The following is a 44,154-nucleotide window of genomic DNA, read 5'->3' on the forward strand; positions in this document are numbered from 1 at the left end:
CTCGGTGCTCGGCGCGCACCCGCATCCCGACGGCACCGTCATCAGAGCCCTTCGCCCGCACGCGGATTCGGTGTCCGCGCGGATCGGCGGGGAGGATCACCTGCTGAAGCACGTCGATCACGGCATCTTCGAGGGCGTGGTGCCGTTCACGGAACTGTGGGACTACCGGCTGCTGGTCTCGTATCCGGGCGGGCGCTCGGTGCTCGACGCCGACGGCTATCGCTTCCTGCCGACCATCGGCGAGCTCGATCTGCATCTGATCGGCGAGGGCAGGCACGAGCGGCTCTGGGAGGTGCTGGGCGCGCATCCCCGCACCTACACCACGCTCGACGGCGAGGTCGAGGGCACCTCGTTCGCGGTGTGGGCGCCCAATGCCCGCGGCATCAGCGTGATCGGTGAGTTCGACGGCTGGAGTGGACGTTCCGCGCCCATGCGGCGACTGGGCGGTTCGGGTGTGTGGGAGCTGTTCGTCCCGGGCGTGGGACCGGGCACGACGTACAAGTTCCGGGTGCACGGCAGGGACGGCCGCATCGCCGACCACGCAGATCCGCTCGCCTTCGCGACCGAAAAGCCGCCCGCCACCGCGTCGGTGATCTCCGAGAGCACCCATCGGTGGCAGGACGAGAGGTGGATCTCCGCGCGCGAGCGGGCCGATCCGACCCGCGCCCCCGTGAGCATCTACGAGGTGCACCTGGGTTCCTGGCGCCCCGGCCTCGGCTACCGCGAGGCGGGCGAACAACTCGCGCAATACGTTCGGGCCCAGGGCTATACGCATGTCGAGCTGCTGCCCATCGCCGAACATCCCTTCGGCGGGTCGTGGGGTTATCAGGTGACCTCGTACTACGCGCCGACCTCGCGCTTCGGCACGCCGGACGATTTCCGCGCCTTCGTCGACACCCTGCACGCCGCGGGCATCGGGGTCCTACTGGACTGGGTGCCCGCCCATTTCCCGCGCGACGAATGGGCCCTGGCCCGGTTCGACGGCACCGCTCTCTACGAACATCCCGACCCCCGCCGCGGCGAGCAATTGGACTGGGGCACCTACGTTTTCGACTTCGGCCGCAACGAGGTCCGCAACTTCCTGGTCGCCAACGCGCTGTTCTGGATCGAGGAATTCCACATCGACGGCCTGCGGGTGGACGCGGTCGCCTCGATGCTGTACCTGGACTATTCGCGACCGCACGGCGGGTGGGAGCCCAATATTCATGGCGGACGGGAGAATCTGGAGGCCGAGCAGTTCCTGCAGGAGATGAACGCGACCGTGCACAAGCTGCATCCGGGCGTGGTCACGATCGCCGAGGAGTCCACCGCCTGGCCGGGCGTCACCCGGCCCACCGACGTCGGCGGCCTCGGCTTCACCATGAAGTGGAACATGGGCTGGATGCACGACACCCTCGGCTATCTCGGCCACGATCAGGTGCACCGCAGCTGGCATCACAACGAGATGACCTTCTCCACCGTCTACGCCTGGAGCGAGAACTACGTGCTGCCGATCAGCCATGACGAGGTCGTGCACGGCAAGGGCACGCTGTGGACCCGCATGCCGGGCGACGACTTCGCCCGGGCCGGCGGGGTGCGGGCGCTGCTGGCGTACATGTGGTCGCACCCCGGCAAACAGTTGCTGTTCATGGGCCAGGACTTCGGCCAGTTCCGCGAATGGTCACACGACCGCGGGCTGGACTGGCACGAACTGGACAATCCGCTGCACGCCGGCATCGCGCGCCTGGTCGCGGACCTCAATGCCGCCTACCGCGCGCACCCGGCGCTGTGGAGCCAGGACACCTCCCCCGGCGGCTACGCCTGGATCGAGGCGAACGACCGGGACAACAACGTCCTGGCCTTCCTGCGCTACGGCTCGAGTTCACCCACCCCGCCGGCTCCACAAGCTCACCATCCCCGGAATGACAGCTCCCCCGTCGCCTGCGTCTACAACTTCTCCGGTTCCGAACACCGCGACTACCGCCTCGGCCTGCCCACCCCCGGCCACTGGCGAGAAATCCTCAACTCCGACGCAACCCCCTACGGCGGCGGCGGAATCGGCAACCTCGGAGGCGTGGACACCACGCAAACCCCCTGGCACGGCCGCCCGCACTCGGCCCCGATCACCCTGCCCCCCAACACCGCCGTCTGGCTCACGCCCGACTAACCGCCCAGCCCAATATCCACGTCCCGCTAGAACACAGCCGAGCAGTGCGCTCGAAGCCCTGCCAACGCGACATCTGATTTCGCACGAACATGGGTAACTCCATGTACTCGCATCGAGCAGCTTGCGATTGGTGTCGTTGTGGGGAGTGGGGGTCAGGCGGCATCCTCCGCGCCGCGGTAGGTGTAGAGGTCCTCGAGGAACTTGCGGCGCAGCGCCGGGATCTTGGCGGTGAGGCTGAAGAAGGTGCGGGCGGCGAACAGCGCTAGGCGGCCGGTGTAGGGCTGGTAGAGGGGGTCGTCGCCGTTGGTGCCGTTGTTGTCCAGGGAGTCGGCGACGCGGGCGAAACCGTAGGGAAGCATGTCGGCCTCATAGTCGGCGATGGCGGTCAGCGGCGACTTTTCGCCGTTGGCGGCGGCGACCAGTTCGCGGCACAGCAGGGCGGCGTCACGCAGCGCGGTGTTGGCGCCCACGCCCTGGCCGGGGGTCATGGTGTGGATGGCGTCGCCGAGCAGGGTGATGTTGGTGGTCTTCCAGGGCTCCACCGGCACCGAGGTCGAGATCTGCAGGGGGAAGGCGGCTTCCGGGTCGGAGAGCTCGAAGATGCGACGCAGGTCGGGGTGCCAGTTGCGGGTCACCTCCAGGGCGGTGGCGATGAGTTCCGTGCCGCGCTGGTCGACGGTGCCCGCCGGGAAGTGGTCGTGCGAGCTCCACACCGAGAGGTTGACATAGTCGCGGGCGTTGTCGAACTGCAGGCCGTTCCAGCTCTCCAGCAGGGCGGCGTCGGCCGGATTCTTGGGGTTGCCCTCGGCGTCCCACTTGAACTCCATGACGTGCAGCATGCCGATCAGGCCCTTGGTGGCGAAGACGAGGTTGATGCCGTTGCGCATCTCCTCGGTGAGCAGCGCGCGGACCTCCGGGGTGAGCGCGGTCTTGGTCGCGATGGAGGTGATGCCGGCGTCCTTGATCTCCGCGTGCGGCAGGAACTGCCGGCGCACGGCCGAGCGGGTGCCGTCGGCGGCGATCAGGACATCGCCGGTGTCGCTGGTGCCGTCGCTGAAATGCGCGGTGACGGTGCCGTTCTCGTGCTGCTCGTAGTGGGTGAACTCCTTGCCGAAGCGCACCACGTCGTCCATGCCGGTGAACAACACCTGCCGCAGGGTGGACCGCGAGACCGAGCGCTCGCTGTTGATCTCGTCGCTGTCGTCGCGCAGCGGAATGCTCGCGGTGGCGTGCTTGGACTGGGTAAGCACGTTGAAATACCGCGGTCCCCGGGCACAGGTGGCGACGAAGGCGTCGAACAGGTCGGCGGGCAGGCACTCCTGCAATGCCCGGTTGCCGGTGGGGTCGATGCCAACCCGGTAGCCGTAGAGGCCGTCGCGGCGGGAGCCGTAGCGCTCGTAGACGACGACCTCGACACCCGCTCGCTTCAGCCCGTGCGCCAGGCACATACCTCCGGTACCGCCGCCGATGATCATGACCCGCATGTGAACCACTTCCCTTGAATTTCGTTCTTCTTGCTTATCGAGCAAATGTAGCTTGCCATTCAAGATACTTGATTGTCAAGTCTATTTTCAGGGATGTGCCCCACCGCCGCGGAACCTGGTCCGGGTTGGGGTGGACCCCGAGTGTCAGCCAATGTGGTTGGTCTGGGCGTGGTGGGCGATCGCCGTGCGTGGTATGGCAAGGCACAGCAGTGCGCAAGCCGCACACGCCGCCACCGGCCACTGCCCGGCGCGGCCTATCGCATCCCCGTAGCCGGTGGCGACGTGGGCGAAGAACGTGTTACCGATGGCCGCCACGCCGAGCGCGCCACCAAATTGCTGGGCTGTGGCGAAGACCCCCGACGCCGCTCCTGCCAGGTCCGCCGGCACGGCGGTGAGCACGATGTTGGCCAGCGGGATCACCATGAGCCCCAGGCCGGCGCCGGCGACCAGCAATCCCGGCACCAGCGGCCAGGTCGCCGCATGCTGGTGTGCGTGGCGGGCGGCGTGCACCATCCAGGAGAACCCGCCGGCCAGGATCAGCCCGCCGGCCGCCAATGCGCCGCGGCCAAACCTTGCGACCAACCGGTCGATCATCGGGGCGGTGAGGAAGGTGCCGCCGCTGAACGCCACCATCACCAGCCCCGCCCGGGCCGGCGAAAAGCCCTGCCCGGCCTGCAGCCAGACGGTGAGAATCAGCATGAAGCCCGACATCGCGCCGTAGAACAGCATCTGCACGACCAGCCCGGCGACGAACGCACCGGAAGTGAACAGCCCGGTGGGCAGTATCGGCCGCCGCGCGCCGAGCGCCCGCTGCCCCGCCATCAACCCCACCAGGCTCGCCACGCCCGCGCCGAGGCACAGCCACCCCCACAGTGGCCACCCGGCGGACCGGCCCTGTACCAGCGGCAACGCGATCGCCACCAGCGACAGCGCCAGCACCCCGGCGCCGACGACGCCGACCCGGCCGGTCGCGCGGTCGTGGGATGCGGGAATCCACAGTGCGCCGAGCATGATTACCGCGGCGGCCAGCGGGACGTTCACCGCGAAGATCGTCCGCCAGCCCCATCCGAACAGGTTCCAGTCCGTCAGCACCCCGCCCAGCACCACTCCGGCGGCCACGGCGATCCCGGCGATCGAGCCGTAGATCGCGAACACCTTGCCCCGCTCCGCGCCGGTGAACCAGATCCTGAACGAGCCGAGCACCTGCGGCATGATTACCGCGGCGGCCACGCCCTGCACCGCCCGCGCCGCGATCAGCTGCTCCGGCTGGGCCGCCACCGCACTGGCCAGGCTCGCGGCCGCGAACCCGGCCACACCCGCCAGGAACAGGCTCTTGCGTCCGAACCGGTCGCCCAGATGCCCGGCGACGATCAGCGTGGCCGCGAAACCCAGTAGGTATGCCGACACGGTCCACTGCAGCTCGGGGGGCCTCGCGCCGAGCCCGCGCCCGATCGACGGCAGCGCGGTATTGACGATCGATCCGTCGATCATGTCCAGCAGAGCCGCCAGGATCATCACGATCGCGGCAGGCCAACGCCCAGACCAGGGTGACGGCGCGGCGGCCGGCGCGCCGGTCGCATGCAAGGGGTGGGACATGGAGACTCCTCGGGTTCGCTGGACTATGATGAATCTTGAACATCATGTTTCTTGATTATCGAGCGACAATAGGATTCAAGGAGATAACTCGAATGTCAAGCACAATGGGGGAAGTGCTCGCCGAGCTGGGCCGGGCGGTCCAGGCATACCAGGCCGCGGTCGACGACTTCGATCGCGAGACCGCCCGCCTGCTGGGCGTCAACGACACCGACCTGCGCTGCCTGGAACAGCTGCTCGCAGCCGGTGCGCTCACCCCGCGCGAACTCAGCGACCAGCTCAACCTGACCACCGGCAGCGTCACCGTCATGCTCGACCGGCTGGCGAAACTGGACCTGCTCACCCGGGCGCCGCACCCGGTCGACCGGCGCAAGGTGGTCGTCCGCCTCACTGACAACGGCGCACAACGCTGCCTCGACCTCGTCGGCCCGCTGATCATCGACGGGGAGCGCGAGCTGGCCGCCAAATACGACACCGCACAGCTGCGGCTGGTCACCGACTTCCTACATACCAACACCACAATTCAGCAGCGCCACATCGACCGCCTCCGTGACCGGCCCGCCCCATCGTCAGCCCGCCGCCGCACCGACGCACGCTGACCACTCCGGAGCATGCGGAAACAGCCCCGGAGCAGCCCGTTCATGCTGCCACTCAGTGCCGGGGTCGAGTAGCTGGCCGCTGTCGTCGGTCAGTTGGGCGAGCGCGTGGGCTCCACAAGCTCACCATCCCCGGAATGACGCCATTTATTCGTCATAAAACATCCAGGCGTGGTCGTAGGCCCGATTACTAGTCGGCACGGCCAGGTCCGCGGTTATGGAGACCAAACGGCGCTGCCCGTGTTGTCCGCACGGGGGCACGACGCCTTCGAGCAACACATCGAGAAACTGATTGGCCTGGGCGGGACTGCCCGCGCGGGCGACGACGGTCGTGAGGGCCAGCAGGTCGTTCTCGCCGAGGTCGCCGCGGATCGCGCCGGCGGCCCGCGCCTCTGCCGCCAACGGCGCTGCGGTTGCGCGGATCTCGCGGTGCCAGGCGGCCTGCGGCGGCTCGACGTCGCCTGGGCCCGCGTAGCCGGCCATGACCGCCTCCCCCAGCACCCGGCTCTCGGTGTCACCCGCGACGACCGGCGGCGCAAGTGGGAGCTGATGCGCGCGGGCTGCCCCGACATGCAGATAACCACCGAGCACCGCGTCGAGAACAGCGAGTGGGTGGCCAACCGGAACACCATCCGCGGCACCTTCTGATGTGCAGTCCGGATCGGCTGGGCACGTTCATGTCTGGCTGTGCCGCCGGGGCAGAGCGTGCGCGCCCACGTAGTCACGCATGCCGGCGGCGATCAGCCGTCCTTCGGGCAGCTCATCGGAGCTGCGGGCTCCCCCGGAGATCCAGCTCAACAGCCGGTGGCGCAGGATTTCCGGCATTCCGGGAATGACGCTGCCGAGCGAGACGGCCACCATCTTCCAGGTGAAGGCGGCGCCGCCGACCTGCGACTGTCACACCGATAAGTCTTCCCGGCTCGCAGGCGATTCAGTAATGACGCCTTGGGCGGTGCAGGCATCCCGGAATGCTCGTAGTGCGTAGTGCAGGCGTGATTTGACGGTGCCGGGTGGGATGGCGAGTTCGGTCGCGATGTCTTGGGTGGTCGCGCGGCGGTAGTAGGCGTGGAGGATGACTTCGCGGTGCTGATGGCTGAGTGTGGCCAAGGCGCGGTGGACGATCCAGGTGTCGGCGACGTGTGCGCAGGGGTCGTCGGAGTGGCGGTCGAGCGCTGCGTTGTTGTCGGTAGGGTACTCGCGGCGACGTCGGGCGCATCGGAGTTCGTCATAGGCCAGGTGACGGGCGACGGTGAACAGCCATGCGCGCAGCGCGAGGTCGGGTTCGTCGAGCAGGTGTGGATGTTTCCACAGTCGGATCAGGGTCTCCTGCACGATGTCGTCGGCGCGGCCCTTATCGCGGACGAGCCGATGGGCGAGGCGATGCAACGACTGCCGGTACTGTTGGTCGACCTCACCCAGGCGCTGCGATCGACGGCACCGATGCAGGTGCGCAGCGTCAGTCATGTCCGTCGCCGGCATGGGTAGCTATCAGGGGCCGGTTCACTGGTGACTGGCGGCGGTGGTGTGGGATTGGCTGACTATGCGGCTGTGCCAGGCGGCCTGGGCTCCGCTATCACCGATGCGGTAGACCTGCACCACAGAGCCGACCGAGACTGCGAGGGCGGCGAGGGCAAGGGTGATCGCGACTGCGCGATTGCCGGCAACGGTGTCGATGCGGGGCAGCCGCGGGCGGAGCCGACGAGTAACACGATCGCTGTGCAGGGCCCACCAGGCGGAGGCGAGCAGGAAGGTGGCCGCCGACCACGCGAGCAGTTCATCACCGAGGTGAGTGTGCTGGCGTACCAAGGGATTTCGGTCGACGTGGTGGGCGAGCCATTCTCCGGATTGCGTGGTCAGCGGGACGGCCAGCAGCGCGGCGAAGGCAACGAGTGGGGTGGCGAGCCCGAGCCGAGCCCGAGCGGCGGGCCAGCAGACCGCGAGTGCGAGCAGCAGCGCCGCCAATGGCACCAGCACGACCACGAAGTGGACGAGTAGGACGTGGGCAGGCAGTCCGTTGACAGTGGTGGGTCCCATGCTGTTGGCCGCTCCTGAACAGTGTGTGGGCTGTGGTCGTCCTGGAGCGTATGGGGCGATTCTTGGAGGATTCTCGGAGCCGAGACTATTGCCGGTGGCCTGCGGGCAGCGTGATGGTGAACTCCGAGCCTCGCCCGGGGGCGCCGTCGACGGCGATGCTCCCGTGGTGAGCATCGACGACAGCCTGCACCAGCGCCAGGCCGATGCCGTGGGGGCGGGTTGCGGTGCTGTGGCCGTCGCCGTGGGCGAAGCGCCGGAAGAGGCGTTGCGCGTCGCGCGGGTCGAGACCGGCGCCGGTGTCGGCGACGGTGACCGCAACCCGGTCGGCGGTGCGAGAGATGGCGATTGTGACTGTGCCGCCCCGTTTTTCGTGCTGCAGCGCGTTGTCGACCAGGGCGAAAACGGCTCGGCGCAGCGCCGGTCGGACTCCGTCGACGCTCGTCGCGGCGGCGGGATCGGTGACCGCGACTTCCACCGTGATGCCGCGGGTCTCCGCGTGGGCGGTGACGCTGTCCGCCACTTCGTGGCACAGTGCTGTCAGGTCCACCGCTTCGGTCCGGTCCGATTCGTGTTCGGACGCGGCGGCCAGCAGCAGGTCGTCGACAATGCTAGCGAGCGCGCGGGTATCGGTGACGAGTTCGTCGAGCTGGGTGCGCCACTCGGTCGGCAGTTCGTCGCGGGTGGCGCGGCGGGCCAGGACTTGGGCGCGGGTGTGCAGCACGGTCAGCGGCGCCCGCAGCTCATGTGACGCGTCGGCGACGAAGTCGCGCTGGGTCGTCAGCGCGTCGACCATGGGGCGGATCGCTCGTCGCGACAGCAGCAGTGCGGCACAGGCCGCGGTCGCCACCCCGGCGAGCTCGGCGATCAGCAGCGCTTCCAGGACACGCTGCCGACTCTGTTCCCACGGGGCCTTGTCGACGAGGACGGCGATCCTGCGGCCGGAGCGTTCGAGTACCAGCGCCCGGTACTCGACCCCGCCCGAACGGGCCGTCGAATAGCCGGTAGGGCTGGTCGTCAGTTCGGCGGTGGGTGCAGGCGCGTGCGCGCTGAGGGCGACGTGGCCGGCGGCCGTCGCGATACCGATGGCCATGCCGGGGGGTGGGTCGTCGACATCGTCGACCTGGGCTGCGACTTGGGCCAGCTGGGCGTCGATCTGCCGGTTGCCGATCCGGGTATCCACGCTGAGCAGCACGACCCCGACGAGCAGCAGAACGGCCGCTAGCACGATGGCCGACTGCAGTGCGGCACTGCGGGTAGCACGCCGCAGCTGTGCCGGCTCGGTCGAGACCACGGCGGTTCGTCGGCGGCGTCTCATCCGACGCCGAGCCGGTAGCCGAGACCGCGCACGGTGTCGATGGCCTCGCGCCCGAGTTTGCGGCGTAGGTAGTGCACGTAGGTGTCGACGGTTCCGACGGTGTCGGCACGGTCGAAGACGAGGTCGAGTAGCTGGTCGCGGGTGAACACCTGCCGCGGCGAGCGTGCCAAGGTCGCCAGCAGTGCGCATTCGCTCGCCGACAACACCACCTCGGGGACCATGCCGGTAGGATCGGCGACGGTGCGGGTCGCCGGGTCGAGTCTGCGGGTTCCGATCGGCAACGACGTCGCGGTGGTGAGATGGCGGCGGTGCAGCGCGCGGATGCGGGCCAGGAATTCGGGCACTTCGAACGGCTTGACCAGATAGTCCTCGGCACCGCTGTCGAGCCCTTCCACCCGATCGGCCACGGTGCCGCGGGCGGTCAGTAGCAAGGCAGGGGTGATGACGGCACGGTCACGCAGCGTCCGCAGCAGCTCCAGACCCTCCAGCACCGGTAACGCGCGATCGATGATGAGCACGTCGAACTGCTCGGTCAGTCCGTGATGCAGACCGGCTTGGCCGTTATCGGCGGTGCGGACCTGATAGCCCTGGTCGGTCAGCAGCCCGGCCACCATGTCGGCGAGCGTGCGATCGTCCTCGACCAGCAGTACCCGCGGTGCGGTCGTGCCCGGAATCGACATGCACTCCAGCCTGCCATCGAACGCGCAGGCCGAGACGCTCGCAGCGCCCCGGCGAGTGAATTCTCAGAGCATTCCAAGACTGATCCGCACATCGCAAGCTGGTTCTATCCGAGCACATGGAGTTACCCATGTTCGTACGAAATCAGCTGTCCGGTTGGCATCCGCCCGAGTGGGTTCCTCCACAGCCGCGTCGGCGGCCGACGGTAAGGCCACACTCGGGCTCAGCTTCGAGCCGCAACTACTAGTACAGCGCGGTGGCCAGCTTGCGGCGGGCCGTGGTGACGATCGGGTCTGCGGTCTCGAACAGCTCGAACAGTTCCACCAGGCGGGTGCGCACGCGGTTGCGGTCGTCGCCGGCGGTGCGCTTGATCAGGGCTATGAGGCGATCGAAGGCCTCTTCGGGGACGCCGTTGAACAGTTCGGTGTCGGCGGCGGCGAAGGCGGCGTCGATATCGGACGGGTCAGCCTCGGCGCGGGCGAGTGCATCGGCGGGCAGGCCCTGCGTGCGGGCGTAGAAACGCACCTGGCGCAGCGCGGCCTTGGCCTCGTCGTTGCCCGGCTCGGCCGCGACGATGGCCTCGTAGGCCGCGATCGCGCCCTCGATGTCACCGCGCTCCAGGGCCTGCTCGGCGGCCACGAAGCGCGGATCCTCCGGCTCGGGCTGTGGCTCCTTCCCGCCGGGCATCTGGCCGCCCACGGCCTCGAGCACCGCCGAGAGCCACTGCCGCACCTGCGGTTCGGGCTGGGCGCCCTGGAAGTCGGCCAGGGGCTGTCCGCCGGCGACCGCGATCACCGTCGGGATGCCCTGCACCCCGAACGCCTGGGCGATGCGCATGTTCGGTTCGGCCTCGACGGTGGCCAGGTCCCAGGCGCCATCGGCCTCGCCGACCAGCTTCTCGAACAGCTTGACCAGGTCGATGCTGCCGGGGCTGCGCTGCGAAAACAGCACGACGACCACCGGAACCTGCAGCGATCGCCGCAGCACCTGGTCCTCGAAGCTGGCCTCGGTGACCGCGTGATCACCCGGAACATCCGTGGCAGCGGGCTGCTTCAGGCTGGACAGATCCACTGCGCCGGACATGGCCGCGGCGACGGCGGGAGAGGGACGACGTGAGGCTGGTCGAGTCACGGGTTCCAGTTTGTCACGAACCCGCGGCGGCGGGCGCCGCGACCGCGCTCAGCTCGCCCAGTTGCCCGGAACGGATCGCCCACCGCTCGAACCACAGCGAGCAGAACGGGACCACCGAGGACAGCAGTCCCAGCCCGATCGTCTTGCCCGGCCACTCGAATTCGCGCCACGCCATCAGCAGGCTGAACGCGTACGCCAGGAAGATGACGCCGTGCACCATGCCGAACACCATCAGCGGCCAGCCGACTGACGGGGTGACACCGTGCTTGAAGTACATGCCGATGAAGAGCAGCACCCAGCCGAACACCTCGAGGATGCCGAACAGCCGCACCCGCTTGGCCAGGGTGCTCACGTCGAAGATTTCGCCCATGGCTCCCCATTGTGCCAACCACCTACGACGCCGCGTAGTCGGAGTGGCACATTCCACACCCTCCCTCAGGCTGTCGTAGGCCGCGAGCGCGGCCTCATAGCTGGGGAACTCGACCACGACCGTGCGCTCGGGCACCCCCCACTCGAACGCGGTCGCCCGGCCGCCGCGGGCCGGAATCCGGCCGCCCGCCGCCTCCAGCGCGGGCTTGGCCGGCTTCCCGCTGCGGGAACCTAGACCTTGATGATCAGCGCGTCGCCCTGGCCGCCGCCGCCACACAGGGCCGCCGCGCCGACGCCGCCGCCGCGACGCTGCAGCTCCAGCGCCAGGTGCAACACGATCCGCGCGCCGGACATGCCCAGCGGGTGGCCGATGGCGATGGCGCCACCGTTCACGTTCACCTTGGCCGGGTCGATGCCGAGTTTGCGGGTCGAGGCGATGCCGACCGCGGCAAACGCCTCGTTGATCTCCACCACATCCAGCTCGGCCGGCGAAATACCCTCGCGCGCACAGGCTTTCGCGATCGCATTGGCGGGCTGCTCCTGCAGCGTGGAATCCGGCCCGGCAACCACGCCCGCGGCGCCGATCTCCGCGATCCAGCTCAGGCCCAGCTCCTGCGCCTTGGCCTTGCTCATCACGACCACCGCCGCGGCGCCGTCGGAGATCTGCGAGGCCGAACCGGCGGTGACGGTGCCGTCCTTACGGAAGGCCGGGCGCAGCTTGCCCAGCGATTCGGTGGTGGTGTCGGCGCGAATGCCCTCGTCGGTGCTCACCAGGATCGGATCGCCCTTGCGCTGCGGCACCGCGACGGGCACCACCTCGTCGTCGAAGACGCCGTTCTTCCACGCGGCCGCGGCCTTCTGGTGCGAGGCCGCGGAGAAGGCGTCCTGATCCTCGCGGGTGATCGGATCGGCGTCGTTGCGCTGCTCGGTGAGCAGTCCCATCGCCTGATCGGTGAAGATGTCGTGCAGGCCGTCGTAGGCCATGTGGTCGCGCAGCGTCACGTCGCCGTACTTGAAGCCCTCACGGCTCTTCTCCAGCATGTGCGGCGCCCGCGTCATCGACTCCTGTCCGCCGGCCACCACGATCTCGTACTCGCCGGCCCGGATCAACTGGTCCGCCAGGGCAATTGCGTTGATACCGGACAAACACACCTTGTTGACCGTCAGCGCGGGCACGTCCATCGAGATGCCCGCGGCCACCGCGGCCTGGCGCGCCGGGATCTGGCCCGCGCCCGCGGTCAGCACCTGGCCCATGATCACGTAGTCGACCTGCTCCGGGGCCACCCCGCCCTTCTCCAGCGCCGCCTTGATGGCGAATCCGCCCAGGTCAGACCCGCTGAATCCGGCCAGGCCACCGAGCAGGCGACCCACCGGGGTGCGTGCGCCGGAGACGATGACAGAGGTGGTGGTCACGATGAGCCTCGCTTCGGGAGTCGATGCAGCTTGCGGGCGGGTTGGGGCCGCTTCGTACTCCACGGTAACCCGGGCGGTCTGGACAGCACCACGGTGGTGCGCGTTACCTTCGAACGGTGAGCACACCCGATACGACCGAATTCATCCCCGCCGACTATGTGATCGCCGTCGACCATGTCGGAATCGCCGTTCCGGACCTCGACGCGGCCGTGACCTGGTACTCCGAAAACCTCGGTATGATCGAAACCCACCGCGAGGTCAACGAGCAACAAGGCGTGCACGAGGCAATGCTGTCGCTGCCCGCTGCCGGAGACAGGTCGACTGCCCTGCAGTTGCTGGCTCCGATCAACGAGGAGTCGACAATCGCCAAGTTCATCGATCGCAACGGTCCGGGGCTGCAGCAGCTGGCCTATCGCGTCACCGATATCGACGCGGTGGCTACCAACCTGCGAGCCAGGGGCCTCCGATTGCTGTACGAGGCGCCGCGGCCCGGCACCGCCGGGTCACGCATCAATTTCGTACACCCGAAGGATGCTGGTGGTGTGCTGATCGAGCTGGTCGAGCCGAATGCGAATCCTACTCACTAGTACCGCAATCCGACCGGGAAAAGTTGTCGTAACGAGTTGCACAGTCGAGTCTCCATGGTTGCGGCGCAAGCGGTAGTTTGTGGGGCATGTCGTCCACTGAGCCCGATCGCAATCGCTTCGTCGCGTTGCCCTTTACCGTGGTCCGGAAGGGGTATGACCGCGACGAAGTTCGCAATTACTTCGACCGGTTCGATGCCGAACTGCGTGTTACCGCCACCGACCGCGACGCCGCCGCTGCCCAGGCCCGCAACCTGGCCGCGCAGCTGGAGGATGCGCGCGACGAAATCGATGAGCTGCGTAAGGAAGTCGATCGCCTGTCGGTCCCCCCGACCACCGCGGAGGGTATGAGCGACCGCATCTCGCGCATGCTCCGCCTGGCCTCCGACGAGGCGTCCGAGGTCCGCGCGCAGGCGCAGGCCGAGGCCGCCGAGATGGTATCGATCGCCGAGCAGCAGGCCACCGAGATGCGCGGCAAGTACGAGTCGCTGCTGTCGGAGACCAAGGAGAAGCGCGAGGCGCTCGAGATCGAGTTCGAGCAGACCCTCGCCAACGCGCGCACCGAGTCGCAGAAGATCGTCGAGGCCGCCACGGCCGAGGCCGACCGCCTCACCAAGGAGGCCGAGGCCAAGCGCAAGGCCGCGCAGCAGGACTTCGAGGTCAACATGGCCGACCGGCGCACCAAGCTCACCCGCGCCATGGAGGAGCTCGAGGCCACCAGCCGCGCCGAGGCCGCCCAGCGCATCAAGGATGCCACCGACGAGTCCAACCGTCTGGTCGGCAACGCCACCCAGCAGGCCGATCGCAAGATCGCGCACGCCAAGGAGCTCGCCGAGGAGATGCGCGTGCTGCGCGGTCGAGTTCTGGCCCAGCTCTTGGGAATTCGCGGCCAGCTCGATTCGGTGCCGGCCATGCTCGCCGCGGTCAACCGCGAGAGCGAACTGCTCGACGGCTCCCCCGAACCGCGCTCGCTGTCCAGCAAGCAGTCCGGCCCCAACCGTCAGAAGGCCATCTCCGAGCTGCGCTCCGAAGACGAGTTCGTCGACGACGAGCGCGAGAGCGCGGAAGTCGCACACTAGCTGCTATTCCGCCCTGGGCGACAGATATCCGTTTCAAGGCCGCCCCCTATCCAGGGGGCGGCCTTCCTTATGCCGACCGATGGATCGCGCGGTGATGCGTGGGGGTCGTGCCCGTCCAGCGCTTGCCCGCACGCAGAAGACGTTGCGCCGCAGACTTTCTCGCCTCTTCCCACAGCGCCCGATACGTGGTGCGCGGCCACTGCGGATGACGCGCCATGTCGACGCCGGCACAGCGCGCGTTACCCTCGATGGGTCATGCCCCGCCGGAAACCGAGCCCCAGTCGTTCCTCGGCGCGGTCCCCGAGGGAGCCGCGTCCGGTCGGCGACGTCTTCGGACGCACGGAGGACAGCCCCGACGGCTCGGAAACCTATGTGGTGCGCACGGTGCCGGGTTCCCGTGCGTCGAAGACCTACCGCTGCCCCGGCTGCGATCACGAAATCCTGCCCGGCACAGCACATATCGTCGCCTGGGCCGCCCAGGGCGGCGAGGACGACCGCCGGCACTGGCACACCGGCTGCTGGCGCGGCCGCCGCACCCGGACCATAACCCGCCGCTGGTCGTGACTGTTCCGCCTCTCCGCGACGTCCGCCCAGGCCCTCGACGATGGGCGTGACCCGCGTCGCCGGTCAGGGTGTCCATGTCTATCGAGTGAGTGCCGTCATCAGGATGCCGATTCGATCAGCAGATGCTCCAAGCGGACTGTTTCGTCGGAGTCCTTACCGACACCGACCACTGCGACGAACTCGCGATCACCGGCACGTTGCTGCAGGGGACTCCAGGAGTTGGCAAGGTACCAGCTTGCCCCGGTGGTGCCACGCGGACCCAAGCCCGCACAGAATATCCAGTATCGGTCGGGGTGCAGATCCGGGCTCGGTCGCACCCGCGCGATGACGCCGATGTTGTAGTCTCCGTTCGAGTCGTACCGGCTACCGTCCGTCAACTCGAACTGCTTGAAACGGGAACTGCCGTCAGCGCTGCCGTTGAGGGTGAACAGAGGGCGATCGGCACCTTCGAGGTACATACGTGTGCAGTCGTTGCTGGTTAGTCCGAAGCTGATGTAGGGGCGGTCGCTGTGCGCAGCGACATACTGGTCGCTCCGGACATCAGTCAGAATATCGGTGTGACGTTGGAGCGAAGAAAACACGTACAGTAGTCCGCGAACTTCCTTCTCCGGCAAGGCAGCCAGTACATCCGAGTGGTGATCAGCCGCAAATGCGCGGAGCTTTCTCCCGAATGCGCACCGATAGGGGGCCGCGGCCGCTCGAGGTGCATGCGCAGGCTGCAGTGGTAGCTCGAAGGTCGGGTACACGAGAGTAATTCCGCTGGTGATCACTTCAGCCCCGAGGAATGCCCCGAGCTCGATATCTGTTCCGGAGAGACCCAACTCGTGCGTTCGAGCAGCGACTTCTGCAGCATCTGCCATCTGAAATAATCTCTCGATCGTCCAGCCGGGGAACATCTTGACCAGTACCCGACAATGGTAGTCGCGAGGAAGCCCCACCATCCTGCCCGAAAGCCATTGATAGAACTGAGTCTTCGCTGGCCCGTAACCAGGAGGGATGGGCGGATCGAGTTGCGCGGCGCACCTATCATATGCTGCGAGAAAATCCGAATGGCTCTTGAGATGCTGTTCCGCCAGCAGCATCCTCAGAATGGTAGCCAATGAAACCCCCTTACCCCTGCAACCACCGCCTTGGTGGCGGCGACTCGACCTACAACCGCAGCCCGGACGGGCCATCAACGCTGTCCGATGACAATCCACGGACGCAGTGCCGCTCGGACATAGGGGTCGGAGACTCGGTTACTGATCCCACCCGCCGCGGCGATAGTGAGTTGTACCGTCACCGTCACCGTCACTGTCACCGTCGAGGTGAGCACAATGTGCTGGGTGTCCGGGTCGATGGCGAACTAGGCAGCGGCGTTGCTGCCGACGGAAGCTACCGCAGTGGCAGTCGACAGGCCGGTCCCGGTGAGGCTGGGCTGTAGTACCACCTGCGGCGAGCCCTTGGCTGGGATTGATGCTGTTCAAGGCAGGAATTGCGACACGACAACCCCTGTAGCCGGCTCCCTCCGAGGAGGTGGCAGTGACCTTTCCGGTAAGCCGGTACCCCTCACAACAACGTTCGCGCCTCCCGATGTGGGCCCCAAGGTCGGAGAGCGTAGGCATGAGGCTGCCTCCTTTGTCGCGATGTTGATCCTTCTCCTGCACCGGGCGGTCGCCCGACTCGATTGGTGGCCCGCTCGTTCTATTAACCCCCGCTATCCTGTTGCAGGGCAACGCATCTCCAATCCGTTTTCGTCCGGTTTCGTATTGCTGGACCGAGTCGACGCGGCGACGATCCCCCACCGTCGGCCGCTAACTCGGTACAGCCCTGCACTTTCCGTTCAGCTCGGACAGTGAGCCATCCGTCAGTGGGGTGAGCGCTCCGGCCGCGCACGCTCGAGGTGAACAGGTCGACCTGGCCGCGTCGTTCCCGCCAGGCCTGGTCGCCCGGTGTTTCGACGGGTCGCCTGAACGCAGTCCTCAGGTCGGCTCACCGTCCCCCAAACAACAGCCGGCCCAGTTGTTCCGATGCAGCAGGCGCGGCACAATCGTCGGTCCTGGCAGCCGCAGATTTCGAGCAAACCCGGATACCGGCACTCCGACAAGATGCAGCAACATTCGATCTCCTTACATGTCGATCGATGTGTTATTTCGGTCGCATGGCCGTTGATCGGCAGACGGCAACGGTGCCGGAGACCGAGCACCCCGCTGCGAAGTTGCATGACTACACGGAACGTCTGTCTGTCGATTCTGTTGCCCGCACAGTGGGTTCGAAGCTGCGGCAGCCACGGATGGGAGCGATTTGCCGTCTCCCGCACCTGTGGCGCGCACGTTGTGACCCGATATCGGCATTTAGCCCGATGTATGCGAAATGTTCCGGCATCACGCCAGTTGTGCAGCGCTGCTATGTGTTCCAGTTCGCGGCGGATTGATTTTCGGTCAGGTTTCATCCACACCACCTCGAATACTATTCGGTTTGCGGGCTTGATCTGCGGGCAATGTCGGTCCGTACACAAAGAGGACCTGACGGTTCAATCTGGTCGGCAAGCTCGCCTGAGCACTTATCGACGCGCCCGAGAGTCCACTCGGCGTGCAATTCCGAATTACGGGTGCGTACATAATGTGCACGCACCCGAACTTATTGCCCTGAGTTCGCGTCAGTGCGGCCGACGCCGTGCGCTCGCCCGAAACCACCTCTGCCGCACTGAGATCCCGACCGGTAACTACTCCGACAACTCCCGCAGCGGGCTCGCTACGCCCCCCGACAGCACAATCACGACATCCACTCGGTTTCCGGCCCGGTCGGCCCGAGTCCAGCCCTCGGTGTCGAACCTGTTGCGCCAGTTACGGATCGGCCCTTTCAGTGGTTCACCCAGCGCAGTGTCATGCCCTCGACGCCTGGCGGAATCGAAAAACGGACAAAAGCGGACGGGCGAACATGTTGCCCGGCAACCGATCTCAGGGCGTTACTGGAAGAAGCGGGCCCGCTAACGCAGCCGGGGAACCACCGGCAGCAGCAGGAATCATCACCACAGCAGCAAGGGAAGGCTGGCACCAAATGCCTACCATCACGTCCATCTCTCCGACCTCGGGGCCCACTACGGGGGGCACGAGTGTCACGATCACCGGCACCGGGTTCATCGGAATCCTCACGGTGGAGTTCGGCATCATCCCAACGATATTCGTCGTCAATTCCGCCACGCAGATCACGGCTATCGCCCCTCCGGGGTTGCCCGGTACGGTGCAGGTCACCGTCGCCGGCTTCACTGGAATCAGTAACGGCGTTCCTTACACCTATGCCGCGGCTCCCACTCTCGCCACCATCGCTCCCCGTTCAGGGCCCGTGACTGGTGGGACGACGGTCGTGCTCACTGGAACAGCCCTGACGGGCGCCACTGCGGTGAGTTTCGGTGGCACACCGGCGGCCTCGTTCACCGTCAACTCCGCCACCCAGATCACGGCTGTGTCACCTGCCGGGACGGCGGGAACGGTGCCGGTCACCGTCACCACCGCGGGTGGCACCAGCAACGGTGTCGGATTCACCTTTGTCGCGGTTCCCACCTTGATCGCGGTGGTGCCGAATAACGGGCCTGTGACCGGCGGGACGACCGTCATCCTTACCGGGACAGCGCTGACGGGTGCGACCGCGGTGAGTTTCGGTGGCACACCGGCGGCTTCGTTCACCGTCAACTCCGCCACCCGAATCACAGCCGTCGCCCCGGCCGAGTCGGCGGGGACGGTGCTGGTCACAGTCACCACCGCGGGTGGCACCAGCAACGGAATTCCGTTCACCTATGTCGCGGTTCCCACCCTGACCTCGATCGCTCCCACCGCAGGGCCGGTGGCCGGCGGGACCACGGTGACCCTGACCGGGACGGCGCTGACGGGTGCGACGGCGGTGAGTTTCGGTGGCACACCCGCGGCTTCGTTCACCGTCAACTCCGCCACTCAGATCACGGCGGTCGCCCCTGCGGGGTCGGCGGGGACGGTGCTGGTCACCGTCACCACCGCGGGTGGCACCAGCAACGGAATTCCGTTCACCTATGTCGCGGTTCCCACCTTGATCGCAGTCGTTCCGAATGTGGGACCGGCGGCGGGCGGAACGACCGTCGTACTGACCGGGACGGCCCTGACCGGCGCCACCACAGTCAGTTTCGGTGGCACACCGGCGGCCTCGTTCACCGTCAACTCTCCCACCCAGATCACGGCGGTGACCCCTGCGAGGTCGGCGGGGACGGTGCTGGTCACCGTCACCACCGCGGGTGGAACCAGCAACGGAATTCCGTTCACCTTTGTCGCGGTTCCCACCTTGACCGCCCTCTCTCCCAGCTCCGGGCCGGCGGCCGGCGGGACCACGGTTACCCTGACCGGGACAGCGCTGACGGGTGCCACCGCGGTGAATTTCGGTGGCACACCCGCGACCTCGTTCATCGTCAACTCTCCCACCCAGATCACGGCAGTCACCCCCGCCGAGACAGCCGGCACGGTGCTGGTCACCGTCACCACCGCGGGTGGAACCAGCAACGGAATTCCGTTCACCTTTGTCGCGGTTCCCACCTTGACCGCCATCGCTCCCACCGCAGGGCCGGTGACGGGCGGGACGACCGTCGTGCTGACCGGGACGGGCTTGACCGGCGCCACCGCGGTGAGTTTCGGTGGCACACCGGCGGCCTCATTCACCGACAACTCGGCGACTCAGATCACGGCGGTGACACCGGCCGGAGCAGCCGGGACGGTGCTGGTCACCGTCACCACCGCGGGTGGAACCAGCAACGGCGTCTTCTTCACCTACGTCGTGGTCCCCACCCTGACCTCGATCGCTCCCACGGCAGGGCCGGTGGCCGGCGGGACCACGGTGACCCTGACTGGGACGGGCTTGACCGGCGCCACCGCGGTGAGTTTCGGTGGCACACCGGCGGCCTCGTTCACCGTCAACTCCGCCACCCAGATCACGGCAGTCACCCCCGCCGAGACAGCGGGGACGGTGCTGGTCACCGTCACCACCGCGGGTGGAACCAGCAACGGCGTCTCCTTCACCTATGCTGCGGTTCCCACCTTGACTGCGGCGACGCCGAATGCGGGACCGGTTACCGGTGGGACGACCGTCGTACTGACCGGGACTGCCCTGACCGGTGCCACCGCGGTGAGTTTCGGTGGCATACCCGCGGCTTCGTTCACCGTGAACTCGGCGACTCAGATCACGGCGGTCACCCCCGCCGAGACGGCGGGGACGGTGCTGGTCACCGTCACCACCGCGGGTGGAACCAGCAACGGCGTCTCCTTCACCTATGCTGCGGTTCCCACCTTGACTGTGGTGGCCCCGAATGCGGGACCGGTTACCGGCGGGACCACGGTGACGCTGACCGGGACTGCCCTGACCGGTGCCACCGCGGTGAGTTTCGGTGGCACACCGGCGGCTTCGTTCGCCGTCGACTCCGCAACTGAGATCACGGCGGTCACTCCTGCTCATACGGCCGGAGCGGTGCTGGTCACCGTCACCACCGCGGGTGGAACCAGCAACGGTGTCGTGTTCACCTTTGTCCCGGTTCCCGCTCTGACCGCCATCGCTCCCAGCTCCGGGCCGGTGACCGGCGGGACCACGGTGACGCTGACCGGGACGGCCCTGACCGGCACCACCGCGGTGAATTTCGGTGGCACACCGGCGACGGTGTTCACCGTCGACTCCGACACGCAGATCACCGCACTCACCCCCGCCGAGACGGCGGGGACGGTGCTGGTCACCGTCACCACCACGGGTGGAACTGTCGACGGTGTCGCGTTCACCTACGTGGCGGTTCCGACGCTAACTGCCATCGCTCCCAGCTCAGGGCCGGTCACCGGCGGGACCACGGTCGTGCTGACCGGGACTGGCCTGACCGGTGCCACCGCGGTGGACTTCGGTGGCACACCGGCGGCCTCGTTCACCGTCAACTCGGCGACCCAGATCACGGCGGTCACCCCCGCCGGGACGGCGGGGACGGTGCTGGTCACCGTCACCACCACGGGTGGAACTGTCGACGGTGTTGCGTTCACCTACGAGGCGGCTCCCACCCTGACCGCGGTCAGTCCGACGTCGGGCACGACGGCCGGCGGAACCGCCGTCACACTGACCGGGACGGCTCTGATGGGCGCGACCGCGGTGAGTTTCGGTGGCACACCGGCGAACTCGTTCGCCGTCGACTCCGCCACACAGATCACGGCCATATCCCCGGCCGAGGCGGCGGGGACGGTGCTGGTCACCGTCACCACCGCGGGCGGAACCAGTAACGGAGTCTCCTACACCTACGCCTGACAAGGGGGAGCGGCTGGGCCGCCGGTGGGCAATGCCTCCCGGCGGCCCAGTTGTGTCGCGGTTGAAGGTCACCTCGCCGCTGCCCGCGGTAGGCACCATGCGTGAACTCGGCGGGCTTCCGACCCGGCATCCGCCTCGGCGAATGGTCAGCTGAGACCGGCGACTTCTTGGGCGATCGTCGTGAGCCGGGTTTGCGCGGCCGAGACCACACCCTGGCGGTCCTTGTTCGCTTGCTCGTAGAGAAGGATGGCCCGGATGTCGGCAGGTTCGGTGAGTTCCTTGATCGCGGCGGCGGCTTCGGCGACGTTCAGGTCGTCGTAGTCGCCGATGGCCAACTCACTCGGTTCGAGGGTGCCGGTGGCGGTGCGGAGGGAATGCAAGGCGTCCGCGGCGGTGCCGGCGCCTTCATCGCGGGCGACCTGCTCGGCGGTGGCGAGCGCGGCGTCGCGGGAGGCGCTGAGGGTTTTGACGGCGACATCGCCGGCGTGCGCGCCCTGGGCGAGCAACTCACCGAGTGCCGGTGGGGTGGCGCGGACGGTGTCCAGTACCCGGTCCAGGCCGCGGGCGGACCAGCTGGCGGGAAGGTTGACTAGCTTCACCACCGTCCCGGCGCCCGCTTGCAGTGGGGTGTGGCGCAGTGCGGCCGGCCCGCCGAGGGCGTCCTCGGCCAGCACGGTGGTCAGCCAGTCCACGGTCTCCGAATGCGCGGTGATCAACCGCTGCGCCAATGCCACGACATCGGGGTATCCGGCGGTGGTCGCCAGGGCCATGATGTAGCGGGCGCGGTCCAGGAGCTGATGTTCGAGGGCGAGGTCACCGAGCAGGGCTTCATCGAACGGCTGGGCCTGTTCGACCACGGCCTTGATCACGGCGGCACCCCGTCCCAGGAACGGCGCGACCAGCTCCGGGACACCACCCAGTTCGCGGATGGCCGCCTCGATCGCACGAGCGCGGTCGCGGGCGTTGTCGGCGTTCTCGGACAGCACCCGGCGTACCGCCTCGGTGCGGGCCTGCGCAATCCGGGTGTCCGCGACCTGGATCTCGGTATTGGTCAAAGCAAGAACGGCGCGCAACTGCGCCGACAACGTAGTCATGTCGCGTGTACTCATGCGGATCTCGTCCCTTCGACGTTATAGACGGCATCGGGTCGGCGCACTGTGCAACGCTTGACGACTATACCGTCCGGCAATCGACTCCCATAGGACCCAACCCGACCGGTGTACACCGAGGTGGACATGCAGATTGCAATGCCTGGAGCCGATTCCGCCTGGGTGGGTAACCCGCGAGCGCGGCGCGGCCGACGAGCGGGGTTCCGGTCGCACCCATGCTGACCCGATAGCGGTACGGGCGGTCGTCTGAGCACAGACGCAGCTCTGGCCCGGAGTCCAGGTCGAATGCCGCACCGGAGATCCCAGCATCGAGATCGGCCGCGTAGCACACTTCGCCGGGCCATTGCAGATCCGGCGGGCGTTCAAAGAGGGTGTGGAGATGAATATCGTTGCGAGTGAATGTCTCTCGTCCTTGTAGGGCCTGCGCGACAGGTACGTCGTTCGGCAGGACGACGAGGAGGTCGATGTCACTATTGAGCGTGTCGGCGTTGTCGGCCCGCGCGGAGTACCGGCGTCCTGCCCGGCTGATCTGCCCGAATGCGATGTGTTCCAGCGCAACCTGCGGGACGGCGTGGCAGAAGTCGAGCGTTCCGAACACGGGCAGCTCAGACCCGAAAACCGTTATGCCCAAGGCGTAGTCACCGAGGACGAGGATCGCGGCGAGATCGTGGTCATCGTGCAGAATCTCAGCTACCGAGCGGCCATCGATCCCGCGCGGGAACCACGGGCTGCGTGTGCAGCCCGAGTGGCTGCACCTCGAGTTCGGGCGGACGCTGCCGTATAGCCATGGCATCACCGATGTCACGGCCGGGCCGCTGCTGTTCCGTCGCCGTACGCTGCCATACTGACCGCGCTCAGCGTCGGCCGTAGTCGACCCGTGTCAGAGTTCGGTCCACAACGCATTGGCCGTGATCAGCGATCGCACCAAGGACCTACAGCGTTGACATCGGGATTTGCTCGGCGTGTACTGAGAGCAGCAATAGATCCGAGGGATCGTCATGATCGTCATCGTCGGGCTCGTCATCCTCATCGTCATCGGCGGCATCGGAATCGCCGGGCTGGGCCTGTTACGGGCCGGCGCCCGCCGCGGACGCGCCGCCCGCCATGAACTCGAAGCCACCCGCCAGGACGTCCCCACCTACTACACCCACACCAGCACCACCGATGTCGCACCCTGTGGATCCGGCACCATCGCCGGACAGGGAACCGGCAACCAGCCCACACCCCGTCCACGCGGCCTGGGCAAGCTGTTCGGACCGACCCCGGCCGCGCGGTGAGCGGCCGGGTTCCGGCATGCTGACCCGGTCGGCCTCGACGCCTGGCTCGGACCACTGGGCTCGACCTTTCCGTCGGCGACCCTGAACAGCTCACGGCGGGCGGATAGGGAGATCTATGCCGGTTTGGCGACTACGCGAGTTCCGTGACGATGATCTGGATCAGGGGATCCAGATCTGGGAGCAGAGTCGTGTGCCTACTGCGGACGAGCCGGTGTTCGCGCTGGCGGAGGTGATGGCGGCCGCGCGAGCTGGGGAGTCGGCGGTGGTCGCCGAGGTCGGCGGCGAAATGGTCGGGATGGCGGTCGCCCAGATCCATGGCGAGCGGGCCTGGGTCCTGCTGGTGGCGCTGGCGGCGCGGTGGCGGCGGCGCGGCATCGGCAGCGCGCTGCTTGCCGAACTGGAGCGGCGGCTGCGGTCCAACGGCGTGCGGCGGATCTGCACCCTCGTCCCCGAGGGCGCCACCGGATCTGTGGCGTTCGAGAATTCCGGGTACTTGCGCCGGGCGGGCCTCGTCTACTACGAGCTGTTGGAACCACTGGCCCCCGCGCAGTCCACCCTGCTGACCGAACTGGGCGGGCGGCTGCTACCACCGGGACTGTGGCAGTCGATGGCTGGGATGGACCGGGAGAAGGAGATCATCGAACGCCGGGTCGTGTTGCCTTTGGCGAATCCCGATGTGGCCGAGCGCTACCGGGTTCTGCCGCCCAAGAGCGTCATCCTGTTCGGGCCACCGGGGACCGGCAAGACCAGCTTCGCGAAAGCGGTCGCGTCCCGACTCGGTTGGCCGTTCGTCGAATTGTTTCCCTCCCGGCTGGCCGCCGCGGCGACGGGTGGACTCGCGGCCTCGCTGCGCGAGGTATTCGCCGACCTGGCCGAACTCGACGAGCTGCTGCTGTTCATCGATGAGGTGGAGGAGATCGCGGGCACGCGTTCGGGTACGGCGACTAGCCCTGCGCACGGAGTCACCAACGAGCTGCTCAAGCTGATACCGACGTTCCGCGAGAACTACAGTCGCCTGCTGATCTGCGCCACGAACTCGGTCTGCTCATTGGACTCGGCATTCCTGCGACCCGGTCGATTCGACTACGTGATTCCGGTCGGCCCGCCGGACGCACCGGCACGGAACGCGATCTGGCGACGATATCTCGGCCCCGCCGCCGAGACCATCGACCTCGACGGTTTGGTGTGCGCCACAGCGCAATTCACCCCTGCTGATATTGAATACGCGGCCCGTGCAGGCGCGCAGTCCGCGTTCGAACGCTCAATGCGCGACAGCACCGACGCACCCGCGACTACCGAGGACTACCTGACCGCGGTCGCGAACACCCGCCCGACCCTGACACCGGAAATCCTGACCGCGTTCGAGCAGGACCAGCGGGACTACACCCGACTGTGAAACAGTGTGCCGGGCTCACGGTCGGCTGGTAGAGCCACCCGATCATCGACGTTGAGCAGGAAGAACCACCCAAGTCCGAATTCCTTCGCCAGCACGGCTTTCCGCTCCGATTTCAACGAGCGGTGCAGCGCGTGCACGGGCCTGCCGCACTATCGCGGCCTGTGTCGGAGCTGGGCGCGGCGACGGGGCCAGCGGCGCCGGCGACTGCGACATAAGTGCGACACCGCCGTGCGCCCCTCGCGCACATGACGACTTCCCGTGACTCAACCCGCACTAGCTGGTGGTCGAGATCACGACCGTGGAACCATCGTGAGACGCCACAGCTAGCCGTCGGACTGTGCGCTGTTTCGGTTCTACAGGCGCTGTAGAAGCTGCGGGTCATCGAATAACGTAACGGTCTATCACGTACCAGATCACGTAGCTACTCCCCATGAGCAGCACGATGGCGGCAAGTATCGCTCCCAACACCTTGATCACTTCCACGAAGCTTCTGGCATCGGTGGCATCGACCCCGGAAACAGTGGTTGATCCTTCCGTACCACCCGACGCCGCCTTCAAGATCTCGTTCGCGCGGCGCAACTCGGCATTTTCACGGCGGAGCCGCTTCAATTCCGCGGACTCCTCACTCGTCGCCCGGTGGCGGTGGCCATCGTCGACCTCGTCCTCGCACGCCCACTTGCGCAGCGTCTCGGCGGGCACACCGATCTTCCCGGCCACCGACCGCATCGCCTCCCACTCGGAGTCGTACTGGTCAACCTGCTCCCGCAGCAGCGCCACCGCGTTCTGCCGCACCTCACGTGAGTACTTCTGAGGTTGAGCCATGATGTTCATCCTCTCTCGAACGAGAAGCCTCCATCAGCCCCAAGGGGACATAGGGCCGTAGTTCAACTGCCAGAACACCGGGCTGATCTCGCAAGGGGTGGGAGCATTCGGTGGCTGGTACACGAGACCGACGAGTTGCCGCCCCGTCCACCCGACGGCACCAACCTACTGAGACGGCACAGCTAAGAGTTCCCGCACCCCCACTCAACGGTCGTCGGGTGCGCTGCCCAGTTCGATGTGCGTACATGGAGTTACCAATGTTCATGCCAAATCATAGCCGCAGGTCATGGCATAAAATGCGACCTGACCTGCGGCTATTTGTCATCTATTTGTCAAAAAATCCGATCGACGTGTGGCGGAGGCCCTCGTCATCGTCGCAGGTCGAGCCGGTGAGGCCGGGCCGGGTCTTGCTGCGATTCCGCATATCGCCCGACCCGCTGGCATCCGAGATGATCTCTGTCCGATGATCTTCAAGAGCTCGGCATGGCCGTCTCGTTCCGCGCGGTCAGCGGCTGGTAGCGGACGTTCAGCTGGCCGCCGGTGAGCGGTCAACTCTGTGACAGGGCGAAGGCCAGCATGGCGGTCGAGGTGAAGTCGATCGAGGGTTCCACACTCTGCCACGCGCCCACGTCGTCGAGGAATCGGGCTTTGTGCCCGTCGAAATCGGTCCAGGGTGCACCGGGATCGGACGCGCAACGTTTCATCGTCGGGAACGTGTTGAGTTCGTCGAGCTTGTCTGCGGCGTTCGGGCCGTTCACGACCGCGCCGCGCAGGATGTCCCCGGTGCCGTCGAGGCTGCCTGCGAGGTTGGCCACTTGATGTTCGGGGCAGTGCGGGTAGACCTCACCGGCACCGATCATGAAGGTGCTACCCCAGGCGTTCGCGCCCAGCGCCCAACTGCGCTGCTGGGTACCGAAAGCGTCGTAGTGGTGGTCGCCGGTGGCGTTGCGGTACAGCCGCGCGGTGGCGACGAGGCCGAAAGTGTGTGGTACAGAGTCGAAGTCGGTGTACACCGCCCCTGCTCTGAAGGGGTCTTCCGCGGCCCGGTTGACCCCGTCGTCGAGTTGTCGGCGGAGGTCGTCCTGCAGGTTCGCGCCGTTTTCGTTGTCCGCGTGCAGGATTGCGAGCAGGTCGGCGTGGGCGAGGGCGCTGACGTCGGCGACTCCCAGGGTGCCCTTGGTGTCGGAGGCGATGTACTGCGCCGCCCACCGGGTCGCCTGCTGCTTCCAGTCGGTGGCGCGTGTGTCGCCCAATGCTGTGGCGGCCAGGCTCATTTCGGTGGCACCGAACTCCATATCGTCCTGCCAGGAGTCCTCGGGGTAGAAGTTGCGGGGGAACGCGGTGACCAAGGTGTCGCCGGGGTCGGTGTTCGCCTTCGCGTAGACGGCGGCGGCTTTGTCCAACCAGGACTTGGCGGCGACCGGGTCGCTGTGAGCACTGTTCTGCGCCGCGAGCGCGAATACCGCGGCCATGCGCCCGGCCAGGTTGGGGCTGATCGGTACACCGGGCTCGTTCGCTCGCAATACCGGCCGGTTCTTGATCAGGTAGTCCGGGTCGCCCGGTTGTACGTTCAGTTCGTCGTCGGTCTCCGGTAGCCGCCAGCTGTCGTGGTCGGTGCGGACGTTGTCGTTACCCGCACCGATACCGACCTGGGCGTAGAGGGTGCCGGTCGAGCCGTCCCACATCTTGTCCAACCAGGCCACGCCTTGGCCGGCCTCTTGCGCCAGGCCCGCGGCGTGCGGTGCGGTGCGCTGGGCGAGCAGCAGGTCGGCGGTGCTGTAGGCGGTGGTGTGGGTGAACTTGAGAAAGTCACCGGCGTCGGCCCAACCTCCCGACACGTCGGTGGGTCCGCCGATCGGGGTCAGCGCCGCGTCGAGCAGCTCGTTTCCTTCCTCGTTGTATCGAGGTGCGGCGTACACGGTGGCGTGGCGGTCGGCCAGGTGGGAGGGCTTGCGGTGCAGGACATCGGCAATCACCTCCGCGCCGTCGCGCTGGGCTTGGAAGAAGTGGACGTTGTCCTCGATGAGTGGGGTGAACAGGTCCACGGCGGGAGCGATGCGGAATTTCGGGGAGCTGCCTGCTGCGGTGCCGGTGAGTTCGAGGTGGTAGTTGCCCGGGGTGTCGAGGCTGGAGAGGTCCACGATGTGCACGGCCGGGTATTTGCTGTTCCAGGTGCCGGTGCGGGCGCCGACCTGACCGGTGGCCCTGGTGGTGCCCTGCTCGTCCACCAGCCGGTAGCCGGCCTGGCTCAGTTCTGCTTCCGAGCCCATCACGAAGGCCTGTTTTGCTTCCCCGACGGCGTAGCCGGCCTGGTTGACCCGGATCGCGGGCGGGCGGGTGCCGGCCGGTTCTTCCTCGGGACCGGTCCCGTCGGCGGGCAGGGTGCAGGCGGTGATGCCGAGGGTGAGGGCTGCCAGAAGGGTTGTGGAGCGCAGGCTCCAGGTGAGGCCGGGTCGGAAGGTGGACATGAGTCTCACCTTGCCTGGTGCCACATGAGATGAAGATGAGGCCCGGCAGTTCCAGGTCAACGGCCTGCGCGTTCGGGCAGCAGCAGCTCTACCGAGGCCCCGCCGGGTGCCTGGGAAATGCGCGCGGTGCCGCCGTGCAGCCCGGCCACCCAGGCGACGATCGCCAGACCGGTACCGGTGCTCGCCGCCCCGGTGACTCGCCGCTCGAATACCCGGGTCCGGTCCTGCGGCGGCACCCCCGGCCCGTGGTCGCGGACCTGCACCCGGGTCGCGGTGACCCTCACCTCGACCGGCGTGCCCAGGCCGTGTCGTAATGCGTTTTCCACGAGGTTTCGGACCGCTTGGGCCAGCAGCTCGGGATCCCCGTCGAGATGCCCGACATAAGTGGAGATCGAGTAGGCGGCCATCGCCGCCTCGCGGGTGGTTCGCGCATAGTGCAGGAACGCTTCCGGGGTCAGGTCCGCGAACGCAATGCCTTGCGTGGTGAGAGCGCAGCAGACGTCGAACAGTGCCCACCGCTTGAAATGCCTGGTGGTGTCCGCCGCTGCGACCGCCACGAAGTATCGGTCCAGGTCGGGGTCGTGCTGCGCGCCCCGGAATGCTGCCGGGTATTCCTTGAATATGTTGGAGCGGAACGCCTCCAGCGTCGGCTGAACAATCCGTAAAGCGAGTAACGCTTCGATGGCTTGGGTCAACGACGCCCCGATGTCAGAGGCGGTGGCCAGACGGCGAACGGGGTTGCCGCGCAGGTGCAGTCCGCTGGCGTCCCAGCGCTACTGCCAGGTGTCACCTGGAAATTCGCAGAGATGGTCGGCCAGCCTGCGCAAGCCACGGTCACGACTGTTTTTCCGGCTCACGGGATCCGGCCAGGGCCCTCGAACACACGTTGACGCAACGCATCTACCAAGAACATCACCACCATCACTCGGTGCCCCAACGGGGCATGTGATAGTGCAGTTAACAGTTCGTTACCCATGTGCTCACTAAATGAAGGGCCGCAGGTCACGGTACCTAAGCTGAACTGCGCGGCATTGGTATCAGGGCAAGGCTCGGGATGAGGACAACCGGGAGTACCTGCCGGAAGGGCTCCTTTCATACGAATATGCCGCTGGACGGCACCCCCGCCGTCCATTCCGATTCAGCTGTCCAGCGCGGTCATCACGTGCTTGATTCGGGTGTAGTCCTCGAAGCCGTAGGCCGACAGGTCTTTCCCGTAGCCGGACGCTTTGAAGCCCCCGTGCGGCATCTCGGCGACCAGCCGCATATGAGCGTTGATCCACACGCACCCGAAGTCGAGTTTGGTGGACATGCGCATCGCCCGGGCGTGATCGGTGGTCCATACCGAGGATGCCAGTGCGAAGTCCACGCCGTTGGCGAGCTCGACGGCCTGGTCCTCGTCGGCGAAGGATTGCACGGTGATCACCGGTCCGAAGACCTCCCGCTGAATGATCTCGTCGCGCTGTTCAAGCCCCGATACGACGGTAGGTGCGTAGAAGTAGCCGTAATCACCCACCCGGTGACCGCCCGTTTCGATGGTGGCGTGGGCGGGCAGACGTTCGATGAAACCGCTGACCTGCGCGAGTTGCTGGGCGCTGTTGAGCGGACCATAGAGCACGTCGTCGTCATCCGCAGCGCCGGTTCTGATGTCCGCGGCGGCCGCGGTCAGCGCCCGGGTGAACTCGTCGTGCACGGATTCGTGGACCAGCACGCGCGTGGCCGCCGTACAGTCCTGCCCGGCGTTGAAGAACCCGGCGATCGCGATCTCCCCCGCCGCCTTGGTGATATCGACATCCTCGAAGACGACGACGGGCGCCTTGCCGCCGAGTTCCAGGTGGACGCGTTTGACATCCTTGGCGGCAGATTCGGCGACCTGAACACCCGCGCGGACCGAGCCGGTGATCGAAATCATCGCCGGGACGGGGTGTTCGACCATCAGGCTCCCGGTCTCCCGGTCACCGCACACCACGTTGACAACCCCGGGCGGCAGAATGTCGCCGATGATCTCGGCGAGCAGCACCGTGGAGGCCGGCGTGGTGTCGGCGGGTTTGAGCACCACGGTGTTCCCCGCGGCCACCGCGGGCGCGAATTTCCAGACCGCCATCATCAAGGGGTAATTCCACGGCGCGACCTGCGCGCAGACGCCAACCGGCTCACGGCGGATCATCGAGGTCATGCCCGCGGTGTACTCCCCGGCGGAACGCCCCTCCAGCATCCTGGCGGCACCGGCGAAGAAACGGATCTGGTCGATCACCGGCTCGACCTCTTCGGTCATCGTCGGCCCGAGGGGCTTACCGGTATTCTTACTCTCCACGGCGACCAGTTCGGCTGCGCGTGCCTCCAACGCGTCGGCGATTCTCAACAGCGCCCGCTGGCGGTCGGCGGGTGTGGTGTCTCGCCAACCGGGGAAAGCAGACCCGGCCGCTGCCATCGCGGCGTCCACATCGGCGGATCGCGACAGCGGGGCGGTCGCGTAGGCGGTGCCCAGGGCAGGATCGATGATCTGCACGGTTCGCCCGTCGACCGCGGGGACACATTCGCCGTTGATGTAGTTGCTCAGTGTGCGAAGGTCACTCATTTTGCGTTGCTCCTGTCCGAATCATCGTGGTCTGGCTGCGGGCCGGTGTCCGGGCCGGAAATATTGTTCGGGGACAGGTGTTCGTGGACGGCGAGCCAGCGGCCGGCGATCAGACGGAAGACGATGGTTTCCCGTTCGTGCTGATCCTGCCACACGCCGTGGGCAGCGGACCGGGTGTATACGGTATGGGTGAAAATGGCGCTGTCGGTGAAGAATTGGATGAGCCGGTCGGTCGAGTCGCAGGCAAGGACCTCGAAACCGTCCTGTTCGACCCACTCCTGCCACAGTGCGCGGTACTGCGCGACCGAGGTGAGTCTCTCGGGTGTGGTGTGGAAGACGAAGGTGGCGTCGGGGGCAAAACAGTCGAAGTAGTCGTCGAGGCGGCCCTGCGCGAAGGCGGCCACCAATCGGTCGGCGGCCACCTCGACCTCGGCGACGTTTGCCGCGGTCATGACGCACGCTCCAGGGCCAGGAGGCTGACCAGATCGTAAGCGACGTGTGATGCCGCCACCGCAGTGACCTCGGCGTGGTCATAGGCGGGCGCCACCTCGACTACGTCGGCCCCCACGATGTCACACCCGGCAAGGCCGCGCAGGATCTCCAACAGCTCACGCGAGGTCAGGCCGCCGGCTTCGGGGGTACCGGTGCCGGGAGCGTGGGAGGGATCGAGCACATCGATGTCCACGGAGATGTAGAGCGGCCGATTCCCGACCCTGTCGCGCAGCTGCCGCACCACGTCACCGACGCCGCGGTGCAGGACATCGGCGGCGGTCACGATCCCGAAACCGAGTTTCTCGTCCTCGGTCAGGTCTTGTTTCCCGTACAGGGGACCGCGTGTTCCGACGTGACACAACGCGGAGGTGTCGAGCAACCCCTCATCGACGGCTCGACGGAACGGCGTGCCGTGGGTGTAGGCGGCACCGAAATAGGTATCCCAGGTATCGAGGTGAGCATCGAAATGCAGCAGCGCGACCGGGCCGTGCCGCCGGGTGACCGCGCGCAGCAGCGGCAGCGCGATCGTATGATCCCCACCGACGGCCACAAGTTGAGTTCCGTTGCGCTGCAACTCATCCGCTGCCTGCGCGATCGTCTCGATCGCCGCGCCGATATCGAACGGGTTGCACGCGATATCGCCTGCGTCGACGACCTGCCGCTGGTCGAACGGCGACACATCGAGGCCGGGGTGGTAGGGCCGCAGTAGCCGGCTCGCCTCACGCACCGCGGCGGGACCGAACCGGGCGCCGGGTCGGTAGGAGACCCCGGCGTCGAACGGCACTCCGACGAAGGCGATATCGGCTCGATCCACCTGGTCCAGGCGCGGCAGCCGGGCAAAGGTGGCGGGCCCCGCGAAGCGCGGAACCAGGGACGAGTCGACCGGGCCGACGGTGTTGGTCATGCGATCCTCCATTCGAGCCGTGAGAGTCGGCTGAGCTCATCCTGCGAGACGGCGAGGACGACCGGCAACTGTCCATGCCATGAAGAACTATGATGTTTTTGTGGTCGAACACAAACTGACCGTCCGGGATCTGCTGGCCTTCCCGGCGCTGCAGCTCCGCGTGCTCGCCGGTGCGGAGGGACTGGGCCGGTCGGTGTCGTGGGCGCACGTCAGCGAGCTCGAGGACCCCACGCCCTGGCTGCTGGGCGCCGAACTGATTATGACGACCGGCCTGGCGATCCCGCGGACCGCCGCGGCCCAGCGGGCCTATCTGGAACGTCTCGATGATGCTGGCGTCGCCGCCCTGGCGGTCTCCGCCCACCTGCATACCCCGCCCCTGCACCGGGCGTTCCTGAAGACCGCACAGGAGCGCGGAATACCGATTCTCGAGGTGCCACTCGCCGTACCGTTCATCGCCATCGCGCAGGAGGTCGCCGCCGCCGAACAAGTCGGCGCCGGTCGGCGATTGGGCGCCCAGCTGCAGGTTTTCGGCGCGCTGCGGTGGATGGCGACCGAGAAACTCGATACGGCAACGCTGTTTCGCCGTTTGGAGCAGCTCTCGGGCTATCGGGTGTTCCTGTGCACACCGCAAGGCCGGCCGCTGTTGGCCGGGGTGCCGACACCGGATCCGGCCCTGCTGCCCGCTTCCATCGATGCACCGCCGACGATTCCCGGCGGTTTCTCGGTGCCGGTGCTCGCCCCCGGCGGTCCGGCCGGGTTCCTGGTGGCTCTCGCCCGCGATGGCGCCCGGGCGTCCGGGCTGGCCGTCGTTCAGCACATCGCCACCGTCGCGGCCCTGCATCTGGCCATGATTCGCCACGAACGGGAGGCGCTGCGCAGGGAAGGAGCCGAGACGCTCGCCGAATTGCTGCAGGATGTCCTCGATCCCGCTGTTGCCAAACGCCGCCTCGCCCGGCTGTCCATCGAGGGCGAGTCGGCGCTGGTGATCGTGCGCGGGGCGGAGGAGGACACCCTGTTGCGCGCACTGGACGGCGAGCCGTATCTGCTCCTCGCCCGGGGTGCGGACCGTTATGTGCTCGGTCCGATGTCGCTCGGTCCGGCGGTTGCCGCGATATCCGATGTGGCCGCGGGCATGAGCCGGCCGCTGTTTCCCGGCGACTCGTTGCGCGTCGCCGAGCGGGAAGCATTGTGGGCAGTGCGCCGCGCCGAGCAAGCGGGCCGGGCACTCGTGCATTACGGCGACGACACGACCGGCCGCTGGCTGCCCGAGGACCCCGCGTCGCTGCGCGCACTGGTCGATCACGTCCTGGGCGCGGTGCTGCGATACGACGCGGTCCACGATGCCCAGCTGCTGGTCTCGGTACGTACCTGGATGGAACGCGATCGCCGCACCGACGGGGCCGCCGAGGCGCTGCATATCCATCCGAACACCCTGTCCTATCGAATCCGCCGCTTCACGGACCTCACCGGCCGTAACCCTGCAGGTACGGAGGCATTTACCGAGATATGGCTGGCCATCCGTGCCGCGGACCAGCTCGGCATCATCACGTAGGGCCGAGGGCGGTATGTCCGATTGTCTTGTGTTCGTCCACAAGACCAGTGGCATTATTCGTGTAGACATCAATTGTGCGCGGGGCCCACGCTGCCCAGACTCGGACGGACCCGAATCCCGAGGACGGACGAGATGAGTAATAAACCCGACACCCCCGTGACCGAGATCGAACAGTACGGCGTCGAGCGCATCCCGGACGCGGACCGGACCGCTTCGCCGCTGGATTTGTTCCGGCTCGCCTTCGGCGGCGCCAACACCTTCGCGACCTGTGTACTCGGCGCGTTCCCGATCCTGTTCGGGCTCTCGTTCTGGCAGGGGCTGATCGCGACCGCGCTCGGACTGGTCGTGGGCGCGGTGATCCTGGCCCCGATGTCCCTGTTCGGACCGCGCAACGGCACCAGCAATTCGGTGTCGTCATCGGCGCATCTGGGTGTGCACGGCCGTATCGTCGGCTCGTTCCTGTCCCTGCTGACCGCGATCGCGTTCTTTTCCATCTCGGTCTGGTCCTCCGGCGATGCCCTGGTCGGCGGCGCGCACCGGCTGGTACACCTGCCGGAGAACGACGGCGTCTTCGCCGTGGCCTACGGCCTGTTCGCGGCGCTGGTGCTGGCTGTGTGCATCTACGGCTTCCGATTCATGTTGCTCGTCAACAAGATCGCGGTGACGGCGGCCTCACTGCTGTTCGTGGTCGGCTTCCTTGCCTTCGCGGGCGATTTCGATCCGGGGTACCACGGCTCCTTCGCCTCGGCGAGTACACCCGGTTTCCTGCCCGCCTTCATCGGCTCGGTGCTGATCGTGCTCTCGAACCCGGTCTCCTTCGGTGCATTCCTGGGCGACTGGGCCCGCTACATTCCCGCCGATACCCCGCGTCGCCGGGTGATGGGCGCGGCGTTCCTGTCCCAGATCGCGACAATCCTGCCGTTCTTCTTCGGCTTGGCCACCGCGTCGATCATCGCGGCGAAGGCGAGCCATTACCTCGACCCGGCCGCGCCGAACTACGTCGGCGGCCTGCTCGCGATCGCGCCCACCTGGTATTTTCTGCCGGTATGCCTGCTCGCGCTGATCGGCGGCATGTCCACGGGCACCACCTCGCTCTACGGCACCGGCCTGGACTTCGCCAGCGTCTTCCCCCGGTTCAGCCGGGTTCAGGCCACGGTGCTGATCGGTGTCATCTCGATCGTGTTCATCTTCATCGGTCGGTTCGCCGCCAACCTGTCGCAGTCCATCTCCACCTTCGCCACTCTGATCATCACCTGCACCGCCCCGTGGATGGTGATCATGATGCTGGGGTATCTGACCAGGCGAGGCTGGTACGACTCCGACTCCTTGCAGGTCTTCAACCGCCGCCAGCGGGGCGGACGCTACTGGTTCAACCACGGCTGGAACTGGCGCGGTTTGAGCGCCTGGCTGGTCGCCGCGCTGGTGGCGCTGCAGTTCGTCAACCTTCCCGGGCAGTTCGTCGGCTGGCTGGGCAATCTCGTCGGTGGAGTCGATATCTCCCTGCCTGTCGCGTTGGTGCTGGCTGGAGTGCTGTATCTGGCCCTGTCGTGGTTGTTCCCCGAGCCGCGCGCGGTCTTCGGTCCGCAGGGCCCGCGTCTGGTGCGGGCGGTGGACACCGAGGTGCCACCGATCATGTCGGTCGCCCCGGCCAGCGACCACGAGCCGGTTTCGGCCACGACCCAGGTCTGACATCCACAGCGTCGCCCACGGACTACTCGGTCAGCGGCTCACCGGGTAGTCCGTGGGTGCTCACGGATTGCGTGGTGCGGCCTCGCCCGTCGCGGTGTCCACGGCCTCGTCGAGGAGGGTGAGCTCGAGCCACAGCTCGGATCGGGTCGTCGGGGAGTCCAGCGACGACCCGAGCAGGGCCTCGATGCGATCGAGCCGGCGGCGCAATGTGTGCCGGTGGATCCGCAGCGCCTTGGCCGCGGGGTCGATATGGCCGTTGTGGGCCAGCCACACGAACAGGGTGTTCCGGAGCAGACCGGGAGTTGCGGCACCGTCGTCGTCCAATGCGGCCAGGTGGGTCTCGGCGTAGGTTCGCGCTCGTCCGTGGTCGAGGTATGACGAGAGCCCCCGCGGGCGAACGTCCGCGAAATACGTCGTCGTGCCCCGAACGGCAGCCTCATCGGCGGCATGCCGACTCTCCCGGTCCGCGCGAGCAAGCTCACCCCAACCGGCAGGCGAGGAAACGCCGAGCCGCAGACCGGGGATCGAGCCCAGCCGGGTGGCCGATCGCGTGGCGGCGGTCTCGGCAACGATGACCGAGAGCCTGTCCTCGACGATTCCGAATGCCGCGGGGCCGTCGGCGGCCGCACCATCGAGCAGCCGTTCGGCCGCGGTCAACGCGGGCGCGGAACCGTGGGCGTTGAGTACGGTGACCGGCTCCGCCGGGAGCCCGCCCCACAGGTCACCGGCCACGGGGCGGACCTGATCGAGATGTCCGGACAGCAGCATCGTCAGCACCGCCGCGCGGATCCGGGACAGGGTCTGCCGGGCGGTCTCCGCGCCGCGGAGATACAGGATCAGTAGCGACGCCGCGATGGTGACGACACCGTGGTCGAGTGAACCGACGACGCCCTGCCGCCCGGCGACCAAGTAGCCCAGCGGGCGTCCGTCGCTTGTGAGCAGCGGGTGCGAAATGACGTCTTCGCCGCGTTCGGTAGAGAACACCACCTCCCGGGGCCGAGCGGCTCGCGCCTGCGCGGTCTGTTCGACGGCCCGGCGCACGGAACCGCGCGAGGCGTCGACGACCTCGCCCGAGGGATCCAGCAGGGCCGCCCACCCGCCGATGATCTCGGCCGTGCGCCGGATCAGAGTTTTCGCACCGTCGGCGGACTGGGTGGCATGAATGAGGCGGCGCTGATTCTGATGGCTCAACTGGAGTTTGGCATGGTCGGCAGTCGACAGCGCCTGGGACACAGCCTTTTCCAGCCGGATGAACGGCACGTCGAGAGGGATTTCGAGCAACGGCAGCTGTCTGGTCCTGGCCGCATGGACGAACGGCTCGGGGATAGCTTCGTAGCGCAGGCCGATGCCGAACCCGACGGCGGCGACGCCGGCGCCGACGAGCCTGCGTACCCGTTCTTCTATGTCCGCCGCGGCCTCGGGAAGCGATAGCCCGGTCATCAGCAGTAACTCACCGCCGCTCAGGAACGCCGTCGGGTCGTCGAGCTCGGACACGTGCGCCCAGCTCAACTGCCGATCGAGATGTTCCTCGCCCGCTCTGATAGTGATCCGGAGTTCGGGATTCTCGCTGAGCTGGCGAACGGTGATCGACATCAGCCCAGTGTGCCATTCGGGCCCACTCCCAATGCCGAATGACCAATTCGGCTACTGCCGGGACACGGGCGTCGACAGCACACTGGCCGCTGACACCGCCGCCGGATACGACCGGCCTTTCCGTCTTCCCGAGGAGCCACACATGACGGACTTCACCTACCGTTTGGCGCAGAAGCGCTGCGTCACCACCGAAATCCCCGGCCCGCGATCGCTCGAACTGGCCGCCAGGCGCCGTACGGCGGTGGCCGCCGGGGTCGGATCGTCCGTTCCGGTCTACGCGGTCGATGCCGACGGCGGTGTCATCGTCGACGTGGACGGCAACTCGCTGATCGATCTCGGGTCGGGCATCGCGGTCACCACCGTCGGGGCCTCACATGCGGGAGTCGCCGCCGCCGTGGCCGAACAGGCCGCACACTTCACCCACACCTGTTTCATGATCACCCCGTACGAGGGGTACGTGCGCGTGGCCGAGGAACTCGCGACACTCACCCCCGGAGACCACGACAAGCGCTCGGTACTGTTCAACTCGGGAGCCGAGGCCGTCGAGAACGCCGTGAAGATCGCGCGCCTGGCGACCGGCCGGACCGCGGTCGTCGCGTTCGATCACGCCTACCACGGCCGCACCAACCTGACCATGGCGTTGACCGCCAAGTCCATGCCGTACAAGGCTCATTTCGGCCCGTTCGCGCCCGAGATCTACCGCGTCGCCGGTTCCTATCCCTACCGTGATCACTCGGACCTGTCCGGGCCGGAGGCCGCACGGCACGCGATCACCCAGATCGAGAAGCAGATCGGGGCCGATTCGGTCGCGGCGATCGTCTACGAGCCCATCCAGGGCGAGGGTGGTTTCATCGTTCCCGCCGAAGGATTCCTGCCGACCCTGGCGTCCTGGGCCAAGGCCAAGGGGGTGCTGTTCATCGCCGACGAAGTGCAGACCGGTTTCGCCCGGACCGGGGACTGGTTCGCCTGCGAGCACGAAAGCATCGTCCCGGACCTGATCACGATGGCCAAGGGCATCGCCGGCGGAATGCCGCTGGCGGCGGTGACCGGTCGGGCCGAGCTCATGGACTCGGTGCACGCCGGCGGCCTCGGCGGCACCTACGGCGGGAACCCGGTGGCGTGCGCGGCGGCGCTGGCGACCATCGAGGCGATGCGCGAAGGGGATCTACCCGCCCGGGCTCGCGCCATCGAGGCCCAGGTCACCCCGCGCCTGCGGCAACTCGCCGACGAGATCGGCACGATCGGCGATGTGCGCGGACGAGGGGCGATGCTCGCGATCGAACTCGTCCATCCAGGAACAACCGAGCCCAACCCGGAACTGACGAAAGCCGTGGTAGCAGAAGCACTTTCGCAGGGAATCGTCCTTCTCACCTGCGGCACCTACGGCAACGTGATCCGGTTACTACCGCCGCTGGTCATCCCCGACGCACTCCTGTCCGAAGCGCTGGACGTGCTCGAGACGGCACTGCGGGCACACAGCGATCGCTGACCGGACTACCCCGCGCCTACGGATCGACAGGAGACACCATGATCGACACCGACGAATTGCTCGCCGGACTGCCCACCATGTTGTGGATCGGGAACACGCAGGTCCCCGCGACCGGCGCCGGTACTTTCCCAGTTCACAATCCGGCCACCGGAAAGGTGCTGCTGGAAGTGGCCGATGCCACCGGCGAGGATGGCCTGACGGCACTCGCCGCCGCCTCCGCGGCGCAGCCGGGGTGGGCTGCGACCCCGGCAAGGGAACGTTCCGGGATCCTGCGCCGCGCATGGGAACTGGTGATTGCGCGGCGCGAGGAGTTCGCGACGGTGATGACGCTGGAAATGGGAAAACCACTAACCGAGAGCCAGGGGGAGGTCGACTACGGCGCCGAGTTCCTGCGCTGGTTCTCCGAAGAGGCGGTCCGGATCAACGGCCGCTACACCGACGCCCCCTCGGGTCGCGGACGCATTCTGGTCGTCAAGGAACCGGTCGGCCCGACGTTCGCGATCACCCCCTGGAATTTCCCCCTCGCCATGGGCACCCGCAAGATCGCGCCCGCCTTCGCCGCCGGGTGCACCATGGTCGTCAAACCCGCCGCCGAGACGCCGCTGACTATGCTGCTACTCGGTGAGGTCTTCCGCGATGCGGGTCTGCCGGACGGCGTGCTGTCGATCCTGCCCACTTCCGCCCCATCACAACTGTCCACCCCCCTGCTGGACGATTCCCGGCTGCGCAAGATCACGTTCACCGGCTCCACCCCGGTCGGCAAGATACTGCTGGCGCAGGCGGCGAACCGGGTGCTGCGCACCTCGATGGAGCTCGGCGGCAACGCGCCGTTCGTGGTGTTCGACGACGCCGACATCGACGCGGCCGTCGACGGGGCGATGGCCGCGAAGATGCGCAACATCGGTGAAGCATGCACCGCCGCCAACCGCATCTATGTCGACAACACCGTCCGCGAGGAGTACACGGCGAAACTCACCGCACGAATGCAGGCCCTGCGGATCGGCCCTGGTGACGCCGACGGCACCCAGGTCGGCCCGCTGATCAGCGATAAACAGCGCCGCCGCGTCGCCGAGCTCGTCGATGACGCGGTAGCCGCGGGCGCGGTCGTGGAAACCGGCGGCCGGAGCACCGGCGAGGTCGGTTACTTCTACTCCCCCACGGTACTGACCAACGTCTCACCCAACGCCCACATTCTCCAGGCGGAGATATTCGGGCCGGTCGCCGTCATCGTCGGGTTCGACGGCGAAGAGGAGGGCATCGCCGCGGCGAATGACACCGAATACGGCCTGGCCGCTTACATTTACACCACCGGACTCGATCGTGCCCTGCGAGTATCGCGGGCCATCGAGTCCGGGATGGTCGGTGTCAACCGCGGAATCATCTCCGATGTCGCCGCACCGTTCGGCGGTATGAAGGAATCCGGTCTGGGACGCGAGAGCGGCAGCGAGGGAATCGACGAATACCTCGAAACCAAATACATCGCACTGTCCTGACAGACCAGGGCCAAGGACCGAAGGGATGCTTGCTGTCGAGGATTGGGCTGAAATTCGTGTGCGCCACGAGGCGTCCGCATTCGATCAGTGTTCGACGCCCCTTAACGGCCCACCAGCTCAAATCTGGCGGATATGGGCTGGGTGCGGTGCGTAACCGCTGCCTGTCGGTGGCGGGGAACTTCTGGCCGCGATGTGACAACCGGTCGGGAGGCCACGGTGAATGTCTGCGGCGCAACCGTGGCGATGCCGCAGGGGTAGAGCCGGATGCCTCACTCGTCGATCGAGTGCGTGATGAACGTGGGAACCGTCCGGCATCGCCCTCGCCTCCGCGCGGCCAGCGCGGTGGCAGGGCAGGCGCGTCGTCTGCTGAGAGTGTCGGGTCGTGCTGTTCAACCCCGGGGCGGTGACGACAACCCGTTACCGTCCCCGCGGATCTACGATCCCTTCGCCCTGGCCTGCGGCCAGCTGAGGAATCGAAATACCCAGCGGGACTTGTGGAGAGCCGGATGCGGGGCCAACTCGCACGTCCGGTTCGGGAGGGCGGCACGAGGAAACGGGCCGGGCGAAAACCCGGAACCGCGCCTCGTGTCGACCCCACCGTTTGCGCCGGTCGGAGAGCATGCCGATCCAGGCGATCGCCCGGGTGATGGGCGTGTCCCGCAACACCGTGAAGCGAGCCCTGGCCTCGGACGGGCCGCCGAAGTACCAGCGCCCGCTCAAAGGGGCGATCGTGCACACCCCAGGGGGCACGCAAGCTGTCCATAGCGTGGGGTCATGGCGCGGCCTCCTGCGAGGACAGGCCGCCATCCGAGGAGGACAAACATCTCGGCTTCGCAATCGTCGTTCGGCATCCGTCCGCAACACACCGGCCGAACGACGGTCGGTGGCTGGACTCATGCTCTCCGCAGTCTGAGTCCGTCATTCAAGTCTCATACCCGTGTCCCCGCAGTTGCCGGCCGACCGTCGCTGGTTGTCATCAATCCCGCCATTTAATGACTGACGTCAGCCAACGTCGCTCACGGCCGCCAACGCTGGTTCTTGAAATCGCATACTGAATCGGGCAGGACTTCGACATATTTACAGCTCAGAGACCAACGGAACCAACGACACTCGACACCGCTCGCCCTTGACAACGACACCAACCGCAAGCTGGTTCGACGTGAGTACATGGAGTTACCCATGTGCTCACGAAATCAGTTGTCCTTTTGGCATCCCTCCCCTAAAACAAGCGGAATTCGTCGCTCTCCGTACCGCGCAGGGCGTCGTAATCGAGTGTCAGGCAGCGGATACCACGATCGGTAGCCAGGGTGCGGGCCTGCGGCTTGATCTGCTGCGCGGCGAAGACGCCCGCGACCGGCGCCAGCAGCGGATCCCGGTTGAGCAGTTCCAGGTAACGCGTGAGCTGTTCGACGCCGTCGATCTCACCGCGCCGCTTGATCTCCACCGCGACCGTCGCGCCGTCGGCGTCGCGGCACAGAATGTCGACCGGGCCGATCGCGGTCATGTACTCGCGGCGGATCAATGTGTAACCGGCGCCGAGGGTTTCGATGTGCTCGGCCAGCAACTTCTGCAGGTGCGCCTCGACGCCGTCCTTCACCAGGCCCGGATCGACGCCCAGTTCGTGCGAGGAATCGTGTTCGATCTCCTCGACCGTGATGCGCAGTTCCTCGCCCGCCTTGTTGGTCACCACCCACAGCTTGGCGGAGTCCGCGTCACGCTCCTCCAGCCAGCAGGGCGGGCTCATCCAGTTCAGCGGCTTGTACGAGCCACCGTCCGAGTGCACGAGCACCGACCCGTCCGCCTTCATCAACAGCAGCCGCCGGGCCATGGGCAGATGAGCGGTGAGCCGACCCACGTAGTCGACCTGACAACGAGCAATCACGAGGCGCACCTGAGGCACTCTAGGCCACCCGCACCTCCGCCGGGACAGCTAGGGCCGTGTGTCGTTCGGTGGCGGCCACAACACCCCGGACGCTCACCAGCCCAGGAGATACGACACCGCAAGCGCCGAGGCGGCGATGAGCGCCACCGCGTCGGCCCACTTCAGCTCGCGCGATGCCCCGGCTCCCCGGGCCAGCATCACTATGCCGATCAGCAGGCCGATGCCGTAGGAGAGCAGGTGCCCGACGCTGGTGAAGTCGCGGTTGTCCAGCACGCCCCGCACCGCGATCACCGCCCACACCAGGGCCCACGGAATCCGGCGGCGCGCGGGCACCATCACGATGAGCGATCCGAACAGGGTCATCGCGCCGTAGCTGATGCCCACGTCCTCCGAGTCACCGATGCTGTCGGGCAGCCAGTGCTGGCGCACCGCGAGCCACAGCCCCCCGGCCACCAGCAGCGTCGCGCCGACATGTCCCGCCAGGAAGGTGCGCACCGCATGCCAGGCGCCGAAGCGCAGTTCGACAAGGGCCAGCACGCAGGCCAGCAGCGGCACGTCGGCGAGCGTCGAGTTCGTGTCGGCGATGACGAACGCGCTGGAGAACAGCGTGTCGATATGACCGTGTTCCAGATTGTGCAGATTCGTACTGGTGTCGGCGATGATCCGGCCCTGCGCGACCGGTTTCACCCGCGCGAACACGACCGCGACCGCGGTGAGCGCGAGCACGTAGCCGATGGTGACGGGCAGCCAATGCCGCCGGCGCAGCACGCCGACCGCCGAGGTGACCTCGGCCTGTGCCCGTTCGGCCGTCAGCGTCCCGACCATGAGCACACCACCCGGCCTCGTCAGCCCACGAGGATCGTGTATCCCAGCAGGGTCGCGGTGACCAGCAGGGCGATCTCGAACTTCCGCAGCGGCGACACCGACAGGCGGCCCGTGCGGATCAGCCAGATTCCGGCCACCAGGCCGATGGTCACGGAGATCAGATGTCCGACGTTGGTGAAGGTGTGCCCCATCGCCACCCCCGCGACCGCCACCGCGATCCAGGTGATGGCCCAGGTGGGGCGCCAGCGTTCCGGCATCAGCACCAGGAAGGCGCCGATCAGGGCCATCGCGCCGTAGCTGATGCCGACATCCTCGGAGCGCGTGATCGCGAGCGGGACCCAGCCCGCCGACACCGCGATCCAGAGGCCGGAGGCGACCAGCAGCGTCGCGCCGAGATGTCCGGCGAGGAAGATCCGGATGAGCCGGCCGGCCCCGAACTTCAGCTCAGCCAGGGCCAGCAGGCAGATCAGCAGCGGAATGACGATGAGGGAGGTATCGGTGTCGCCGATCAGCAGGGCGCTGGAGAACAGCGTGCCGATGTGACCGCGCAGCAGGTTGTGCAGGTTGGTGCTGAAGTGCAGGAACACCGTGGCCTGCGCGGAGTTGCTCAGCGCCGACAGCACGCCCGCGACCAGGATCAGCAGCGCTCCGTAGCCGTAGGTCGCCGGCAGGAACAGCCGACGCCAACCGGTCCGGGGCGCGACACCGGGGCCTACCGGTGCGCCCTGGCTGGGTGCGGTCAGCACCACCATACGCATCCTTCCTCGCGATACCGCCGTCCACTTCGCCGGCGTCTCTTCCATCATCCAGATCTGCGCTGGAAGATGGCTAGCCGACACTTGTGAAGATGCTGTGAACCCGCGGACGACTGAAAAAATTCCCGGTCAGTAAAACCCACCGGGCTACAAGGTCGCAACACGAGGGCTCAGTTGATCATGGTTTTTTGACGGGCGTGCGGGTTGCGAAGCCGGACGGGACTCTACGAGCGGGACCCACATGCGCCGGAGGCCTCAACGTGCGAAGGCCCCCGGCATGCTGCCGAGGGCCTTCATAAACGACTTTTCGGCGGCAGAGCCGCAAGCGGCTTCCCAACAGACCTTCGTTCAGTCTGCGGAGCCGGTGGCGAGTGCCATCAGCATCGAGCTGATGTAGCTGGCGAGCGCGTCCATGTATACGACCTCCCATCCGGGTAGAACTGGACGAATCGTACATGGACCCTGTCGCATAGTGCGCTGTGAACGCACGAAGGCCCCCAGCTGATGCTGGGGGCCTTCGGCAAAGGATGTTCCGGCGGTGTCCTACTCTCCCACACCCTGGCGAGTGCAGTAC

At 67.0% G+C, this 44,154-nt stretch carries 36 protein-coding genes and 2 pseudogenes (1 of these 38 only partly in view); 13 read left to right on the forward strand and 25 right to left on the reverse strand.

The features are described 5' to 3' along the window. Positions 1-2,146, forward strand: the 3' portion of a protein-coding gene (gene glgB / locus ABH933_RS36070) for a 1,4-alpha-glucan branching protein GlgB (protein WP_429424132.1). 53 nt of this gene lie to the left of the window's left edge; 2,146 of the gene's 2,199 nt are visible here — the last part of the coding sequence; the start codon falls outside the window, past its left edge; it ends in the stop codon at positions 2,144-2,146. Between the two features lie 152 nt (positions 2,147-2,298). On the opposite strand, the gene ABH933_RS36075 is transcribed toward glgB, so the two are convergent. Continuing rightward, entirely contained in the window at positions 2,299-3,630 is a 1,332-nt protein-coding gene (locus ABH933_RS36075) for an FAD-dependent oxidoreductase (protein ID WP_429424130.1), read from the reverse strand. Positions 3,631-3,774: 144 nt separating this feature from the next. After that, entirely contained in the window at positions 3,775-5,226 is a 1,452-nt protein-coding gene (locus ABH933_RS36080; RefSeq protein WP_429424128.1) for an MFS transporter, read from the reverse strand. 92 nt (positions 5,227-5,318) lie between these two features. Between ABH933_RS36080 and ABH933_RS36085 the strand changes: the two genes are divergently transcribed. Beyond that, entirely contained in the window at positions 5,319-5,822 is a 504-nt protein-coding gene (locus ABH933_RS36085; RefSeq protein ID WP_245401971.1) for a MarR family winged helix-turn-helix transcriptional regulator, read from the forward strand. A 144-nt stretch (positions 5,823-5,966) separates the two neighbouring features. On the opposite strand, the gene ABH933_RS36090 is transcribed toward ABH933_RS36085, so the two are convergent. The 10 genes and pseudogenes from ABH933_RS36090 to ABH933_RS36135 form a co-directional block, all read right to left on the reverse strand. Continuing rightward, positions 5,967-6,410, reverse strand: a complete 444-nt coding sequence (locus ABH933_RS36090) for a hypothetical protein (RefSeq protein WP_429424126.1) — start codon at positions 6,408-6,410, stop codon at positions 5,967-5,969. A gap of 84 nt (positions 6,411-6,494) precedes the next feature. Beyond that, complete coding sequence (locus ABH933_RS36095; RefSeq protein WP_429424124.1) at positions 6,495-6,680, reverse strand: hypothetical protein; 186 nt, start codon at positions 6,678-6,680, stop codon at positions 6,495-6,497. Positions 6,681-6,716: 36 nt separating this feature from the next. Then, a complete protein-coding gene (locus tag ABH933_RS36100) occupies positions 6,717-7,298 on the reverse strand; it encodes a sigma-70 family RNA polymerase sigma factor (RefSeq protein WP_429424122.1) in 582 nt (193 codons plus the stop codon). A 21-nt stretch (positions 7,299-7,319) separates the two neighbouring features. After that, the gene (locus ABH933_RS36105; protein ID WP_429424120.1) at positions 7,320-7,853 is read right to left on the reverse strand and encodes a DUF2231 domain-containing protein; all 534 of its coding nucleotides are present in this window, start codon (positions 7,851-7,853) and stop codon (positions 7,320-7,322) included. Positions 7,854-7,938: 85 nt separating this feature from the next. Next, complete coding sequence (locus ABH933_RS36110) at positions 7,939-9,144, reverse strand: sensor histidine kinase (RefSeq protein WP_429424118.1); 1,206 nt, start codon at positions 9,142-9,144, stop codon at positions 7,939-7,941. Between the two features lie 20 nt (positions 9,145-9,164). Then, positions 9,165-9,848, reverse strand: coding sequence for a response regulator transcription factor (locus ABH933_RS36115; RefSeq protein WP_429424116.1), 684 nt, complete (start codon positions 9,846-9,848; stop codon positions 9,165-9,167). Positions 9,849-10,089: 241 nt separating this feature from the next. After that, complete coding sequence (locus ABH933_RS36120; RefSeq protein WP_429424423.1) at positions 10,090-10,929, reverse strand: co-chaperone YbbN; 840 nt, start codon at positions 10,927-10,929, stop codon at positions 10,090-10,092. 61 nt (positions 10,930-10,990) lie between these two features. Continuing rightward, a complete protein-coding gene (locus tag ABH933_RS36125; protein WP_429424421.1) occupies positions 10,991-11,347 on the reverse strand; it encodes a DUF3817 domain-containing protein in 357 nt (118 codons plus the stop codon). Between the two features lie 81 nt (positions 11,348-11,428). Further along, a pseudogene (locus ABH933_RS36130) lies at positions 11,429-11,623 on the reverse strand (DUF1330 domain-containing protein); the annotation flags it as partial. Then, complete coding sequence (locus ABH933_RS36135; RefSeq protein WP_429424114.1) at positions 11,578-12,759, reverse strand: acetyl-CoA C-acetyltransferase; 1,182 nt, start codon at positions 12,757-12,759, stop codon at positions 11,578-11,580. The pseudogene ABH933_RS36130 and the gene ABH933_RS36135, both read right to left, overlap by 46 nt. Positions 12,760-12,875: 116 nt before the next feature. Between ABH933_RS36135 and mce the strand changes: the two genes are divergently transcribed. From mce to ABH933_RS36150, 3 genes are all read left to right on the forward strand, one after another. Next, positions 12,876-13,346 (forward strand): methylmalonyl-CoA epimerase, encoded by a 471-nt coding sequence (mce, locus tag ABH933_RS36140; protein ID WP_308166893.1) that lies wholly within the window; start codon positions 12,876-12,878, stop codon positions 13,344-13,346. Between the two features lie 86 nt (positions 13,347-13,432). After that, a complete protein-coding gene (locus ABH933_RS36145) occupies positions 13,433-14,422 on the forward strand; it encodes a hypothetical protein (protein ID WP_429424112.1) in 990 nt (329 codons plus the stop codon). 255 nt (positions 14,423-14,677) lie between these two features. After that, a complete protein-coding gene (locus ABH933_RS36150) occupies positions 14,678-14,986 on the forward strand; it encodes an ATP/GTP-binding protein (protein WP_429424110.1) in 309 nt (102 codons plus the stop codon). 98 nt (positions 14,987-15,084) lie between these two features. On the opposite strand, the gene ABH933_RS36155 is transcribed toward ABH933_RS36150, so the two are convergent. Then, the gene (locus ABH933_RS36155; protein ID WP_429424108.1) at positions 15,085-16,068 is read right to left on the reverse strand and encodes a hypothetical protein; all 984 of its coding nucleotides are present in this window, start codon (positions 16,066-16,068) and stop codon (positions 15,085-15,087) included. A 1,957-nt stretch (positions 16,069-18,025) separates the two neighbouring features. On the opposite strand from ABH933_RS36155, the gene ABH933_RS36160 reads away from it, so the two are divergent. Continuing rightward, positions 18,026-21,259 carry a beta strand repeat-containing protein gene (locus tag ABH933_RS36160; RefSeq protein WP_429424106.1) on the forward strand — a complete coding sequence of 1,078 codons (3,234 nt, stop codon included), beginning with the start codon at positions 18,026-18,028 and terminating at the stop codon, positions 21,257-21,259. 146 nt (positions 21,260-21,405) lie between these two features. Here ABH933_RS36160 and ABH933_RS36165 read toward each other — a convergent pair whose 3' ends face one another. After that, a complete protein-coding gene (locus ABH933_RS36165) occupies positions 21,406-22,368 on the reverse strand; it encodes a ferritin-like domain-containing protein (RefSeq protein ID WP_429424105.1) in 963 nt (320 codons plus the stop codon). A gap of 64 nt (positions 22,369-22,432) precedes the next feature. Further along, positions 22,433-23,173 carry a hypothetical protein gene (locus ABH933_RS36170; RefSeq protein ID WP_429424103.1) on the reverse strand — a complete coding sequence of 247 codons (741 nt, stop codon included), beginning with the start codon at positions 23,171-23,173 and terminating at the stop codon, positions 22,433-22,435. Between the two features lie 193 nt (positions 23,174-23,366). Between ABH933_RS36170 and ABH933_RS36175 the strand changes: the two genes are divergently transcribed. Together ABH933_RS36175 and ABH933_RS36180 are read left to right on the forward strand one after the other, a co-directional pair. Beyond that, positions 23,367-23,645 (forward strand): hypothetical protein, encoded by a 279-nt coding sequence (locus ABH933_RS36175; RefSeq protein ID WP_429424101.1) that lies wholly within the window; start codon positions 23,367-23,369, stop codon positions 23,643-23,645. A 115-nt stretch (positions 23,646-23,760) separates the two neighbouring features. Beyond that, positions 23,761-25,041 carry an ATP-binding protein gene (locus ABH933_RS36180; protein ID WP_429424099.1) on the forward strand — a complete coding sequence of 427 codons (1,281 nt, stop codon included), beginning with the start codon at positions 23,761-23,763 and terminating at the stop codon, positions 25,039-25,041. 378 nt (positions 25,042-25,419) lie between these two features. Here ABH933_RS36180 and ABH933_RS36185 read toward each other — a convergent pair whose 3' ends face one another. From ABH933_RS36185 to speB, 6 genes are all read right to left on the reverse strand, one after another. Further along, positions 25,420-25,863, reverse strand: coding sequence for a transposase (locus tag ABH933_RS36185; protein WP_429424098.1), 444 nt, complete (start codon positions 25,861-25,863; stop codon positions 25,420-25,422). A gap of 548 nt (positions 25,864-26,411) precedes the next feature. Beyond that, positions 26,412-28,331 carry a glycoside hydrolase family 9 protein gene (locus ABH933_RS36190; RefSeq protein ID WP_429424096.1) on the reverse strand — a complete coding sequence of 640 codons (1,920 nt, stop codon included), beginning with the start codon at positions 28,329-28,331 and terminating at the stop codon, positions 26,412-26,414. Positions 28,332-28,387: 56 nt separating this feature from the next. Then, positions 28,388-29,026: a sensor histidine kinase gene (locus ABH933_RS36195; RefSeq protein ID WP_429424094.1), complete on the reverse strand. Its 639-nt coding sequence runs from the start codon at positions 29,024-29,026 to the stop codon at positions 28,388-28,390. Between the two features lie 443 nt (positions 29,027-29,469). Next, positions 29,470-30,906, reverse strand: coding sequence for a gamma-aminobutyraldehyde dehydrogenase (locus ABH933_RS36200; RefSeq protein ID WP_429424092.1), 1,437 nt, complete (start codon positions 30,904-30,906; stop codon positions 29,470-29,472). After that, the gene (locus ABH933_RS36205) at positions 30,903-31,358 is read right to left on the reverse strand and encodes a nuclear transport factor 2 family protein (protein WP_429424090.1); all 456 of its coding nucleotides are present in this window, start codon (positions 31,356-31,358) and stop codon (positions 30,903-30,905) included. The genes ABH933_RS36200 and ABH933_RS36205 overlap by 4 nt, the downstream gene beginning before the upstream one ends. After that, positions 31,355-32,302 carry an agmatinase gene (gene speB / locus ABH933_RS36210; protein WP_429424088.1) on the reverse strand — a complete coding sequence of 316 codons (948 nt, stop codon included), beginning with the start codon at positions 32,300-32,302 and terminating at the stop codon, positions 31,355-31,357. The genes ABH933_RS36205 and speB overlap by 4 nt, the downstream gene beginning before the upstream one ends. A 100-nt stretch (positions 32,303-32,402) precedes the next feature. On the opposite strand from speB, the gene ABH933_RS36215 reads away from it, so the two are divergent. Both ABH933_RS36215 and ABH933_RS36220 read left to right on the forward strand, forming a co-directional pair. Continuing rightward, a complete protein-coding gene (locus ABH933_RS36215) occupies positions 32,403-33,854 on the forward strand; it encodes a PucR family transcriptional regulator (RefSeq protein WP_429424086.1) in 1,452 nt (483 codons plus the stop codon). A gap of 132 nt (positions 33,855-33,986) precedes the next feature. Next, positions 33,987-35,543: a purine-cytosine permease family protein gene (locus ABH933_RS36220; protein ID WP_429424084.1), complete on the forward strand. Its 1,557-nt coding sequence runs from the start codon at positions 33,987-33,989 to the stop codon at positions 35,541-35,543. A gap of 60 nt (positions 35,544-35,603) precedes the next feature. On the opposite strand, the gene ABH933_RS36225 is transcribed toward ABH933_RS36220, so the two are convergent. Beyond that, complete coding sequence (locus tag ABH933_RS36225; RefSeq protein WP_429424082.1) at positions 35,604-37,136, reverse strand: PucR family transcriptional regulator; 1,533 nt, start codon at positions 37,134-37,136, stop codon at positions 35,604-35,606. Positions 37,137-37,278: 142 nt separating this feature from the next. On the opposite strand from ABH933_RS36225, the gene gabT reads away from it, so the two are divergent. From gabT to ABH933_RS36240, 3 genes and pseudogenes are all read left to right on the forward strand, one after another. Beyond that, complete coding sequence (gene gabT / locus ABH933_RS36230; protein WP_429424080.1) at positions 37,279-38,625, forward strand: 4-aminobutyrate--2-oxoglutarate transaminase; 1,347 nt, start codon at positions 37,279-37,281, stop codon at positions 38,623-38,625. Between the two features lie 38 nt (positions 38,626-38,663). Next, complete coding sequence (locus ABH933_RS36235; protein ID WP_429424078.1) at positions 38,664-40,118, forward strand: NAD-dependent succinate-semialdehyde dehydrogenase; 1,455 nt, start codon at positions 38,664-38,666, stop codon at positions 40,116-40,118. 619 nt (positions 40,119-40,737) lie between these two features. Further along, positions 40,738-40,830 (forward strand): annotated as a pseudogene (locus ABH933_RS36240) (helix-turn-helix domain-containing protein); the annotation flags it as partial. A gap of 507 nt (positions 40,831-41,337) precedes the next feature. On the opposite strand, the gene nucS reads toward ABH933_RS36240, so the two are convergent. The 3 genes from nucS to ABH933_RS36255 all read right to left on the reverse strand — a co-directional run bounded on the left by nucS (position 41,338) and on the right by ABH933_RS36255 (position 43,577). Then, on the reverse strand, positions 41,338-42,009 hold the full coding sequence (gene nucS / locus ABH933_RS36245) for an endonuclease NucS (protein WP_215922780.1): 672 nt from the start codon (positions 42,007-42,009) through the stop codon (positions 41,338-41,340). A gap of 84 nt (positions 42,010-42,093) precedes the next feature. Then, positions 42,094-42,825 carry a rhomboid-like protein gene (locus ABH933_RS36250; RefSeq protein WP_429424076.1) on the reverse strand — a complete coding sequence of 244 codons (732 nt, stop codon included), beginning with the start codon at positions 42,823-42,825 and terminating at the stop codon, positions 42,094-42,096. A gap of 20 nt (positions 42,826-42,845) precedes the next feature. After that, positions 42,846-43,577 (reverse strand): rhomboid-like protein, encoded by a 732-nt coding sequence (locus ABH933_RS36255; RefSeq protein WP_215922908.1) that lies wholly within the window; start codon positions 43,575-43,577, stop codon positions 42,846-42,848. Between the last annotated feature and the right edge of the window lie 577 nt (positions 43,578-44,154).

The organism is Nocardia sp. GP40 (assembly GCF_050434125.1).
GTDB classification, from domain to species: Bacteria; Actinomycetota; Actinomycetes; order Mycobacteriales; family Mycobacteriaceae; genus Nocardia; species Nocardia albiluteola.

Bases quoted from the DNA above. Each gene is read 5' to 3' on its own strand.
- ABH933_RS36185 (WP_429424098.1), bottom strand. From the start codon at position 25,863: ATGGCTCAACCTCAGAAGTACTCACGTGAGGTGCGGCAGAACGCGGTG.
- ABH933_RS36120 (WP_429424423.1), bottom strand. From the start codon at position 10,929: ATGTCCGGCGCAGTGGATCTGTCCAGCCTGAAGCAGCCCGCTGCCACG.
- ABH933_RS36075 (WP_429424130.1), bottom strand. From the start codon at position 3,630: ATGCGGGTCATGATCATCGGCGGCGGTACCGGAGGTATGTGCCTGGCG.
- ABH933_RS36205 (WP_429424090.1), bottom strand. From the start codon at position 31,358: ATGACCGCGGCAAACGTCGCCGAGGTCGAGGTGGCCGCCGACCGATTG.
- ABH933_RS36165 (WP_429424105.1), bottom strand. From the start codon at position 22,368: ATGAGTACACGCGACATGACTACGTTGTCGGCGCAGTTGCGCGCCGTT.
- ABH933_RS36145 (WP_429424112.1), top strand. From the start codon at position 13,433: ATGTCGTCCACTGAGCCCGATCGCAATCGCTTCGTCGCGTTGCCCTTT.
- speB (WP_429424088.1), bottom strand. From the start codon at position 32,302: ATGACCAACACCGTCGGCCCGGTCGACTCGTCCCTGGTTCCGCGCTTC.
- ABH933_RS36115 (WP_429424116.1), bottom strand. From the start codon at position 9,848: ATGTCGATTCCGGGCACGACCGCACCGCGGGTACTGCTGGTCGAGGAC.
- ABH933_RS36105 (WP_429424120.1), bottom strand. From the start codon at position 7,853: ATGGGACCCACCACTGTCAACGGACTGCCTGCCCACGTCCTACTCGTC.
- ABH933_RS36095 (WP_429424124.1), bottom strand. From the start codon at position 6,680: ATGGTGGCCGTCTCGCTCGGCAGCGTCATTCCCGGAATGCCGGAAATC.
- gabT (WP_429424080.1), top strand. From the start codon at position 37,279: ATGACGGACTTCACCTACCGTTTGGCGCAGAAGCGCTGCGTCACCACC.
- ABH933_RS36255 (WP_215922908.1), bottom strand. From the start codon at position 43,577: ATGGTGGTGCTGACCGCACCCAGCCAGGGCGCACCGGTAGGCCCCGGT.
- ABH933_RS36225 (WP_429424082.1), bottom strand. From the start codon at position 37,136: ATGTCGATCACCGTTCGCCAGCTCAGCGAGAATCCCGAACTCCGGATC.
- ABH933_RS36080 (WP_429424128.1), bottom strand. From the start codon at position 5,226: ATGTCCCACCCCTTGCATGCGACCGGCGCGCCGGCCGCCGCGCCGTCA.
- ABH933_RS36175 (WP_429424101.1), top strand. From the start codon at position 23,367: ATGATCGTCATCGTCGGGCTCGTCATCCTCATCGTCATCGGCGGCATC.
- ABH933_RS36235 (WP_429424078.1), top strand. From the start codon at position 38,664: ATGATCGACACCGACGAATTGCTCGCCGGACTGCCCACCATGTTGTGG.
- ABH933_RS36155 (WP_429424108.1), bottom strand. From the start codon at position 16,068: ATGCTGCTGGCGGAACAGCATCTCAAGAGCCATTCGGATTTTCTCGCA.
- ABH933_RS36180 (WP_429424099.1), top strand. From the start codon at position 23,761: ATGCCGGTTTGGCGACTACGCGAGTTCCGTGACGATGATCTGGATCAG.
- ABH933_RS36125 (WP_429424421.1), bottom strand. From the start codon at position 11,347: ATGGGCGAAATCTTCGACGTGAGCACCCTGGCCAAGCGGGTGCGGCTG.
- ABH933_RS36220 (WP_429424084.1), top strand. From the start codon at position 33,987: ATGAGTAATAAACCCGACACCCCCGTGACCGAGATCGAACAGTACGGC.
- ABH933_RS36200 (WP_429424092.1), bottom strand. From the start codon at position 30,906: ATGAGTGACCTTCGCACACTGAGCAACTACATCAACGGCGAATGTGTC.
- ABH933_RS36150 (WP_429424110.1), top strand. From the start codon at position 14,678: ATGCCCCGCCGGAAACCGAGCCCCAGTCGTTCCTCGGCGCGGTCCCCG.
- ABH933_RS36250 (WP_429424076.1), bottom strand. From the start codon at position 42,825: ATGGTCGGGACGCTGACGGCCGAACGGGCACAGGCCGAGGTCACCTCG.
- ABH933_RS36160 (WP_429424106.1), top strand. From the start codon at position 18,026: ATGCCTACCATCACGTCCATCTCTCCGACCTCGGGGCCCACTACGGGG.
- ABH933_RS36085 (WP_245401971.1), top strand. From the start codon at position 5,319: ATGTCAAGCACAATGGGGGAAGTGCTCGCCGAGCTGGGCCGGGCGGTC.
- ABH933_RS36100 (WP_429424122.1), bottom strand. From the start codon at position 7,298: ATGCCGGCGACGGACATGACTGACGCTGCGCACCTGCATCGGTGCCGT.
- ABH933_RS36190 (WP_429424096.1), bottom strand. From the start codon at position 28,331: ATGTCCACCTTCCGACCCGGCCTCACCTGGAGCCTGCGCTCCACAACC.